Consider the following 56,287-nt stretch of genomic DNA (forward strand, 5'->3'; position numbering starts at 1 on the left):
CGAGGTACGAGCCCAGCCGCTCGTCAGCAACCTGACGTTCACCACGGCCGGCGGGGACACGCCGGTGTCCGCGACGGTGTACGTCCCGCTGTGGCTGCACACGGCCAGCGACCGGATCGTCCGGGACCGCGTCAGCTCGGTCATGGCTGACATGGACCTGCCCGTCGGCAGCTATCAGTTGCTGCTCAGCCACATGGCCCGGCGTCCGCTCCCGGCCGGCCGCGGCATCCATACGTACGCCTCGGCACGCGTGCAGCACGGCCGCCCCCGTCTGACCACATACTGGTCCCCCGAGCTCTACGACCGGTACCCGCCCGCCCGCTACCAACGGGGGTGAACCGCATGCTGCCGCACGAAGCCTACCGGCCGCTGTTCGATGACGCGCAGGTCCGGCCCGGCCTGCTGCGGCAGCGATCGCCTCTTCGCTGGGGCGCCTGTCCGCCCGGCGTCATCCCGCTGACGGCGGCCGAGCCTGACTTCCCCGGGCCCCCGGTGGTCAGGGACGCCCTGATCTCGGCCGTCGCCGACGGCTATTTCCCCTATGCGTCACCCCTGGGATGCGATGAGCTGCGGGAGACCTTCTGCGAGGTGGCCCGGGCCCGTTACGGCATCACCGGCCACCCCGGGAGCGTGGTGCCCACTCCGGGCACCGCCGCCGCCCTGTGGGGTGTGGTGCACCTCCTGTGCGGACAAGGCGACGAGTGCATCCTGCTGGACCCCGTCGACCTGCTGTTCGGCCAAGCCGTCGACGCCGCGGGGGCCCGGCGGGTCTACTGCCCGGTCGACAAGAGCACGGGGCTGCTGGACGCGGACCGGCTCGCCTCGCTGATCACTTCCCGCACCGCCCTGATCTGCCTGTGCAATCCGCACAACCCGCTGGGCACGGTCTTCGACGAGAGGACCCTGCGGGCGGTGGCGGAGACGGCGGGCAGGCACCGGATACCGATCCTGTGCGACGAGGTGTGGAACGAGATCGTCCACCCGCCCGGACGGCACATCAGCATGGCGAGCCTGGAGACCGGGAACAGCCGGCGCATCTACACGGTGACGGGCCTGTCCAAGACCTTCGCGCTGCCGGGGCTGCGGACGGGATTCGTGCTCGCCCCGACCCCGCGGGAGGCGGACGCCCTGCAGCTCACCTTCCAGCGCCTGGGCGCCGCGTACAGCATGACGCCCTTCAGCCAGGCCGGCGCCCTGGCCGCGCTGCGCCACGGCTGGCCCTGGAAGGACGCCTTCCTGGAACACCTGCGGGGGGTGCGGGACTACTGCGTGGACCGGCTGAACGCGATCCCGGGAATCACCTGCGGGCGCCCGGAGGGAACCTACGTCCTGTTCCCCGATGTCTCCGCCACCGGGCTGAGCAGCCGGGCGATGGGCGGCTTCCTGCTGTCCCGGGCGCGGGTGGCGGTGGTGCCCGGCACCCCCGAGTGGTTCGGCCCGGCCGCCGAGGGCAACATCCGCATCAGCTACGCCACGTCCCGGGCGGTCGTGCGGGAGGCACTGGACCGCATCGCGGAGGCCGTCGAAGAACTCGTCACCGGCGGCCCGGCCGTACTCCAGGCCGCCGGGACGGGGCGGTAGAGCGCCGGGCGCCACCGCCCCCACCCGGACATCAGCCGTGCAGCCACGCCTTGAACGAGCGCCACCAGGAGGTACGCCTCCTGTGGGCGGGAACCGGCGGGGGCGCCACCGGCGGGAAGGGCACCGAGGGGAACGGCACCGACGGGAACGGCACGCGGGGCCCGGCAGCGGGTCCCGAACCGTTGCCGGTGGCGCCGCGCGCGGGGTGCCCGGCCGTCGCGGACGTCAAGGACGCCGCGGCCGTCGCGGGGGCAGCGGCCGGACCGGCGGACGCGGCGGAGTCCGTGGTCCGGGACGCGGTGAACGTCACCGGAAGGCTGGCCAGATGCCGGGTCATCCAGCCCGACGTCCAGCGCAGCTCCTCCTCGGGAATGCTCAGCCGTACGTCGGGGAGCCGGGACAGCAGGGCGTCGATGCCGGTGTCGGCGATGGCCCGGCCGATGTTCTGGCCGGGACACTCCTGGGGACCGCTGCTGAAGGCGAGGTGCGATCGGTTCCCGTGCAGCGGAACCGAAGGGTCGGGCCGTACGGCCGGATCGTAGTTCCCGGCGGCCAGGCACAGCAGCAGCATGTCCCCCGCCTCGACCTTCTGACCGCCGACCTCGGTGTCCACGGCGGCCCAGCGGCCGGGGACGGTCATCAGGGGCGGTTCGCTCCACAGCACCTGCTCCACCACGTCGGGCAGGGTCATCTGCCCGCCGGCCAGCGACGCGTGACACCGGGGGTCGGTCAGCACCATCCGCAGGGTGCTCTTGAGCAGGTTGACCGTGGTCTCGTTCGCGGCGATCAGGATGACCCGCAGGTGGTTCCACACCTCCTCGTCGGTCAGCCCCGAGGAGTGGTCGATCAGCCAGGAGGTGATGTCGTGACCCCGGCTGCCGCGCTTGCGCCGTACGAGATCCGTGAGGGTCTCCACGATGAACGCGTTGCTGGCCACCGAGGTCTCGGTGCCCGCCACCATGTCCCTGCTGGCCGCGACCAGCCGCGGCCCGTACTCGTCGGGCATGCCCAGGAGCTGCGTCAGGACGAGCATGGGCAGGTGTTCGCAGAACTCCTCGGCCAGGTCCGCCTCCCCCCGCCCGGCGAACCCGTCGACCAATTGGTGTGTGAAGCGGGTGATGTGCCGCCGGATACCGCGGCGGTTGAAGCGCTCCAGGCTCTCGGTGACCGCCAGGCGCAGCCGGGCGCGCTCCTCACCGTCCAGGAACAGACAGACCGGCTGCCAGGCGATCATCGGGAGCAGCGGGGAATCCGGCGGCACCCGCCCTTCCTTGAACCAGCGCCAGTTGCGGGAGTCGCGGCTGAACCGGGCGGGCGTACCGGCGACTTCGAGGATCTCGCGGTAACCGAGGACGAGCCAGGCCGGGAGGTCGCCGTCCAGGAGAACGGGTGCGACGGACCCGTGCCGGGCGCGCAGACGCTCGTACAGGCCCATGGGGTCCTCGGCCGCCTCGGGGCCGAAGAGCCGCGCCAGTCCGTCCGCGGCGCCGAACCGGTCGTGTGCCGGGCACTGCGGAGGGGGAGCGGATGCCCACGTGGTGCGGGGCTGTTCGGGGAAAGAGGAGGTCACCGTCGCTCCGGGGTCGTGGTGGTGAGGGCGTGCAGATAGCGCACGAGAGTCAGCAGACCCTCGCGGCTGGAAGCGCGTTCGCGGGCATCACAGTCGATCACCGGCACCCCGTCGGGGATGTCCAGGGCCTCCCGCAGCTCGGACGCCGGGTAACAGGGGGCGTCCGGGAAGGCGTTGATGGCGACGATGAAGGGCACCCCGCGCTCTTCGAGCCGGCCCATCACATCGAAGCTGTCCTCCAGCCGCCGGGTGTCGATCAGGACCACGGCGCCCAGCGCTCCTTCGAAGAGCCCGTTCCACAGGAACCAGAACCGCTGCTGGCCCGGGGTGCCGAAGACGTAGAGCACCAGTTTGTCGCTGAGGGTGATCCGGCCGAAGTCCATCGCGACGGTGGTCTCGTTCTTGCGCTCGACACCGGCGATGTCGTCCACCTCGGCACCGGCCTGGGTCATGATCTCCTCGGTGGTGAGCGGCTTGATCTCACTGACCGATCCGACCAGGGTGGTCTTCCCGACGCCGAAGCCCCCGACGATCACGACCTTCACCGCAGTGGTGACCGAAGCCGGCAGGGCGTCTTCGCACCGGGGGCCGACGACGGGTTCGGAGAGCCTGTAGTCAGAGATTTTGTAGTCCATGCATCACCGCCTCCAAGAGTTCCACGTCGGGCAGCGACTGGGTCAGGACCGACGCCCGGGCCTCGACATGTCCGCTCGCCAGGAGATCCGTGAGCAAGAGGATGATCACGCTGACCGGCAGATGGAGGTACGCGGAGATCTCGGCCACGGACAGCGGGTAGTCGCATATGCGTACCACGGCGGCGAGTTCGGGCTGCATGCCCGGACCGGCCTCGCCGCGGCTGACGATCAGTGTGACCATGTCCAGGCGGGACTGCCGGTCGGGCAGGTTCCGGCCGGAGGTGATGACGTAGAGCCGCTCGGGGCCGCCCTCTTCCCAGGCGCGTTGCTGTTCTTCCTGCTCCGGACCGCTCATGGGACCTGCCGGTCGGCGCGCGGTGGCGTGGTGAGGTGCTGGCCGATCCGGGCGACCAGGTCCCTCATCCGCTGCCCCATGAGGCCGGCGTCCACGTCGTCGTCGGCCAGCACCGCCAGATAGGCTCCGGCGCCTGCCGCCATCAGATAGAAGAAGCCGCCGTCGACCTCGACCACGACGAGTTTCATCCGGCCGTCACCCCGCGGGAACTCCGCGCCGATGGCCGCCGACAGGCTCTGCAGTCCGGCACAGGCGGCGGCGAGGCGGTCAGCGGTGTCGTTGTCCGCACCGAACTGCGCCATGCACAAGCCGTCCGAGGACAGCACCACGACATTACGGGTCTGCGGAACGCTGGATGCCAACTCCTCCAGCATCCAGTCCATGTTGAGCCGCTGCTTTGTCGCCACTTGCTCACTCATCCTTACTCGCTGGCTCGGTCACTGCTCGGGCTCTTCATCGCTTGGACCGTGGGGACGGTGCGCCGGGGACCCGTCCGCGGACGCGCCGGAGGCACCGTCGAGGAAGGCGGACATCCACAGTCCGGCCGGTGGAGGCTGGCCGGCCGACGCCGGGGGACGGGAGTCGGCCGCGGAGGCCGCCTGCTGCGGCCGTACGGACGGGATCACGGCGCGGGTACGGCGCCTGCGCTGCGGAAGCCCGTTGGCGGTACGTGAACCCGTGGTGGGTACCGGCTCCTCCATGGCAGCCTCGGCACGGTGCTTGGGGCCGCTGGGGCGGCGGGGCGGCGGCAGGCTCGGCGCCTTGGCCAGGGCTCCGCCGGGCACCGGGGTGACGGTGATCAGGTCCGGCGGTACGACCAGGACCACGCGTACGCCGCCGTACGCGGACACCCGCAGGGCGACCTTGAAGCGGTTGGTGTGGGACAGCCGGCCGACCACCGCCAGGCCCAGGCGCGGCGATTCCCCCAGGTCATCGAGGTCCAGCCCGCTGGAGGAGTGTTGCGCCAGAGCCCGTTCGGCGCGGATGCGGGCCTCGTCGGTCAGGCCGAGCCCGGCGTCCTCGATCTCGACGGCGACACCCGACTGGACCTCGGTCGCGGTCAGATGGACACGGGTCTGCGGCGGTGAATAGCGGGTGGCGTTGTCCAGGAGCTCGGCCACGGCGTGGATCAGGGGCTCGGCCGCGCGGCCCAGGACACCGACGTCGGCCACCGAGTGCAGGTCGACGCGCTGGTAGTCGGTGATCCGGGACATGGCTCCGCGCAGCACGTTGAACAGCGGGATGTCCTTCTGCCACTGGCGCCCCGGCCGGGCACCGCCGAGAACGGCGATGCTGTCCGCCAGCCGTCCGATCAGCGCGGTGCGGTGGTCCAGGTGCAGCAGATCGCCGAACACCTGCGGGTCCTGCCCGTGCCGGTCCTCCATCTCCCGCAGTTCCAGGGCCTGTTGGTGCACGATGGCCTGGACGCGCCGGGCGATGTTGACGAAGGCCCGCTGGGCGGCGTCACGCAGGTCCTCCTCGGCCTCGACGGCCTGGAGGACGTAGCGCAGCACCGCGTGGTGTGCGGCTTCGAAGCCGGGGCTCACCCGGGACACCTGGCAGGTGCTGCGCAGTACGTCCTCGACCGGCATGCCCTTTTGGAGCCGGGCCATGGCCGCGGGCAGGGTCTCCTTGGCCATCCGTAGGGTTTCGGCCTCCTGCTGGGCCATCTGCCGTTGCAAGGCGGCCTCCCGCTCGGCGTACTGCCTGCGCAGCTCGTCGATCGCACGGCCCCGGCGCGCTGCCTTCCCGCCCGCGAAGGCCACCGCGGCGGTCGCCACGACGCCGATCCAGACGGCATGGGAACGGGCCGCCGTGGGCAGCAACGGAACGGCGACGGCCGCACATATGGCCAGGAGCGCGGGTGGCAGCAACCACATTGCGGTGGAGGCCGGCCCCGGCCTTCCGGGTGACGAATCAGCACGAACCATCGGCATCCTCAGAGCACTAAGGGAAGGGACAGGGAGTCATACGCGGAATTCGCGGAGATCAAAAGGCAGCGGAAACGCCAGGAATGGCCGCCGGCGCTGCGCGGCAGTGAGCATAGCGGGGCACGAATGGCTCCGCGGTGCATGTGCATACAACACATGAATGCACTCACGTGCGAAATCAAGAAGAATCGTTTGGCGCTAGCCGTTCACTGGAATTACGAAGAGTCGTGACGATTGCGAGCTGAATGCCCGCATTCGCCTATCCGCCGCGCCGTCGGTCGCATGGAGTTGCGAAATGTGATCAGCCCGTCCCAGAAACTGTCCGGGACGGGCTGAGCTGGGTCATGCCGTCTTGAGAGCCGTGATGAACGCGGTCCAGGAGGCGGTCGGGAAGGTGAGTATGGGGCCGTGGGGGTTCTTGCTGTCGCGTACGGGGACGAGGCCGGGCAAGTCCTCGGTGATCTCGACGCAGTTACCCCCGTTGGCGTTGCTGTAGCTGCTGGCGCGCCAGTGAGCGGTACTCACATCGGGGGAGTGATGCATGACTGATAGTCCTCCATCGCCTTTCGGATCAGTTTCGCCGACTCCGCGGGCGAAAGAGCGATGGCACGCAGCACCTCGTACTGTCGCCGCCACTTCTTCACCGCTTCCGGTACCTCGTAGAGATGACCGGCTTCGATGCCCTCCTCGTAGGCCACCGAGGAGCCGTTGGGGAGTGTCAGCAAGGTCAGTGCACCGCTCATCAGCGTGTGCAGTCCTGCGTTGAAGGGCACCACTTGAACCTTGCTGTATGGAGTATCCACTTGCTCCAGGAGCGAGGCCAGTTGTTCGTACATGCATTCTTCGCTGCCGGCCGGCCTGCGCAGCACCGACTCGTCGATGATCGCCCACCGGTAGGGAGGGGTTGCCGAGTACTGACGTTCACGCCGGGACAGCCGGGCAGCGACCCGTTCCTCGATCTGCTCATCGGTCCAGCAGCCCAGACTGCGGAACAGCACCCGGGCGTACGCCTCGGTTTGAAGGCACCCGGGGACGACCTGCGGTTCGTAGTTCTCGATCGTTTCGGCTTGTGCTTCGAGGTCCATGAAGCGCCGGTACTGATCCGGATGCACCTCACGCTTGGCGAGTTGGTACAGGTCGTAGAAGTGCTTGCCGGTGCCGAACGCTGCGTCCAGTCTGACCGGCAGGTCGGAGGGCGGCATCAGCTCGGCCGTTTCGATGCGGGCCAGGGTGCTCTTGCTGGAGTTGACGATGGCGGCGAGCTGTACGAGGGAGAGCTTCGCGGCCTCGCGGTGGCGGCGTTGTTCGGAGCCGAAGTAGTGGCGGGCGGACACGTACGGGGTCAGGGTCCGGGACGTGAACTTCATGGGGGAGTCGCCTCTCTGCCGTCCCAATCTCAACTGTGGGACGAGACGCCCCTGTTGAGTCCCATGTCACACGGTGACGATGGTGATGCACACGGTAGTCACCGGGTGTTCAGGTGCGCCAGAGAGGCAAGGAAGTTCATGTTCCATCGCATCGCGCGGTTCGCCGTGGCGTTGTCGCGCGGATTGCTGCCGGGGACCGGCCGCCATCGGGCCTGCGGGGCGCCGCCCGCCCGGGCCGGGCGGTACGTGCCCGCGGTCCGGACCCCGCGCCGGCGTCCCGAGGTCATGCTGCGTGGGGAGGCGAGCGCGCTGGTGAGGCCGTACACGCTGTCGCCGGAGGAGTTCCGTACGTGGCGGACGCGCCGCGCCGGGGCGGGGGCGCGGTGAGCGGGGGCGCGAGGACCGGGCGGCCGTCCGGTGCGCCGTTGCGTCTGCTGCCGTGGACCACACCTATGGGGCAGCCGTGCTACCTCAGTGCGGACGATCCGGAGAGTTTGTTGTCCTTGCTCGCTGACGAGGCGGAGGAGGAACTGCTTGCCGCCGCCGAGAGTCTGCTGTCCGACGCCGGGCCGCTGCCCGTGGTCGCGGATCTGGCGGCGCCGGAGCTGCGGCGCGTGATCGCCCGCTTCGACCGGGCGCTGCGTGATGTCCTGTGCATCGCGGTCAGCCGGGGCGCCCGGCTGATACAGGGCGAGGCGCCGCCATGTGAGCACGGGACCACCGAGCAGTGCGACGGCAAGACGTTCTGCTGCGGCTGCCGTCGGCAGATCTATCTGTGAGGACTGCGGTGCGCGCGCCGGCCTCGTCGCAGGGCGGCGGTGGAGGCACCCGACGGCGGGCCGGGTGCCTCCACCGCACCTCGTGATCGATACATGATCAATACCCCTAGCCGGTGACCTTCACGGTCCAGTCGCACTCACTGATGATCTGAAGCTGGTGAGTGCCCGGCGTGTGCTGCTGGATGCTGCCCTTGCCGGTCTTGCCCAGCTCGTTGACGAGCTTGTCGTTCTTCTCGAACACGATGAAGTTGCCCTTGCCGTCGACGGCAGCCATGGCCTTGGTGCAGTCGAACGTGTACGACAGCGTCCACTCCCCGCCGACCATGAACGCGCTGGTGTTCTTGGTGCGGAAACCCTTGAGGGCGAGGACCGTGGTCGGCTTGGCCTTGTGTGTGGGAGTGGGAGCCGCCTTGTGAGACGCCTCCGCCGACGTCGAAGCCGGTGCGCTCGCGGCCGGCTTGTCCTTGTCGCCCTTGTCGCCCTTGGCGCTCTTGTCGTCACTTCCGCAGGCGGAGACGGCGGCAGCGAACACGATGACGGCGAGCGAGCCGCCGAGTCCCCGCTTGAAACGGCCGTTCCTCTTCTCGGCCGGCTGCCGCCGGCCCGCCTTCGGACCGGTCTTCGGACGGAAGTCGGACACCCTCATCACCCTGTTCATCTGCAACCGCGAAATTCCCTGGCGCCGCACGGTGCCCACGCCCACCGTGATCACACAACCATGGCGGGCCCATCCATAGGGTGGACGGGCCCGCCATGGTGCGGATGGCTTCTGTGACGATGGGCGGACGCTTGCCGTACGGACGCCAGGTAAAGGGTCCGGGGTCGCGCCGCTTGGCCGGACGCATCGTACCGAAGACCCGGCTCGGCGAGCGGCTCCGGTTACGGGAGGGCGAGCATGCGTTCCAGGGCCAGCTTGGCGAAGCTCTCCGTCTCCGGGTCGACCTGGATGCGGTTGACGACCTTGCCGGACGCCAGGGATTCCAGCGTCCACACCAGGTGGGGGAGGTCGATGCGGTTCATGGTCGAGCAGAAGCAGACCGTCTTGTCGAGGAAGACGATCTCCTTGCCCTCCGAGGCGAAGCGGTTGGCCAGGCGCCGTACGAGGTTCAGTTCGGTGCCGATGGCCCACTTGGAGCCGGCGGGGGCGGCTTCCAGGGTCTTGATGATGTATTCCGTGGAGCCGACGTAGTCCGCCGCGGCGACGACCTCGTGCTTGCACTCGGGGTGTACGAGAACGTTCACGCCGGGTATGCGGGCCCGTACGTCCTCCACGGACTCCAGCGAGAACCGGCCGTGCACGGAGCAGTGGCCCCGCCACAGGATCATCTTGGCCGCGCGGAGCTGCTCGGCGGTCAGGCCGCCGTTGGGCTTGTGCGGGTTGTAGACGACGCAGTCCTCCAGGGACATGCCCATGTCCCGTACGGCGGTGTTGCGGCCCAGGTGCTGGTCGGGGAGGAAGAGCACCTTCTCGCCCTGCTCGAAGGCCCAGTCCAGGGCCCGCTTGGCATTGGAAGAGGTGCAGATCGTGCCGCCGTGCTTGCCGGTGAACGCCTTGATGTCGGCCGAGGAGTTCATGTACGAGACGGGGACGACCTGCTCGGCCACGCCGGCCTCGGTCAGTACGTCCCAGCACTCGGCGACCTGCTCGGCGGTGGCCATGTCGGCCATCGAACAGCCGGCGGCCAGGTCGGGCAGGACGACCTGCTGCTCGTCGGTGGTCAGGATGTCCGCGGACTCGGCCATGAAGTGCACACCGCAGAAGACGATGTACTCGGCGTCCGGCCGGGCCGCCGCGTCACGCGCGAGCTTGAAGGAGTCCCCGGTCACGTCCGCGAACTCGATGACCTCGTCGCGCTGGTAGTGGTGACCGAGGATGAAGACCTTGTCCCCGAGCTTCTCCTTGGCCGCGCGGGCGCGCTCCACCAGGTCGGGGTCGGACGGAGCCGGCAGGTCACCGGGGCACTCCACGCCGCGCTCACTCTTGGGGTCGGCCTCGCGGCCGAGCAGCAGCAGGGCCAGCGGGGTCGGCTGGACGTCCAGGGGCTGGGCGGTGGTCACGACACGCACCCTCTCTTTGCGTCGGTGGTTGCACCGGACCTTTTCGTCGGTTTGACGTTATCTATCATAACCGCTTCACGTCACTTTGACGATGGCCATCGTGTCGATGTGACGCATCCCCTCCCGCCGCCCCCCAAAGGGCTCGCGGACACCCCCCGAGGGTGTGCGAGCATGAAGGCGGAGGCCCTTCGCGAAGTCGGACGGCTTCCGGAGAATTCCAGCCCATCCGGAATGAATCCGGAGCCCCGTCGGTTGCAGCCGAGGGCAAGCGGTCCGTACAACCCGGGAGAGATGTAGATGAGCGTTCAGGACGAGACCACCGTCAGCGACGGCATCATCCTGTCCGACGCGGCTGCGTCGAAGGTCAAGAGCCTGCTGGAGCAGGAAGGCCGCGACGACCTCGCGCTGCGTGTGGCCGTGCAGCCCGGCGGCTGCTCCGGACTGCGCTACCAGCTCTTCTTCGACGAGCGCTCGCTCGACGGGGATGTCGTCAAGGACTTCGACGGTGTCAAGGTCGTCACCGACCGGATGAGCGCCCCTTACCTGGGCGGTGCCTCCATCGACTTCGTCGACACCATCGAGAAGCAGGGCTTCACGATCGACAACCCCAACGCCACGGGCTCCTGCGCCTGCGGCGACTCCTTCAACTAAGGCGACCGGGCGCCAGGGCGACCGGGCGCCGGGGCAACCGAACGGCGAAGGCGGCGACCCCCTCTCGTAAGGGGGCGCCGCCTTCGCCGTATGTGCTTTTCGGCTCTCCTCAGCCTTCCGGCTTTCTTCCAGCCTTTCGCGCTCTTCAGCTTTTCGGCTGGCGTGTCACTGCTCCGGCAGGGTCTGGCCGTCCGACGCGTCGACGACCTCGCGCCCGGCCAGCGGCTTCTCCAGCGTCACCGTACGCGTGAACTGCTTGGCGATCTTCACACAGACCTGGTGCGGCTTCTTGTCCTTGGCCACGACCTGCACCGTCACGTTCTTGCCGGACTGCTCGGCGGACGCGGTGAACGTGCTGCACACCCCGCCCCAGAACCGCAGCTCCAGCGTCCTGCCGTCCTTGCCGACCGTGTAGGAGTCCAGGTCCACCGCCCCCGGCTTGCCGGACGGCCTGCTGCCCCCGCCCTGCGAAGGAGGCGCCGGATCGACGTGGTCACCGCGTCCGCCCACGAGGAACTTGGGGTCGACCGCGGGTGGGTGACCGTGGTGGTGGAGTTCGGGCCGTCACCCGCGCCGGCCGGATGCACGGTGAACAGCCAGGACGGCACCAGCACCTGTCCGCCGCCCGTGTACTGCACCGCGAGCCCGAAGACCGCGCCGGTCACCTCCAGCGGCTTGCGGGGCCGGGACTGCTGCGGAGCGGTCCCCTCGCAGGGCGCCGTCCTGGCGTCCTCGCCGTTCTTGTACGGTGCCGCCGACGCGCAGCCGCCGATCTCGACCCGGCCGCCGGTGCCACCGGTCTTGTTGAGCTGCCCCAGTGTCGCCTTGGCGTCCAGTACCGGGTACCGGTCCCCCTTGACCGGGCGGGCGAGCTGCCCGCTGCCGCCGACGACCAGCCCGTCCGAGCCGACCTGGAGGTCGCTGCGCCATCCGTACGTCGGCAGGCCGCCCAGCACCGGGTCGGCGCTGACGATCCGTACGGCCCCGGACAGCCCGCCCGCGTCCAGCTTCGCGTCCTGCTGGCCCAGTGCCGCCAGCACAGGCCGTACCACCTGCTTGGCCTTCTGCGGCGACACCGCGTCCTTGCCGCTGCCGTCGTCGTCCTGCGTCTCCTGCCACCCGCCACGGGCGGAGGGGCACTCGGGGCGGCTTCCGGCCGGAGCGGAGGAGGCGTCCGCGGAGGAGGCGCCGTCCTTCGCGGGTGCCTCCGCGCTGACGGGGTCGTCCGCCGAGCCGGCGCCGCCGGGTGCCGAGGGCGGTACGCAGCCGGTCCCGCCCGGACCGCCGTAGCGCGCGTACGTCCACGCGCCCGTACCGGTCTTCGTCACCTGGAGTACGGGCCCACGGCCATCAGGCGTACCGCCGACCTTCCAGACGGCTCCCTCCGACCGGACCTTCCCCGGCACGTCCAGGGCCTTGGCCAGCCGCTCGACCGTCTCCTGGCTGATCTGTCCCTTGGGCCGGTAGACGGGGGCCGAGGCCGGCCCGTCGGGGAGGTCGCCGACCGCCTTATAGGTCACGGACTGCGGGTTGGGCTCGCCGGGCGCGATCCCCGGCCGGGTGGAATCCCGCTGGTCCCGCTGCCCGTAGCCGTCCAGGGCCAGTGGCGGCGGGCCCTTCTTCGAGGCGCCCGCGGCGCCGCCGCCTCCGCCCGGAGCGGTGGAGGCCCAGTACGCCGCACCGCCGCCGACCAGGAGCACCGCGGCGGCCACGGAGGTGACCACCAACGGTGTACGCCGGTGCCGCGCGCCGCTGCCGGGGGTGCCCGTGCTGTCGTCGGAAGGGGTCCCGCCTCCGGTGGCGGGGGTGGGGGTGCCCCCGTCAAAGGCAGGGGGCGTGTCCTCGGTGCTCACCGCATCGCTCCTTCGGCTCCGCTGAACAACTGATGTGCCGTCCCCTGTGAGGGGGACGGCAATTGGACGGAGCGGGGGCGCGCGCGGTTCCCCGCGCTACGTGGATCCCTGCGCGCGCCGGTCAGTCGCCGTAGTCGGACATCCCGTCAACCAGTGCCGCGGAAGCGGCGGGAATGCTGATCCCGTGCAGGTCCGAGGCGGCTTTGGGGGCCACGGACATCTGCCGTTCGGCTTTCCAGTGCGGCGCCATCCGCGCGCAGTCGCCGCGCAACTGGTCCATCGACTCCGGCTCCCGCGCCGGACCGGAGCCGGCGAGGGAGCCGGTGGGGGCGCCGGTGACGGAAAGAGACGTGACGGCTTTCACATACTTGGTCATACGGGCACCGTATGCATCCTGAGCCCCGGGAGAATAGCCCTACTATTGGGTAGTTTTGGCCGGTAGGAGGGCCCCCGGTGACCCGGTAGCGTTGACCCCCGTCCTTCGCCTTCCGCCTTCCGCAGGAGCAGACCCGCCGTGCGTATCGCAGTCACCGGCTCCATCGCCACCGACCACCTGATGACCTTTCCCGGCCGCTTCGCCGACCAGTTGGTCGCCGACCAGCTCCACACGGTCTCCCTCTCCTTCCTGGTCGACCAGCTCGACGTCCGCAGGGGAGGGGTCGGCGCCAACATCTGCTTCGGCATGGGCCAGCTCGGCACCGCGCCGATCCTGGTCGGCGCCGCGGGCAACGACTTCGAGGAGTACCGCGCCTGGCTCGACCGGCACGGCGTGGACACCCGCTCGGTCCGTATCTCCGAGGTGCTGCACACCGCCCGCTTCGTGTGCACCACCGACGCCGACCACAACCAGATCGGCTCCTTCTACACCGGCGCGATGAGCGAGGCCCGTCTGATCGAGCTCCAGACCGTCGCCGAGCGCGTCGGCGGCCTGGACCTGGTCCTGATCGGTGCCGACGACCCCGAGGCGATGATCCGCCACACCGAGGAGTGCCGGACCCGGGGCATCCCCTTCGCGGCCGACTTCTCCCAGCAGATCGCCCGGATGGACGGCGAGGCCATCCGTACGCTGATGGAGGGCGCGGCCTACCTCTTCTCCAACGAGTACGAGAAGGGCCTGATCGAATCCAAGTCGGGCTGGACCGCCGAGGAGATCCTCGCCAAGGTCGGCACCCGCGTCACCACCCTGGGCGCCAACGGCGTGCGCATCGAGCGGGTCGGCGAGCCCGCCATCGAGGTCGGCACCCCCGAGGAGAAGACCAAGGCCGACCCCACCGGCGTCGGCGACGCCTTCCGCGCCGGCTTCCTGTCCGGCCTGGCCTGGGGCGTCGGCCTGGAGCGGGCGGCGCAGGTCGGCTGCATGCTGGCGACGCTGGTCATCGAGACGGTCGGCACCCAGGAGTACGAACTGCGCCGCAGCAACTTCATGGACCGCTTCGCCAAGGCGTACGGCCACGAGGCCGCGGCCGAGATCCGCGGCCATCTGGCCTGACGGCCCGGCCGTACGGGCCCGATCCGGCGGCCGGGACCGTACGGCTCAGACGCGGCGTCGCACCACATAGGCGGCGCCGCGTTCCGCCGCCCGCTCGCCCACGAACTCCTGGCCGCGCATCGTGCACCACGCCGGGATGTCCAGCCGGGCCGCCTCGTCGTCGGCCAGCACCGTCACCGTGCCGCCGACCGGCACCTTGGCCATCACCTTGGCCAGCTCGATCACCGGCAGCGGGCAGCGCTTGCCCAGCGCGTCCACGACACGCCCGACGGCGGGGGAGGGCGCGGGGCGCTCCGTCCTTGGGGCGCCCAGCTTCTCCCGTACGGTGCGGACCGCCGTGGCGAGCACCTCCAGGAAGCGGTCCACGTCCGCCTCGGCCGTCCCCATGGGCAGTGAGACGCGGACATTGCCCTCGGACAGCACGCCCATCGCCTTGAGCACATGGCTCGGGGTGAGCGTGCTGGAGGTGCACGAGGAACCGGAGGAGACGGAGAAACCCGCCCGGTCCAGCTCGTGCAGCAATGTCTCTCCGTCGACATAGAGACACGAGAAGGTGACCAGGTGCGGCAGACGGCGCAGCGGGTCGCCGACCACCTCCACATCGGGCACCAGTTCGGGAACCCGGGTGCGGATACGTTCCACCAGCCCGTGCAGCCGTACCGCCTCCTGTGCCGCCGTGGCCCGTACGGCCCGCAGGGCGGCGACCGCGGCGAGGACCGCCGGGATGTTCTCAAACCCCGACGACCGGCCCGACTCGCGCTCGTCCCGCGGCCCCTGGGGCGAGAAGCGGGTTCCCTTGCGGACGGCCAGCAGGCCGACCCCGGCCGGACCGCCCCACTTGTGCGCGCTGCCGGCCAGCAGTGACCAGTCGCCCGCGACCGGCCCCCAGGCCAGTGACTGGGCGGCGTCCACCAGCAGCGGCACCCCGGCCTCGCGGCACATCCGGGCGACCTCCTCCACCGGCTGCTCGGTGCCCACCTCGTGGTTGGCGGACTGCAGACAGGCCAGCGCGGTGTCCGCCGCCAGCGCCTCGGCGAAGCCGGTGGACGAGGCCCGGCCCGTACGGTCCACCGGTACGGTCGCCAGCGTGCCGCCGGCCGCCTCGTGCACTTCTGCGGAGTGCAGCACGGAGGAGTGTTCGACCGCGGAGAGGACCAGCCGGCGGCCGACACGCCGACGGGCCGCGAGCGCGCCGGAAATCCCGGCGTGCACCGCCTGCGTTCCCGACGGGGTGAATACCAGTTCGTCCGGGCGGCAGCCGACGGCCTCCGCGGCGGCTTCACGGGCGGCGTCCAGCAGCATCCTGGCCCGCCTCCCTTCCCGGTAAAGGCGGGCCGGATCGGCCCATCCCTCCTCCAGAGAGGCCATCAGGGCCTCCCGGGCGACGGGATGCAGCGGAGCGGAAGAGGCAGCGTCAAAGTAAGGCACGGCACGACGCTAGCCCCTCGGGAATCCCTTGCCGGGCGTGGCGTCAGATGTCCGCCGGAAGCGGGGATTCCACCCCTTCGGGGTGCGACCCGGCGCGTTGGGCACCCTCCCCGCGCGACCCCAAATAGCGTCCAGTAGGGTTTGGTCCGCATAAACATCCAAACCCCTGCCCGTGCCAGGGCCGGCGACCGACCAGCGAGACGGCCGCAGCCGGTCTCGCGGGCGAGACTCTCGGGAAGGCGCTACGTGAGTCCCAACGGCTCCGACCGCTCGTCGCGGCGCCCGATGCGGCGGAAGCTGCCGCAGGTGCTGGCTGCGGGCCTGGTCCTGGCGACCGCGACCGGTTGCACATATAAGGACTTTCCTCGCCTCGGCATGCCATCGCCCATCACGGACGAGGCGCCGCGGATCCTCTCCCTTTGGCAGGGCTCCTGGGCCGCCGCTCTTGCAGTGGGCGTGCTGGTGTGGGGCCTGATCATCTGGAGCTGGATCTTCCACCGCCGCAGCAGGACCAAGGTGGAGGTCCCCGCACAGACCCGGTACAACATGCCGATCGAGGCGTTGTACACCATCGTCCCCTTCATCATCATCGCGGTGCTCTTCTACTTCACCGCGCGCGACGAGAACGAACTCCTGAAGACCTCCAAGAAGCCGGACCACGTCATCAACGTGGTGGGCTTCCAGTGGAGCTGGGCGTTCAACTACATGGAGGACGTGGACGGCAAGAAGTCGACCACGAACATCGACTCCAAGGAAGTCTCCGCGATCCCGGACAAGTGGAAGAAGAGCGTGCCTGCCGGGGCCGAGGGCGTCTACGACCAGGGCATCCCGGGCACTCACGACCCGGACACCGGTAACCCCGGCCCGACCCTGTGGCTGCCCAAGGGCGAGACGGTCCAGTTCGTCCTGACCTCGCGTGACGTCATCCACTCCTTCTGGGTGGTGCCGTTCCTGATGAAGCAGGACGTCATCCCGGGTCACACCAACGTCTTCGAGGTGACTCCCAACAAGGAGGGCACCTTCATGGGCAAGTGCGCCGAGCTCTGCGGTGTCGACCACTCCCGGATGCTCTTCAACGTCAAGGTCGTCTCCCCCAAGGCATACCGGGAGCACCTGAAGGACCTGGCGAAGAAGGGCCAGACCGGTTACCTGCCGTCGGGCATCAAGCAGACGGATCACGCCAGGAACGCGGAGACCAACCACAAGTGAGCATCCTCAACGAATCTCAGGGTGCCGCCGCCCCAACGGCTCCGGCAGCACCGCCCGTACGCCAGAAGCAACCCGGTATCGCCGTGGTGAAGTGGCTGACGACGACCGACCACAAGACCATCGGCACGATGTACCTGGTCACGTCGTTCGTGTTCTTCTGCATCGGTGGCGTGATGGCGCTGCTGATGCGCGCCGAGCTCGCTCGTCCCGGCACGCAGCTCATGTCGAACGAGCAGTTCAACCAGGCGTTCACGATGCACGGCACGATCATGCTGCTGATGTTCGCGACGCCGCTGTTCGCCGGGTTCGCGAACTGGATCATGCCGCTGCAGATCGGTGCGCCCGACGTGGCGTTCCCGCGGCTGAACATGTTCGCCTACTGGCTCTACCTCTTCGGCTCGCTGATCGCGGTGGCCGGCTTCCTCACCCCGCAGGGTGCGGCCGACTTCGGCTGGTTCGCCTACTCCCCGCTCTCGGACGCGGTCCGCTCGCCGGGCGTCGGCGCCGACATGTGGATCATGGGTCTGGCGTTCTCCGGTTTCGGTACGATCCTGGGCTCGGTCAACTTCATCACCACGATCATCTGCATGCGCGCTCCGGGCATGACGATGTTCCGTATGCCGATCTTCACCTGGAACGTGCTGCTCACCGGTGTGCTGGTGCTGCTGGCCTTCCCGGTGCTGGCCGCGGCGCTGTTCGCGCTGGAGGCGGACCGTAAATTCGGGGCGCATGTCTTCGATGCGGCCAACGGCGGGGCGCTGTTGTGGCAGCACCTGTTCTGGTTCTTCGGCCATCCCGAGGTCTACATCATCGCGCTGCCGTTCTTCGGCATCATTTCCGAGGTCATTCCGGTGTTCTCCCGGAAGCCGATGTTCGGTTACTGGGGCCTGGTCGCGGCCACCATTTCGATCGCCGGTCTTTCGGTGACGGTGTGGGCGCACCACATGTATGTGACGGGCGGCGTGCTGTTGCCGTTCTTCTCCTTCATGACGTTCCTGATCGCGGTGCCGACCGGTGTGAAGTTCTTCAACTGGATCGGCACGATGTGGAAGGGCTCGCTGTCCTTCGAGACGCCGATGCTGTGGGCGGTCGGCTTCCTGATCACCTTCACCTTCGGTGGTCTGACCGGTGTGATCCTGGCGTCGCCGCCGATGGACTTCCACGTCTCGGACTCGTACTTCGTGGTGGCGCACTTCCACTACGTCATCTTCGGTACGGTCGTCTTCGCGATGTTCGCCGGCTTCCACTTCTGGTGGCCGAAGTTCACCGGCAAGATGCTGGACGAGCGGCTCGGCAAGATCACGTTCTGGACGCTGTTCATCGGCTTCCACGGCACCTTCCTCGTCCAGCACTGGCTGGGCGCCGAGGGCATGCCGCGGCGTTACCCGGACTACCTCGCGGCCGACGGCTTCACCGCCCTGAACACGATCTCCACGATCAGCTCGTTCCTGCTGGGCCTGTCGATCCTGCCCTTCTTCTACAACGTGTGGAAGACCGGCAAGTACGGCAAGAAGGTGGAGGTCGACGACCCGTGGGGTTACGGCCGTTCGCTGGAGTGGGCGACCTCCTGCCCGCCGCCGCGGCACAACTTCACCGTGCTGCCGCGCATCCGCTCCGAATCCCCGGCGTTCGACCTGCACCACCCCGAGATCGCGGCCCTGGACGCCCTTGAGAACGGGCACAGCCCGGCGGACGACAAGGCCCTCGCCGGCGGCAAGGAGGCGGGCAAGTGAAGATCCAGGCCAAGATGTTCATCTGGCTCTCCGTCTTCGTCCTGGCCATGGCGATCGTCTACGGCGTCTGGTCGAAGGAGCCGGCGGGCACCACCGCGCTGTTCCTCGCCTTCGGACTGTGCATCATGATCGGCTATTACCTGGCCTTCACGGCTCGCCGGGTGGACGCCGGAGCGCAGGACAACAAGGAGGCCGAGGTCGCCGACGACGCCGGTGAGCTGGGCTTCTTCAGCCCGCACAGTTGGCAGCCGCTGTCCCTGGCCGTCGGTGGCTCGCTCGCCTTCCTGGGCGTGATCTTCGGCTGGTGGCTGCTGTACTTCTCGGCCCCGGTCATCCTGGTCGGTCTCTTCGGCTGGGTATTCGAGTACTACCGGGGTGAGAACCGCACGCAGTAGACGCGGTTCCCACGGCACACCGGGCGGGCCCGGACACCTCCACAGGTGTCCGGGCCCGCCCGTTTGCAGTCCTCCAGCGCGCTGGAGCTGACAGTTCTTCATACTTTTAGGGCATGAGTCACAGACCACGAACCCGGACGGTGCGCTGCTGCGCCCTCCTGCTGGCACCTTTGGCGGTGGCCGCGACCGCCTGCCAAGGCTCGTTGTCGGACCCGCTCGCCGCCAAGCCCTACGACGCGGCCGAGCAGGTCTCGGCCAACGCCTCCGGCACCCACAAGGTGGACCCCAACAAGCCGCTGGAGATCACCGCCACCGACGACGAGGCACGGATCACGGACGTCACGGCGACCGACGCCGCCGGCCGCTACATCAACGGCGAACTCTCCGTCGACGGCAAGAAATGGCGCACCACCCTCCCGCTGGCGGCCGGCACCCGCTACACCGTCCGGGTGAGCACCGAGGACGAGGACGGCCTGCCCGGCCGCAAGACGCTCCAGGTCGACACCGCGGACTCCGACAACCGGCTGCGCGTCAAGTTCGGTCCCGAAAGCGGCACGTACGGGGTCGGGCAGCCCATCACGGCCGAACTGAGCAAGCAGATCCAGGACCCCAAGGCGCGCGCCGTCGTCGAACGCTCCCTGAAGGTCGAGTCCACGCCGCGCGTGGAGGGCTCCTGGCACTGGGTGGACGGCAAGTCGCTGCACTTCCGGCCGCGCGAGTACTGGCCCGCCCACGCCTCCATCGACGTCCACAGCACGCTGGAGGGCCTGAAGGTCTCCAAGGAGCTGTACGGGGGCCCCGCCAACCCCGTCAAGCTCCGTACGGGGGACCGGGTCGAGGCCGTCACCGACGCGGCGGCCCACTACATGACGGTCACCCGTAACGGTGAGCAGATCAACTCCATCCCCGTCACCACCGGCAAGCCCGGCTACTCCACCCGCAACGGCACCAAGGTGGTCCTGGGCAAGGAGGGGTTCGTCCGGATGCGCGGCACCAGCATCGGCATCCCCTCAGGGAGTTCGGACGCCTACGACCTGCCGGTCTACTGGGCCACCCGGGTCACCTGGAGCGGCGAGTACGTGCACGCCGCGCCCTGGTCCGTACGCTCCCAGGGCGCCGACAACGTCAGCCACGGATGCACCGGCATGTCCACCGACAACGCCAAGTGGTTCTTCGACACCGTACGCGTCGGTGACATCGTCAAGGTCATCAACAGCGGCGGCGAGACCATGACCCCCTTCGACAACGGGTTCGGCGACTGGAACATGTCGTGGGAGGAATGGCGCAAGGGCAGTGCGCTGGGCGGAGACGAAGGGGCCGGTACGGGGGCGCGCAGCGAGCAGCGGCCGGGACCCGCCGATGCGGCCCGGCTGCGCCCCCAGGTCTGAAGGCTCCTCACCGGGCCGGCCGACGAGCGGCCCAGCGGCCTTCTCAGGCCCCCGTGAGGAGCCTTCGGCGCATCAGGGCGGCCAGGGCGTCCGCGAAGGCCACCGGGTCCACAGGGTGCGGCACAGCGGCGTCCGCGCGGCTCCACGTGGCCAGCCAGGCGTCCTGCGGACGGCCGATGAGCAGCAGCACGGGCGGACAGCGGAAGATCTCGTCCTTGATCTGCCGGCAGACCCCCATGCCGCCGGCCGGCGCGGTCTCCCCGTCCAGCACGCACACATCGATCCCGCCCTGCTCCAGGGCCTCCAGGACGGCGGGCAGGGTCGCGCACTCCACGATCTCCACCGGCGGCACATCGGCGGCGGGACGGTGCCCGGCCGCGAGCCGGACCTGCTCCCGGGTCCGCGCGTTGTCGCTGTAGACCAGCACCGTGGCAGTCGCCTGCATCGTCGTTCCTCCACGCATCTCGGCAGCACAGCTCGGAGCGGGGCCGTACCCGGCCACCGCCGGGAGGCGTCCTTCGCGCGGATGCTACTCCCAGGGCGGCGGCGCGCAGGAGGGGTCGTACGGATCCAAGATCTGCCCGACTGCCCGTCAGAACCGGCCCCGAAGCCGGGGTCAGGGGCCCGGACCGGGCACGATTCCTCCCTTCGGACGAGCCCCGGAATGGGCCGTACGAGCAGGGCACACGCCCTTGACACACCGAACGGCACCCCCCGGAGTGAGGGCGGGATAAGGGACCGACATAATGTCGGTCGTGGCGACAGCAACGACAGTAGAAACCGGGCACGCGCACCCGTCGGTCAATCGGCCGAACCTCACCAGCGTCGGAACCATCATCTGGCTGAGTTCCGAGCTGATGTTCTTCGCGGCCCTCTTCGCGATGTACTTCACCCTCCGATCGGTGACCGGGGCCGAGTATTGGAAGGAATCCGCCGATGCGCTGAATCTTCCGTTCTCCGCGACGAACACCACGATCCTGGTGCTCAGCTCCCTGACCTGTCAGCTCGGTGTCTTCGCCGCCGAGCGTGGCGACGTCAAGAAGCTGCGGACCTGGTTCGTGATCACCTTCATCATGGGTGCGATCTTCATCGGCGGACAGGTCTTCGAGTACACCGATCTGGTCAAGGAAGAGGGCCTCTCGCTCTCGTCCGGTCCCTACGGCTCGGTGTTCTACCTGACCACCGGGTTCCACGGACTGCACGTGACAGGCGGCCTGATCGCCTTCCTGCTGGTCCTGGGCAGGACGTACGCGGCCAAGAGGTTCACCCACGAACAGGCCACCGCGGCCATCGTCGTGTCCTACTACTGGCACTTCGTCGATGTCGTCTGGATCGGCCTCTTCGCCACGATCTACCTGATCCGGTAACCGGTCCCGTACCGGAACCGCACATCAGACAGACATAGCCAAAGCATCGACGCAGAAGATCCTGACACCGGGGTAATCCGTGAAAAAGCTCTCCGCACGACGGCGCCATCCGCTGGCGGCGCTCGTCGTCCTACTCTTCGCGCTGGCGGTCACTGGGGGGCTGTACGCGGCGTTCGCGCCCGCGGACAAGGCTCAGGCCGACGACACCGCCCAGTCCCTTGCCATCAAGGAGGGCAAGAAGCTCTTCGCCGTGGGCTGCGCAAGCTGCCATGGTCAGGGCGGTCAGGGCACCACTGACGGCCCGCCCCTGGTCGGCGTGGGCGCAGCCGCGGTCGACTTCCAGGTCGGCACCGGCCGGATGCCGGCGCAGCAGCCCGGTGCCCAGGTGCCGCGGAAGAAGAACATCTACAGCCAGGACCAGATCAACCAGCTCGCGGCGTACGTGGCGTCGCTGGGCGCCGGTCCGAGTGTGCCCGCCGCGTCGCAGTACAGCCCCGAGAACGCCGACATCGGCAAGGGCGGCGAGCTGTTCCGTACCAACTGCGCGCAGTGCCACAACTTCACCGGTAAGGGCGGCGCCCTGACCAACGGCAAGTTCGCACCGACGCTTGAGGACGTCAAGCCCAAGCACATCTACGAGGCCATGGAAACCGGCCCGCAGAACATGCCTTCCTTCGGCGACGGCACCCTGTCGGCGCAGAACAAGAAGGACATCGTCGCCTACCTCGGCGCGGTCAACGGTGAGGACACCCCCAGCCCCGGTGGTATGGAGCTCGGTGGTCTCGGACCGGTCAGCGAGGGTCTCTTCGGCTGGATCGCCGGCATGGGCGCGCTGATCGCGGTCGCCATCTGGGTCGCAGCCCGGACTACGAAGGCCAAGAAGTCATGAGTCAGACTGGACCACACAACGACGTGGCAGAACACAACCTCCCCAGTGAGCGGGACGCGGCACACGGCTCCGCGGTGGACACCGCGGACAACCCGTTCGCCGACCCGGGGCTGCCGCCCCACGAGCACCGTGCGCAGGACAACGACGAGCGGGCCGCCAAGCGTTCCGAGCGTGTGGTCGCCTTCCTGTTCACCCTGTCGATGCTCGCGACGATCGGCTTCATCGCCTCGTACGTGATCTTCCCGATCGACAAGATCGTCTACATCTGGCCGTTCGGTCACGTCAGCGCGCTGAACTTCTCGCTCGGCCTGACGCTCGGTGTGGCGCTCTTCTGCATCGGCGCCGGCGCGGTCCACTGGGCCCGTACGCTGATGTCGGACGAGGAGGTCGCCGACGAGCGTCACCCGATCGAGGCGAGCCCCGAGGTCAAGGCCAAGGTCATGGAGGACTTCGCGCAGGGCGCGAAGGAGTCCGCGATCGGCCGGCGCAAGCTGATCCGCAACACCATGTTCGGCGCGCTGGCCCTGGTGCCGCTCTCCGGTGTGGTGCTGCTGCGCGACCTGGGTCCGCTGCCGGAGAAGAAGCTGCGCACCACGAGCTGGAAGAAGGGCGTCCGGCTGGTCAACCAGTCCACCAACCTCCCGCTGCGTCCCGAGGACATCGCGGTCGGCTCGCTGACCTTCGCCAAGCCCGAGGGCCTGGAGGAGGACGATCACGAGTTCCACTCGAAGATCGCCAAGGATGCCCTGATGCTCGTCCGGCTCCAGCCGGAGAACATCAAGGACAAGCAGGAACTGGACTGGTCGCACGAAGGCATCGTGGCCTTCTCCAAGATCTGCACCCACGTCGGCTGCCCGATCAGCCTGTACGAGCAGCAGACGCACCACGTGCTGTGCCCGTGCCACCAGTCGACCTTCGACCTCGCTGACGGCGGTCGCGTGATCTTCGGCCCGGCCGGTCACGCCCTGCCCCAGCTCCACATCACGGTGAAGGACGGCTTCCTTGAGGCCGTAAGCGACTTCGCGGAGCCCGTCGGCCCGAGCTTCTGGGAGCGCGGATGAGTAACGAAACGAGTGCGACCACCACGCGCCGCGGCCAGGCGCCGCGGGGTGAGCGGATCGCCGACTGGGCGGACGGCCGGCTGGGCATCTACAGCCTCGCCAAGGCCAACATGCGCAAGATCTTCCCGGACCACTGGTCCTTCATGCTGGGTGAGGTCTGCCTCTACACGTTCATCATCATCATCCTGACCGGTGTCTACCTGACGCTGTTCTTCCACCCGAGCATGGCCGAGGTGACCTACCACGGCTCGTACGTGCCCATGCACGGGATCAGGATGACCCAGGCGTTCGAGTCGACGCTGGACATCAGCTTCGACGTCCGCGGCGGTCTGCTCATCCGGCAGATCCACCACTGGGCGGCCGTGGTCTTCCTCGCGGCGATGATGATCCACATGATGCGGGTGTTCTTCACCGGCGCCTTCCGCAAGCCGCGTGAGGTCAACTGGCTCTTCGGCTTCCTGCTGCTGGTGCTCGGCATGTTCACCGGCTTCACCGGTTACTCGCTGCCGGACGACCTGCTCTCGGGCACCGGTGTCCGGTTCATCGAAGGTGTCATCCTGGCGATGCCGCTGGTCGGCTCGTACCTGCAGATGTTCATCTTCGGCGGGGAGTTCCCGGGGCACGACATCATCCCCAGGTTCTTCACCATCCACGTGCTGCTGCTGCCCGGCATCATGCTGGGCCTGCTGGTGGCGCACCTGATCCTGGTCTTCTACCACAAGCACACGCAGTTCCCGGGTGCCGGCAAGACCAACAACAACGTGGTCGGCATGCCGCTGCTGCCGGTCTACATGGCCAAGGCCGGTGGCTTCTTCTTCCTGGTCTTCGGCGTCATCTCGGTGCTCGCTGCGGTCGCCAGCATCAACCCGGTGTGGGCCATCGGTCCCTACCGGCCCGACCAGGTCTCCACCGGCGCCCAGCCCGACTGGTACATGGGCTTCGCCGAGGGTCTGATCCGTGTCATGCCCGGCTGGGAGTGGAACTTCTGGGGCCACACCATCAACTTCGGTGTGCTGATCCCGATCCTGATCTTCCCGCTGGTGCTGGTCGCGATCGCGGTCTACCCCTTCGTGGAGTCCTGGGTCACCGGTGACAAGCGCGAGCACCACATCCTGGACCGCCCGCGCAACGTGCCGACCCGTACGGGCTTCGGTGTGGCCTGGCTGACCGCGTACTTCATCATGCTCATCGGTGGTGGAAACGACCTGTGGGCCACCCACTTCCACATGTCGATCAACGCGATCACCTGGTTCGTGCGGATCGGGTTCTTCGTGGGCCCGGTGATCGCCTTCATCGTGACCAAGCGGATCTGCCTGGGTCTGCAGCGGCGCGACCGCGACAAGGTGCTGCACGGCCGGGAGACCGGCATCATCAAGCGTCTGCCGCACGGTGAGTTCATCGAGGTGCACGAGCCGCTGCGGCAGGAGCAGCTCCACACGCTCACCCAGCACGAGCAGCCCAAGCCGCTGGACCTCGGCCCCGAGGTCGACGAGAACGGCGTGGAGCGCAAGATCAAGCGCACGCAGAAGCTGCGGGCCAAGCTCTCGAAGGGTTACTACGGCGAGGACAACGTCATCCCGAAGCCGACCGTCGAGGAGTACAAGGAGATCACCAGCGGCCACGGCCACCACTGATCTCCCCGCGCCCTACGGGGCGCAGCAGTAAGTACGCCACCCTGAGGGCCCCGTCCGAACCCCGGACGGGGCCCTTCGGCGTGCGCGGGGCCGGATAGGGTTGCCGCACGCAGGAGACGACCCCAGGAGCGTGGACCATGAACGTCGTGACCCCGGCAGGCGGCGGCAGCGTGGCGGTCCGCACCTGGCCGGACGTGCTCAACACCCTGCTGGAGGGGCGGGACCTGGCCGCCGACGACACCGCGTGGGCCATGGACCGCATCATGCGCGGCGAGGCCAGTGACGCGCAGATCGCCGGGTTCGCGGTGGCGCTGCGGGCCAAGGGCGAGACGGTGGCGGAGATCTCCGGGCTCGTACGGGCCATGTACGGGCACGCGAACCTGATCGAGGTGCCCGGTCCGAGCGTGGACATCGTGGGGACCGGCGGGGACGGCGCCAAGACCGTCAACATCTCCACCATGTCCTCGATCGTGGTGGCGGGGACCGGGGCGAAGGTCGTCAAGCACGGCAACCGCGCGGCCTCCTCGGCCAGCGGCGCCTCCGACGTACTGGAAAAGCTGGGCGTCAATCTGGACCTGACGCCCCGGCGGGTGGTCCAGGTCGCCGCCGAGGCCGGCATCACCTTCTGCTTCGCCGTCAAGTTCCACCCCGCGCTGCGGCACGTGGCCGCCGCCCGGCGGGAGCTGGGGATCAGGACGACCTTCAACGTCCTGGGTCCGCTGACCAATCCGGCCAAGGTGACGGCCCAGGCGACCGGGGTCGCCGACGCCCGGATGGCGCCCATCCTGGCCGGGGTGCTCGCCGAGCGCGGCTCCAGCGCACTGGTCTTCCGGGGGGACGACGGGCTGGACGAGCTGACGACGACGGCGACCTCCAAGGTGTGGGTGGTGCGCGACGGCGCCGTACGGGAGGAGTCCTTCGACCCGCGGGACGTGGGGATCGACCTGGTGCCGGTGGAGGCGCTGCGCGGCGCGGACGCCTCGTACAACGCGGACGTGGCGCGGCGGCTGCTGGCGGGCGAGCGGGGGCCCGTACGGGACGCGGTGCTGCTGAACTCGGCGGCGGCGCTGGTCGCGCTCGAACCGGCGGACGGGCCGCTGACCGGGCAGCTCGCGGCGGGCATGGCCAGGGCGGCGGAATCGATCGACTCGGGAGCGGCCCGGCGGGCACTGGAGCGCTGGGTGGCCGCCAGCAACGCGTGAGTGTGCCGCCGCCCGTGGGGCGAGCGGGGCCGGGGCCCGTCCGGGATGCGGACGGGCCTTGCGCCTTCTTGATCGTGTGGCATGATGCTGAACAGGTCACGAGTGACAGCGAACAGGCCCCGGCCCGCTGTCCGGCAACCCTCCGTCCGTGGCGGGGTGCCCCGGGTGATGACCAGGTCGCAGGCAGCGAGGTCTGCGGCAAGCGCGGATCCCTCGCCAGGGATCCTGGTCCTTGAGGGAGTCCTCCTGTGATGCAGCGAATGCGCTAGGGCCTCCGGCCCCGTTTCCCGTTTCTCCTTATCCCCTTTTTCTCTTTTCGCCGCTGCCGGCCCACCCCGCTTCCGCGTGCCTGCCCAGCGGCGAAGCAGCCCTGCCTTCACGGGAGTTCGCCATGCCTGTTTCCGCTGCCGCCACCGACGCCGACGTCCGCGCTCCGCTGCCCGTGCTCGGGCGGGACGTCCTGGTCCCGCTGGTCACCGGCGGCGAGGTGGAGTACGCGGCGCTGGACGTCGCCGCCAGTGCCCCGGCGCTCCAGCGGGTCTGGGACGAGGTGGCCGCGTACGCCCCGTACTACGGCAGTGTGCACCGCGGGGCCGGGTACCTCTCGCAGCTCTCCACCGACCTGTTCGAGAACAGCCGCGCGGAGGTCGCCCGGTTCCTCGGCTGCCGCCCCGACGATCAGGTGATCTTCACCCGTTCGACGACCGACTCGCTGAACCTGCTGGCCACCGCCCTGCCCCGGGACGCCCGGGTCTTCGTCTTCGAGACCGAGCACCACGCCGCGCTGCTGCCCTGGGGGCGGCGCGCGGACGTCCGGGTGGACTGCCTGGACGCGCCGCGCAGCCCGCGGGAGGCGGTGGAGACGCTGGAGAAGGCGCTGGCGGCGCGCGATCCGTACGGCACCGCTCTGGTGTGTGTGACGGGCGCCTCGAACGTGACCGGTGAGCTGTGGCCCGTACAGGAGCTGGCAGCGGCGGCGCACGCGCACGGCGCGCGGATCGTGCTGGACGCGGCCCAACTGGCGCCGCACCACCCCCTGGACATCGCCGCGCTGGACGTGGACTGGGTGGCCTTCTCCGGGCACAAGCTGTACGCCCCGTTCGGCGCGGGCGTGCTGGCCGGCCGCGCGGACTGGCTCCAGGAGGCCGAACCGTACCTCGCGGGCGGCGGCGCCAGCCGTACGGTCACCCGGCGCCCGGACGGCGGCGTGGATGTCCGGTGGCACACCACCGCCGCCCGGCACGAGGCCGGCTCACCGAACGTCATCGGCGTCCACGCCGTCGCCGCCGCCTGCCGGACGCTGACCGAAGCGGGCTTCGAGGGCCTCCTCGCCCGCGAGCAGCGGCTGGTGGAGCGGGTGCGGCAGGGGCTGGCGCGGGTGCCCGGCGTGCGGGTGCTGTCGCTGTTCGGGGACGACGCCCCGCGGGTGGGTGTCCTGTCCTTCGTCGTGGAGGGCTGGCACAGCGGGCACCTGGCGGCGGCGCTCTCGGCGGAGTACGGGATCGGGGTGCGCGACGGGCTGTTCTGCGCGCATCCGCTCGTACGGATCCTGCTGGGGGGCGCGCCCGGGGAGCCGGCGCAGTGCGGTGCGCCGGCGCCGGATGCCGCAGCCGCCGCAGCGGACACGGCGGGTCCGGGGGCCTCGCTCGACGCGGTACGGGTCAGCTTCGGCGCCGGCACCCCGGACGAGCACGTGGAGCGGTTCCTGCGCGCCGTACAGGAGCTGGTGAGCGACGGCGCCCGGTGGAACTACCGCACCGTGGACGGGCGCTGCGTGCCGGACACCGCCGCGGTCGCCTCCTCGGCCTGAGCGGGCGGGCGGCACAGCCGGGCATCCGGACGGCCGGGCCCGGCGGCGGGGACCCGGAAGCGGCTCAGGAACGTGCCTCAGGAGTCCAGGCCGATGGCGAAGGCCGCCTCCAGGTCGTGCTGGGAGTACGTACGGAAGGCGATGTGGGTCTCCGTGGCGGCCACCCCCGGCACCTTGCTGATCCGGCCGGGGATGACCTCGGCCAGGTCGTCGTGGCGGGCCACCCGCACCATCGCGATCAGGTCGTGCGCGCCGGTGACCGAGTAGACCTCGCTGACGCCCTCCAGCGCGGCGATCTTCTCCGCGATCTCCGGAATCCGGTCCACGCTGGTCTTGATGAGCACGATCGCGGTGATCACGGCTGGCTCTCTCCCTCGGTCGCCTGTTCCTGCGGGCCCACCCTACCGGGGGCGTCCGCTGCCTTTGCCGCCGGAACGTACCTCCTGCGGTAGCGCACCCACGCGTACGTGAACCCCAGCGCGAAGCCCACGACGTGCGCGAGGTAGGCCACGCCGGGCCCGGTGGGGTCGCGCTGGGCCGCCATCCACTGGAGGAAGAACCAGAAGAGCAGCACGATCCAGGCGGGGAAGCGCAGCGGCAGGAAGAACAGGAACGGGTAGAGGCTGGTGACCCGTGCCCGGGGGAAGAGATACAAGAAGGCCCCCAGGACCCCGGAGATGGAGCCGGAGGCGCCGACCAGGGTCTGGCCCGACGCGGCGTGCGCGGCGGCGTAGCCCAGCAGCGCCAGGTAGCCGGTCAGGACGTAGAAGGCCGCGAAGGCAACCCGGCCCATCCGCGCCTCGGCCATGCCGCCGAAGACGTGGAGGAAGAGGATGTTGCCCAGCAGGTGCAGCCAGCTCCCGTGGACGAACAGCGCGGTCAGCGGGGTGATCAGGGCCCGCGGGTCGCCGCTCCACAGGTCGCGGGGGATCACGCCCCAGTGGGCGAAGTACGCGGTCTGGGCCTGCAGCAGGGCGCCGGGGTCGGTGGGGGACCCGTTCAGGCCCGAGGCGGGGCCCATGACGAAGACGACGCAGCAGACGGCGATCAGGACATTGGTCATCCTGGAGAACGCGGCCCGGATCTGACGCGGCGACCGGGGAAAGAGGGAGGACAGCGAGGACAGCGACGGGACCGTCATGAAGTGATCATGGCGCAATAGGGCCAATCGGGACAGAGCGCCTCGCCGCGTCCCGCGTCGCGGGCGGGGCCCGCACCCGGGCACCACCAGGCCGTAGGGTAACGGGCAGAACCTCGCGTACTTCTTTGTTCACGTACTCCCGCAGTCCGACGGCGCACCGCGTGGAAGCACGGGGACAACAGAGACACAGCACGGGCACCAGTTCGACGAGCGCGACGAAACGACGAAAGAGGGCGACACCATGGCTGTTCCCCCGCCGACGGATCAGACCCGGTGGCGCTGCACCCTGTGCGGCAACCTCACGCGTTTCGACGTCACGCGCCGCTCCCAGGTCGTGGAGTACGTGCACCTCGACCTGGCCGGGGAGGCCAAGGTGGAGGAGCGCGAGGTCCTCAGTGAGAGCATCGAGTCCGTTCGCTGCCGCTGGTGCGACGCGGTCGACCGGATCGAACTGGTCGCGCGGCCGGGCGCGAGCGCCTGAGACAGCGCCAGAGATCGGAGCGACGCAGCAGTGGTGGAACGTCCAGATGGGCAGACGGGGGCGGGGCACGACGCCGAGGCCGGTGCGGCCGAGGCCGACGAGGTGCTCGACCGGCCGCTGCCCGAGGGCGTACGGCGCCGGGTCGTGGCGCTGACCGCGGAATCCTTCGGCGGCCTGACGGTCGCCGAACTTCCGCCGCCGTTGCGGCAGTATGCCCGGTTCACCCCCTCCCGCCGGGCGAAGTTCGCGGGCAACGCCATGGCGGCGGCGCTGGAGGGCGACGCGGTCTTCCGGCAGCGGATCGCCGGCCGGGTCCGCCTGGCCCACCCGGAGCTGGCCGAGGCGCTGGACAACGGCACCCCGCCCGCCGCCGCCGACCCCCTGGACGTCGCGGCGGCGGCTTATGTGCTGCGCCCGCAGGGGTGGGTCAAGCTCGTCGAGGCGGCGGGCGAGGAGGCCCAGCGGGCGAGCGCCGAGCGGGCGGGCGAGGAGGCCGAGCGCGAGCTGTCCCGGCTCCGGGAGGAGCTGGCGCAGGCGCGCGCCCAGGCCCGTACGGACGCCGAGCGGACCCGCGGGGACCTGGAGACGCTGCGCAGGGAGAACGAGGCGCTGCGGCGCAAGCTGCGCAGTGCGCTGAACGACGTACGGCGCGGTGAGGCGGCGGTACGCAAGACCGAGGCCGAGCTGGAGTCCGTACGGGCCGCCGCGGCGGCGGAGAAGACGAGCGCGGACAGCGAGGTACGGCGGCTCAAGGCCCGGGTCGCGGAGGCCGAGGCGGTCCTGGAGACCGGCCGGCGGGCCGCCCGCGAGGGGCGCAGCGTGGAGGACATGCGGCTGCGGCTGCTGCTGGACACGGTCCTGGACGCGGCACAGGGGCTGCGCCGCGAACTGGCGCTGCCGCCCGCCAGCATGCACCCGGCGGACACCGTCGACGCGGTGACGCCGGGCAAGATGACGCCCAAGGACATCGCCACCCGCGCCCTGTCCGAGACCGACCCGGCGCTGCTGGACCAGCTTCTGGCCCTGCCGCAGGCCCACTTGGTCGTCGACGGCTACAACGTGACCAAGACCGGCTATCCCACGATGCCGCTGGACAAGCAGCGGCTGCGGCTGCTGGGGGGACTGGCGGTACTGGCCGCGCAGACGGGCGCGGAGATGACGTGCGTCTTCGACGGCGCGGAGCTGGCGGCGCCGGTGCTGCTCGCGCCGCCGCGCGGGGTGCGGGTGCTGTTCAGTAAACCGGGTGTGACGGCGGACGAGTTGATCCGCCAGCTCGTACGGGCCGAGCCGCCCGGCCGCCCGGTGGTCGTGGTCTCCACGGACCGCGAGGTGGCGGACGGGGTGGCCAAGGCGGGGGCGCGGCCGGTCGCATCGGCCCTGCTGCTCAAGCGGCTTGCCCGTACCTGACGCGCACGCGGACGGAGGCGGGATGTGCGTACGGGGGGGCGCGTGCGGCGCGTACCGGAATCCGATGTTTCGTATCTGAGCGTCAAATGTCCGTTACTGCCAGTGTGCTGTTGGTAAAGGATGGGGCTCCTGACGCAGATTTTTCTCCTGAGGATTTGAAGGGATCACAACTCGGTTACTAAGGTCATGCCTCAATCCTTCATGCAGGTGATCGTCCACCCGGGACGAACAGTGAAGGAACCGCCGAGTCCGCGCCGTTCACGCGGAGCCGGGGTCTTGCCACCCCCTTCCCGGTAGGCGGCTGGAGGAAGAAGGAGCTCGCCTTCGTGGCGTCCCACCGTCGACCCAAGCAGCCGAGCCGTACTCGGGTGACCGTGCTCACCGCGACCGCCGCCGCGGCCGTCGCCCTCTCGTCCCAGGCCGCCCAGGCCGCCCCGAAGCCGACGAAGCAGGACGTCAAGACCGAGGTCGACAAGCTCTACGAGCAGGCGGAGCAGGCCACCGAGAAGTACAACGCGGCCAAGGAGAACCAGGAGAAGCTGCAGAAGGAGGTCGACGGCCTCCAGGACAAGGTCGCCCGTGGCCAGGGCGAGCTCAACCAGCTCCGCAAGAGCCTGGGCGAGGTCGCCTCCGGCCAGTACCGCAGCGGCAGCATCGACCCCTCCGTCCAGCTCTTCCTCTCCGGCGACCCGGACACCTACCTGGACAAGGCCGCCACGCTGGACCAGTTGAGCGGTCAGCAGGCCGACCAGCTCAAGACCATCGCGGACAAGCAGCGCCAACTCGCCCAGCAGCGCCAGGAAGCCGCGAGCAAGATCAAGGACCTCACCGACACGCGCGAGGCGCTGGGTGAGAAGAAGGACGAGATCAAGGGCAAGCTCGCCAAGGCCCAGGAACTGCTGAACTCCCTCACCGCCAAGGAGCGCGCCGAGATCCAGGCCAAGGAGAAGGCCGCGCAGCAGAAGGACGCGCAGCGGGCCAGCCGTGGCGCCGGCGGCGGGGAGCGGCCCGACCTGGGCAAGGACGCGCCCGAGTCGGGGCGGGCCGCCGCCGCGCTCGCCGCCGCCCAGTCCAAGATAGGTTCGCCGTACGTCTGGGGCGCCACCGGCCCGTCCTCCTTCGACTGCTCGGGCCTGACCTCCTGGGCCTACCAGCAGGCCGGCCAGTCGCTGCCGCGCACCTCCCAGGCCCAGGCCAACGCGGGCACCCGCCTGAGCATGAGCCAGCTCAAGCCGGGCGACCTGGTGCTCTTCTACGGCGACCTGCACCACATAGGTCTGTACGCCGGCAACGGCACGGTCCTGCACGCGCCGAAGCCGGGGGCCTCGGTGCGCTACGAGTCGATCAACAACATGCCCTTCCAGTTCGGCGTCCGCGTCTGAGCCTCTCAAGGGCCGCCGGGTGACCGTAGGAGAGTCCGGCTCGGCCGGAACCCGTACGAGACGTCCGATCCGACCGGGATCCTGTAGGAGAGTCCCGGTTCGACCGGAACCCGTAGAGAGGTCCGGCCCGACCGGAGCAGCCGCCCGATCGGGCGAATTGCGGCGCCCGCCGCTGACTTCCCGCCCCGCCGGTGACCTGCGCAGTCACCGGCGGGGCGGCTTTTTCCCCGGGTCCGGCGGTCTTTGGACGGGGTGTACCGGCGCCGTTACTGTCTGCCCTCGCAGCCGCCGGTCACCGACCGCCCGTCCCGGGCGGCAGGGGCTGCACGGAAGGGAGTGCGGCCTCAAGTGGCGTCCCATCGCCGTATCTCGCAGCCGGGCCTGGTCACCGTCACCAAGGTCACCGTCCTGTCCGCCGCCGCTGCCGGTGCCGCCGCGACGCTCACCGCCTCGCCGGCCGGCGCCGACCCCGGTCCTGCCGCCGCCGACGTCAGGACCCGCGTCGAGTCCCTGTACGAACAGGCGGAGGCGGCCACCGAGAAGTACAACGGCGCCCAGGAACGGACCAGGAAACTGCGCGCGGAAGTGGCGTCCCTCCAGGACCGTACGGCCCGCGGGCAGGAGCGCATCAACCGGATGCGCAACCGGCTCGGCGCCATCGCCGCGGCCCAGTACCGCTCGGGCGGCGTGGACCCGACGGTCGGCCTCATGCTCTCCGAGAAGCCGGCCGACTTCCTCGACAAGGCCACCGTCCTGGACCGGGTCAACGGCACCCAGGCCGATGAACTGCGCGAACTCCAGGGCGAGCAGCGGGTGCTGGAACAGCGGCGGCGCGAGACGGCCGCCCGGCTGCGGGAGCTGGAGATCAGCCGCAAGGAGGTCAGCCACCGCAAGCAGGACGTCGAGCACAAGCTCGCCACGGCACAGCGGCTGCTGAACGCGCTGTCCGGACCGGACCGCAAGGAGTACGACCGGGCCTCCCGCCAGGACGGACGCTCCGGCCCGCCACCGGCGCTCCCCGCCGCGCCGGCCGGCGCCGGGCGCAGCAGCGCGGCGGTCCGGGCGGCGCTCTCGGCCGTCGGCTCCCCGTACGCCTGGGGGCAGTCCGGGCCCTCGGCGTTCGACTGCTCGGGCCTGATGCAGTGGGCCTACGCCCGCGCCGGGGTGGCCCTGCCGCGTACGTCACAGGCCCAGCGGTTCGCGGGCCGGCGGATCTCGCTGGACCAGGCGCAGCCGGGCGACCTGGTGGTCTACCGCGACGACGCCAGCCATGTGGGGATGTATGTGGGCAACGGGCAGGTGGTGCACGCCCCGTACCCGGGCGCACGGGTGCGCCAGGACCCCGTCGGGATGATGCCGATCTCGTCCGTAACCCGACCCTGAGCGGTTCCACTCGCTCGCGGGGCGTGCATACGATCAGTCCCGTGGCAGGTCAGCGGGCGGATCGACGGACGGGTCGACGGGCGGGGCCGCGGGCGGGACGGCGCAGGCCGCCGCGCGCGGCAGCGGTGCTGTGCGCCGTCCTGTCGCTGCTCGCGGGCGGCCTGACGGCCGGCTGCGGCACCGCCTCCGGCGGGTCCGCCGGCTCGCCGGGCATACAGCAAACGCTGGACGCCCGCGCGGTGGCCGTCCGGGACCGCGACGCCCGCGCCTTCCTCGACACGGTCGACCCGGACGCCACCGCCTACCGCGACCGGCAGCGTCGAATGTTCGCCAATCTCGCCGAGGTGCCGTTGGCCGCCTGGCGCTACGAACTGCTGCGCACCGAGGCGTTCGGGCTGCCCGCGGCGGCCGGCGGCGGCCGGCGGGTGGCGGCCGAGGTGCGGCTGCGCTACCGCCTGGCCGGCTACGACTCCGTGCCGGTCACCTCCGTCGAGTACCTCACGCTGGTCGACCGCGGCGGCCGGTGGCGCATCGCCTCGGACACCGACGGCGCGCCGGACGGCAAGCGCAGCGCGCGGCAGTTGTGGGACCAGGGCCCGGTGGAACTCGTGCGCGGCCGGCACAGCCTGGTCCTCGGCGTGGGAGGGGACCGCAAGCGGCTGCGCGACCTGGCGGACCGTACGGACCGGGCGGTTCCCGACGTCCGCAAGGGCTGGCCGGGGAAGTGGGCGGGGCGGGTGGTGGTGCAGGCGCCGCAGTCGCTGGAGCAGATGGCGCAACTGCTGGGCGCCGGTGACGCGTCGGGGTACCGGGGCATTGCGGCGGTCACCACCGGCGAGGCCGGGGCCGGTGCGCGCGGGCCCGCGGACCGGGTGATCGTCAACCCGGAGGCGTACGAGGAACTGAGCGACCTGGGTCGGCAGATCGTGCTGACCCATGAGACGGCGCACGTGGCCACCCGCGCGGTGACCACCCCGGCGACCCCGCTGTGGCTCTCGGAGGGCTTCGCCGACTGGATCGCCTACCGGGAGTCCAGGCGTCCGGCCGCCTCCGCCGCCCCGGAACTGACCCGCGCGGTCGTCGGCGGCCGGCCCCCGCACGGCCTGCCGGTCGACAAGGACTTCGGCTTCAGCCGGGGCGCGGAACAGCTCGCGCAGGCGTACGAGGGGGGCTGGCTGGCCTGCCGCATGATCGCCGAGAAGTGGGGAGAGGGGCGGCTGGCGTCCTTCTACCGCGCCGTCGGCCGGGGGGCCTTCGGCACCGCGGCCGACGGCCCGGCCACCGGGGGCGGGAAGAACGGCGAGGGTGCCGGACGGCCGGCCCGGCTGGACCGCACGATGCGCTCCCAATTGGGGGTGGATCTGAGGGAATTCACTCGTCTGTGGCGTGGCTACCTCACCGACGAGCTGGCCTGAGCGGAGCCGGAGCCGGGGCAGGTGCCGGGACCGGACCCGGGCGCGGACCGGGGGCCGGGCGCGCGGTGGTGGCCGGCGGGCGCGGCGGCGGTGACGGTCGAGCGCCACAGACAGCGGCAGGAGAGCAGGGTCGCGGCCACCAGCAGCCCGTTGCGCAGCACCAGGAGCGCGATCCCCGTCCCGTCACCGGCGACGACATGGGCGAAGCCGACCGGGAACTCCGCGAACGTCACGCCGGTGGCGGCCAGCACCAGAGCGGCCGGCCACCCCTGCCGGCCGGCGCGCGCCGACACGCACACGGCGGCCAGGCCGACCAGCCAGATCATGTACTGCGGGCTGATGACCCGGCTGGTCGTGGTGAACAGCAGCACCGCGGTGAACGCGGTGTCCGGGAGCGCGGTGGCGGTCAGCTCCCGTGCCCGCAGCCGCCACCGGACCAGCCAGCCCAGGGCCGCGCCGGACAGCACCAGCGCCAGGCCGCTGACCAGGGACACGTACGGGCCGACGAACTCCACGGAGCCGTAGTGCAGCAGCACCCGGCCGTCCCAGCCGAAGCACCGGGCGACATGGAAGGCCAGCGCGCCCAGCGACTCCACCTCCGTACCGCGGTCGCGCTGGAAGGAGAGGAAGGCCAGCGCGCCGGGCATAGTGGCCACCCCCGCCCCCGCGAGCGCGCCGCAGGTCAGCAGGGCCGTGCCCCATATGACGCGGGTCCGGTGGCCGCGGGTGGTACCGCACAGGAGCAGCGCCGGCCAGACCTTGAGCAGCGCGCCCACGGCGGCCAGCGCCGCCGCCGTACGCGGCCGGCGGCCGGCGGCGAACAGCGCGGCGACGGCGACGGCGGTCACCAGCAGGTCGTAGCGGGCGTACGCGGTGGGGCCGAGCAGGAAGACGCCGGTGACCCACACCCAGGCACCGGCCGGGCGCCTGCCGGGCCGGCGCCCCGCGTACAGGAAGAGCGCCAGAACCCCGGCGTCGGTGGCGCAGGCCAGCGCGAAGAAGGCCGGGGCGTAGTCGAGGAAGGGCAGCAGGCCGGGGGCCAGGACGGCCGCGGCGGCGGCCGGCGGGTACTGCCAGGCGACGTCGTCCGCGGGGAAGGCGCCGGTCCTCAGGATCTCGTACCAGCCCCGGTAGATCACCGAGATGTCACCGGTGACGTCCGGCCCCGGCGTCACCAGCACCTTGAAGACACAGAGCATCAGTACGGTACGGGTCGCCGCCCAGACCGCCACCGGTGCGCCCACCGCGTACCACGCGCGTGCCCCGCGCACCGCAGGCGGAGCGTGGCCGCCGGTCACGGTCATCGCCACCTCGCCCTCCGGGCCCGGACCCGGTCCGCCGGCCGGCGGTCACCGGTGGTCCCCGCCGGCCGCCCGCCGATCGCCCGCCGCGCGGCGTCATGGCCGCTCCCCGAGGGTAGCCGGGGGCGCCGCCGGTGCGTGGCCGCCGCACGGCCGCCGCGCGCCGCCCGGTACTGTGCCAGGGCAATGGACAAGACGCTGATCGTCACGAACGACTTCCCGCCCCGGCCCGGCGGCATCCAGGCATTCCTGCACAGCATGGCGCTGCGCCTGGACCCGGACCGGGTCGTCGTCTACGCCTCCACCTGGAAGCGGAGCAAGGAGGGCGTCCGGGCCACCGCCCGCTTCGACGCGGAGCAGCCCTTCAGGGTCGTACGGGACCGCACGACCATGCTGCTGCCCACGCCCCGGGTCACCGGCCGGGCCGTCGGCCTGCTGCGCGAACACGGCTGCTCCTCGGTGTGGTTCGGGGCCGCCGCCCCCCTGGGGCTGATGGCCCCGGCCCTGCGCCGGGCCGGCGCGCGGCGGATCGTGGCGACCACGCACGGCCACGAGGCGGGCTGGGCGCAGCTCCCCGCCGCCCGTCAACTGCTGCGCCGCATCGGCGAGGGCACCGACACACTCACCTATCTGGGTGAGTACACCCGCTCCCGGATTGCCGGCGCCCTCACCCCCCGGGCCGCCGCCCGTATGACGCAGCTCCCGCCGGGCGTGGACGAGAAGACCTTCCACCCCGGCTCCGGCGGCGACCTCGTCCGGGCCCGGCTCGGGCTCGCCGGCCGCCCGGTGGTGGTGTGCGTCTCCCGGCTCGTGCCGCGCAAGGGACAGGACACGCTGATCGAGGCGATGCCGCGCATCCTGGCCTCCGTACCGGACGCGGTCCTGCTGATCGTCGGCGGCGGCCCGTACGAGAAGGAGCTGCACGCGCTGGCCGCCGGGAAGGGCGTGGCGGACGCGGTGCGGTTCACCGGCGCGGTCCCCTGGGAGGAGCTGCCCGCCCACTACGGCGCGGGTGACGTCTTCGCCATGCCCTGCCGTACGCGCCGCGGCGGGCTGGACGTCGAGGGCCTGGGCATCGTCTACCTGGAGGCGTCCGCCACCGGACTGCCGGTCGTCGCGGGCGACTCGGGCGGCGCGCCGGACGCGGTCCTGCACGGTGAGACGGGCTGGGTGGTGCCGGGCGGCGCGCCGACGGCGGCGGCCGAACGGATCGTCACCCTCTTGAAGGACCCCGGGCTGCGCCGCCGGATGGGCGAGCGGGGGCGGGCGTGGGTGGAGGAGAAGTGGCGCTGGGACCTGCTGGCCGAGCGGCTGAAAGAACTGCTGTAAGAACTGCTGTGAGCCCCGGGCCGGCATCAGGCAGAAGGAGGCGGGGCGGACCGGATGCACCGGCCCGCCCCGCCTCCTTCGGCCTTCGCCCTAGCTGCTGTAGATCGCCTCGATCTCCTCGGCGAAGTCCCGCGCCACGACATTGCGCTTGAGCTTGAGCGACGGCGTGATGTGACCGGACTCCTCCGTCAACTGGGCGGGCAGGATGCGGAACTTCCGTACCGACTCGGCCTTGGAGACCGCGGCGTTGCCGTCGTCGACCGCCCGCTGCACGGCCGCCAGCAGCTCCGGGTCCCGGCTCAGCTCGGCGACGCTCTGACCCGCCGGGCGCCCGTGGTCCGCGGCCCAGCGCGGCAGGAACTCCTCGTCCAGGGTGACCAGCGCGCCCACGAAGGGCCGGCCGTCACCGACGACCATGCACTCGGCGATCAGGGCGTGCGCCCGGATACGGTCCTCGATCACGGCCGGGGCGACGTTCTTGCCGCCCGCCGTCACCAGGATCTCCTTCTTGCGGCCGGTGATCGCCAGATAGCCGTCCTCGTCCAGGGTGCCCAGGTCACCGGTGTGGAACCAGCCGTCGGAGAGGGCTTCCTTGGTCGCCTGCTCGTTGTTCCAGTACTGGGTGAACAGGTGCTCGCCGTGCAGCAGCACCTCGCCGTCGTCGGCGATGCGCACCACCGAGCCGGGCAGCGGCTGGCCGACCGTACCGATCTTCTGCCGGTCCCACGGGTTGAAGGCGGTCGCCGCGCACGACTCCGTCAGGCCGTACCCCTCCAGGGCCGTGAAGCCGATGCCCCGGTAGAAGTGGCCCAGCCGCTCGCCCAGCGGTGCGCCGCCGGAGATCGCGTGGGTGGCCCGGCCGCCCAGCACCGCGCGCAGCTTGCCGTAGACCAGCTTGTCGAAGATCTTGTGCTTGATCCGGAGGCCGAAGGAGGCGCCGGCGGCGGAGTCCAGCGCGCGGCTGTAGGCGATGGCGGTCTCGGCGGCCTTGTCGAAGATCTTGCCCTTGCCGTCGGCCTGCGCCTTGGCGCGCGCCCCGTTGTAGACCTTCTCGAAGACCCGCGGCACGCCCAGGATCAGGGTCGGGCGGAAGCCGGCCAGGTCATCGGTGAGGTGCTTGATGTCGGGGGCGTGGCCCAGCTTGATGGGCGCCATGACCGAGGCGACCTGCACCAGGCGCCCGAAGACGTGGGCGACGGGGAGGAAGAGCAGGACGGAGGAGTCCCCCGTACGGAAGAGCGGCTTGAGGCGCTCGACGACGTTGCCGCACTCGGCGAAGAAGCTGCGGTGGCTGAGCACACAGCCCTTGGGGCGCCCGGTGGTGCCCGAGGTGTAGACGATCGTGGCGGGGGAGTCGGCGTCGGCCAGCGCGCTGCGCTCGTCCACCTCCTGGTCCGAGACGCCCTTCCCGGCGGCCCGCAGCCGCGCGACGGCGTCCCGTTCGATCTGCCAGATGTTCTCCAGCGCGGGCAGCCTGTCCCGTACGGACTCCACGACGGCCTCGTGGGCGGGGGTCTCCACCAGACAGGCGACCGCGCCGGAGTCGCCCAGGATCCACTGGACCTGTTCGGCGGAGCTGGTCTCGTACACGGGGACGGTGACCGCGCCGGCGCTCCAGATCGCGAAGTCCAGCAGCGTCCACTCGTAGCGGGTGCGCGACATCAGACCGACCCGGTCGCCGGGCCGGATACCGGCGGCCATCAGGCCCTTGGCGGCGGCCCGGACCTCTTCGAGGAAGACGGTGGCCGTCACGTCCTGCCACCTGCCGTCCACCTTGCGGCCCATGACGGCAACATCCGGGTGCTGCGCGGCATTGCGGCGGATGAGATCCGTCAGATTGCCGTCCGCGGGGACCTCGTACAGGGCCGGAAGGCTGAACTCGCGCAAGACTGCTGCTCCTCATTGGCGCCGGCGTCACGACGCTGTGTGTATGCCGGCTGCGGTCCATAATCAGGCAGGGGGGTTGGACTGCCCGGACGTTACCCATCGGTATTGCTTTTGGGATAGAGGGTCACGCCCAGATGTTCGATGCGTCACAGCCGTGGGACGCGCCGTCCGTCATGTCGTGGGGCATGCCGTGGTGATGCCTTGGGACTGCTTCGCGCAGAGTAGACCAGCCCTTTGGTGACGCGGAAGTAACCGCAGGTCGGGGTGGCCACGGGGCGGTCTCCCGGCGGCGGGGCGGGAGCTCTAGGGTGACGGGCATGCGCGTGCACGTGGTCAGTGATGTACATGGGAACAGCCGGGACCTCGCCACGGCGGGCGACGGGGCCGACGCCCTGGTCTGTCTGGGTGACCTGGTCCTCTTCCTGGACTACGCCGACCACTCGCGCGGCATCTTCCCCGACCTCTTCGGCGTCGAGAACGCCCACCGGCTCGTCGAGCTGCGTACCGCCCGGCGCTTCGCGGAGGCACGTGAGCTGGGACGGCGGTTGTGGGAGTCCGTCGAGAGCGCGGCGGGCGGCGACGGGGCGGGCGGCCGGCAGGCGATCATCGAGGGCGCGGTGCGCAAGCAGTACGCGGAGATGTTCGCCGTCCTTCCCACGCCGACGTACGCCACGTACGGCAACGTCGACATCCCCCACCTGTGGCCGCAGTACGCGCGGCCGGGCACCACGGTCCTGGACGGCGAACGGGTGGAGATCGGCGGGCGGGTCTTCGGCTTCGTCGGCGGCGGGCTGCGGACCCCGATGAGGACCCCGTACGAGATCGGTGACGAGGAGTACGCCGCCAAGATCGAGGCCGTGGGCGAGGTGGATGTGCTGTGCACCCACATCCCGCCGGACGTGCCCGAACTGTGCTACGACACCGTCGCCCGGCGCTTCGAGCGCGGCAGCCGGGCCCTGCTGGCCGCGATCCGCGCCACCCGGCCCCGGTACGCGCTCTTCGGGCACGTCCACCAGCCGCTGGCGCGGCGGGTGCGGATCGGGACGACGGAGTGTGTGAACGTGGGGCACTTCAACGCGACCGGGAAGCCGTTCGCCCTGGAGTGGTGAGCGGGCGGGGCGAGCCGGTGTGGTGAGCGCGGTCCGCCGGACGGTGAGCCGGGGGAGCCGGCCGGCGCGGCGGCCCTGGGGACGGCGACCGCTGGTGTCGGGCGCCCTTCCCCCGCGCGGTAGCCTTCAGCAGCAGGGATACGCGTCTGGCGCACCGGCACGAATCGGCATGGAGGAGTCACGGCGATGGCCGAACACACCAGCTCTAGCATCACGATCCAGGCGGCACCCGCCGACGTGATGGGAGTGATCGCCGACTTCGACCGCTATCCGCAGTGGACCGGCGAAGTCAAGGAGGCCGAGGTGCTGGCCAAGGACGAGCAGGGCCGGGCCGAGCAGGTCAGGCTGGTGCTGGACGCCGGGGCGATCAAGGACGATCACACCCTCGCCTACACGTGGACCGGCGAGGACGAGGTGAGCTGGTCGCTGGTGAAGTCCCAGATGCTGCGCGCGCTGGACGGCTCCTACCGCCTGGTGCCGCTGGACGGCGGCCGGAGCACCGAGGTGACCTATCAGCTCACCGTCGACGTCAAGATCCCGATGCTCGGGATGATCAAGCGCAAGGCGGAGAAGGTCATCATCGACCGGGCGCTGGCGGGCCTGAAGGAGCGGGTCGAGAACGGCCCCGGCGGACCGGCCGGCGCGGCCGAGAAGCGCTGAGCGTGCGCACCGTCCTGGTCACCGGTCCGGGGGGCGCGGGCCGTACCACCATCGCCGCGGCGACCGCCCTGGCCGGGGCGCGGCGCGGCGAGCGCGTACTGCTGCTCACCACCGAGAGCGGTGCTCCGGACGCGGTGCTGTGCTCCGCGCCGCCCTGTTCCCCGCTGCCCTCCGGGGAGCCACGCGCGCTCGCCCCGGGCCTGTGGGCCGCGCGCATCGACTCGGGCGAGCGCTTCCGCCGGGAGTTCCTGGCCTTCCAGGAGCGTGCGGGCGCCGCGCTGGACATGCTCGGCGCCGTCCCGCTGGACGAGGACGAGCTGACCGAACTCCCCGGGTCCCAGGCGTTCGCGCTGCTGCACGCGCTGCGTTCGGCACACGGGACACAGGCGTGGGACCGGGTCGTCGTCGACATGCCGCCGGCTGCTGAAACGATCCGTCTGCTTGCCCTGCCCGAGCAGGCCCGCCGCTATCTGCGCCGGCTGCTGCCCCCGGAGCGGCAGGCGGCCCGCGCGCTGCGGCCGATGCTCGCCCAGCTCGCGGGGGCGGCCATGCCGGCCCAGAAGCTGTACGAGGCCGCCGAGCGCTGGGAGCGCGAACTCGCCGCCGTCCAGCGGGTGATCGACGACCCCGGCACGACCGTACGCATCGTCACCGAGGCGGGCCCGGTCGCCGCCGCCGGCCTGCGGACCGTACGCGCCGGCCTCTCGCTGTACGGCCACCGCGCCGAGGCCGTCATCGTCAACAAACTGCTGCCGACGGACTCGGCCGACCCGTTCTGCGCCGCGCTCTCCGGGCAGCAGCAGACCGCGCTCAAGGCGCTGGGCGCACAGTTCCCGGACATACCGGTCCACGAGGTGCCGCACCTGGGGCGTGACCCGCAGGGCATCGAGGAGCTGGCGGAGCTGGCCGACGGGCTGACGGGCGGTTTCGTGGGCGGCTTCACGGACGGTTTCACGGACGGCTTCGTGGGCGGACCGGCCGACGGGCCCGCCGCCGAGCCGGCCGGCGCGACAGCCGGCAGCGGCCGTCAACCGGACGCCCTCTCCGACGCCCCCGGCACGTCCCCGGACGGCCCGTACGACCCGGACAGCCCCTATGGTCCGTACGGCAGCCCGCCCGGCGACCTGTGGACCGTGGAGGACCGGCTCGCCTCGGACGGCCTGCTGATATGGCGGGTGCCGCTGCCCGGCGCCGAGCGGGAGAGCCTGGGGCTGGTCCGCCGCGGCGACGAACTCATCGTCAGCGCGGGCCCCTTCCGCCGCATCCGTACGCTGCCCTCCGCGCTGCGCCGCTGCTCGGTCTCCGGCGCGGGCCTGCGGGACGGTGCGCTGCACGTCCGTTTCAGCCCCGACCCGGCCCTGTGGCCACGCGGCAACTGAACGCCGTACCGCCATTCGGGTAACGTCGGGGAAAAGGCCGGGCCGAAGCGAGGCCGGTCCCAGCGGATGAGGAGCTGGGGGCGGCGGTCCAGGAGGCGGCCCGGCCGACGTCCGACCGTCCCGCAGTACCGCCTCGCCGCAGGAGTCCGCAATGAGCGATGCCACCGAGCGCCCCGCCGACCGTACGGCCCGGGACCGGACCCGGACGCAGGCCGACGCCGACGCCTGGGCGACGGCGTGCGCCGAAGACCTCGCCGCCGAGAAGGCCCGCCGCCGGGCCCGGTACGGCCCGCCTCCCGGCAGTGCCGCCGAGGAGCTGCGCAGGCTCGCGGAGGCGGTCACCGACAAGCTCGCCGGCATCCAGTTGCCCGGCGCGCTCGCCGGGATGGCGGCGCAGGGCGCGGTCAGCCAGTTCCTGCGGCAGGCCAAGTCCGTGGTCGAACCGGTCATCGAGCGCAACCCCGAAGTTTTCGACCACCTCGCCGCCGCCGGGTCCGAGCTGCTGGCCGCCTACCGTTCGGCCGTGGAGAACAGCGAACGCCGCTGGACCCGCCGGGCCGCCGACGGCACGCACGGCCCGGTCGACGGCACGAACGGCAGTGCCAATGGTGCCCACGACAGCGCCAACGGCTCCGGGCCCCGTACCGGCACCGACCGCGCCACCTCCGACCGCGACACCGCCTCCGACCGCGACACCGCCTCCGACGGCCCGGCCGACGGCGCGACCCCGGGCACCACTTCCGGCAGCACCCCGGACACCACCGGCGGCAGCACCTCCGCCGGCCCCCGCCGCGACGACGACGGCCCGGCCGGCACCGAGCGGATCGATCTCGACTGAGCCCCGCGCTCCCCTGAGCGGCGCCGGGCGTGCGGCACCCGGCGCCCGGTACGAGCCGTGGGGCGGCCCGGGGCCCGCGGCGGAACCGGCGGGCGCGGGAGGCGCCACCGTCTCCGGTACGGTTGTTCACGGCGGGGTTCGAGCGAATAACTGAGGGACTAATGGGACTCACCATCGGCGTCGACATCGGCGGCACGAAGATCGCGGCCGGCGTGGTCGACGAAGAGGGCCAGATCCTCGCGACGTGCAAGGTGCCGACTCCGCAGGCCACCGACGAGCTGACCGAGGCCATCGCGGACGCGGTGCGGACGGTCGGAGCCGACCACGACGTCGAGGCGGTCGGTATCGGCGCCGCCGGCTACGTGGACGAGAAGCGGGCCACGGTCCTCTTCGCCCCCAACATCGACTGGCGCCACGAGCCGCTGAAGGACAAGGTCGAGCAGCGCGTCGGCCTGCCCGTCGTCGTGGAGAACGACGCCAACGCGGCGGCCTGGGGCGAGTACAAGTTCGGGGCCGGCCAGGGCCACAGCGACGTCATCTGCATCACGCTCGGCACCGGCCTGGGCGGCGGCATCATCATCGGCAACAAGCTGCGCCGGGGCCGCTTCGGCGTCGCGGCCGAGTTCGGTCACATCCGGGTCGTCCCGGACGGCCTGCTGTGCGGCTGCGGCAGCCAGGGCTGCTGGGAGCAGTACGCCTCCGGCCGCGCCCTGCTGCGCTACGCCCGCCAGCGTGCCTTCGCCACCCCCGAGAACGCCAAGGTCCTCCTGTCGCTGGGGGACGGCACCTCCGAGGGCATCGAGGGCAAGCACGTCAGCGAGGCCGCCCGCCAGGGCGACCCGGTGGCCATCGATTCCTTCCGCGAGCTGGCCCGCTGGGCGGGCGCCGGGCTGGCCGACCTCGCCTCGCTCTTCGACCCCTCCGCCTTCATCGTCGGCGGCGGCGTCTCCGACGAGGGCGAACTGGTCCTGGACCCGATCCGCAAGTCCTTCCGGCGCTGGCTGGTGGGCAACCAGTGGCGTCCGCACGCCCAGGTGCTGGCCGCCCAGCTCGGCGGCAAGGCCGGACTGGTCGGCGCCGCCGACCTGGCCCGGCAGGGCTGAGCCGCGGTGGTGGCTGAGCCCCAGGACCTGCCCGCGTCGGCCACCGAGCCGGAGAACGGCTCGGCGGTCGTGCGTGTGCTCAGCTACAACATCCGCTCGATGCGCGACGATCGGGCGGCGCTGGCCCGGGTGATCCGGGCCTGCGCCCCCGATCTGGTGCTCGTCCAGGAGGCCCCGCGCTTCTTCCGCTGGCGCAAGACCGTGGCGTCCCTGGCCCGCGCGTGCGACCTGGTGCACGTCACGGGCGGCGCCACGGCCGCCGGTCCCATGATCCTCTCCTCGCTGCGCGCCCATGTGGAACGTACCGAGGACGTGCTGCTGCCCCGTACCCCCGGTCTCCACCAGCGCGGCCTGGCCACGGCCGTCGTACGGATCGGCGGCGCCCGGCTCGGCGTGCTGAGCTGCCACCTGAGCCTGAACGCGCGGGAGCGCGAGGAGCAGGCGCACCTGCTGCTCAAGCACCTGGCGGACCTGGACGTCCCCTGCGCCGTCGCCGCCGGCGACCTCAACGACCGCCCGGACGGCCGCGCGTTCCGTACGCTGGCCGCGGCGCTGACGGACGGCTGGACGGCCGCCCCCTGGGGCGGCGAGTACACCTCCACCCCGGCCGACCCGCATCAGCGCATCGACGCGGTCTTCACGGCCGGGGACGTGGAGGTCCTGGGCTGCGGCGTCCCGTACGGCCTGCCCGGCCTGACCACCGCCGACCTGCGGGCCGCCACCGACCACCTCCCGGTCCTGGCCGCCCTGCGCGTTCCCATGGTCTGAGCGCGGCCTGAGCCCTCACGGGCCCGGTACGAGGGCGACCGTGAGGCCGCCCTCCCGTGCTCATACGACCGGGTCCCGGCCCCTCACACCACCGCGCCGCCGCCCGGCAGGCCCTCGTCGTCCTCGTCGTCGTGCTTCATCCGGGCCACGAGCGTGGCGAAGCCGCCCAGGAAGCCGCCGATGCCCAGGACCGTGATCCACCACGTGACGGGCTGCCGGAAGAGGACCATCAGCACCAGCAGCAGCGGCCCGCCGAGCACCGCGAGCCAGGCGAACTTCGCGGTGACGTCGGCCTGGGGCAGCGGGGGCGGCTCGGGCGGGGTGAAGTGCCCCTCGTCCTGTTCGTCGAAGTCGTCCTCGGAGGGCTCGGCCGCCTCCCAGTCGCGCGGCCCGACGCCGGGCGCGAACACCACGAACCCGCCCACCGGGCCGCCCTTGGAAGGCTCGCCCCCCGGCAGGTCCTGCTGGTCCCTCTTGTCCTTCTTGGTGAGGTCGGACTGCGGGGCGCCGGTCTTCCAGGCGCCGGACTCGGGAGAGCCGTTCTTCGGGGCTTCGTTCTTCGGGGTTCCGGTGTCCGCGGAGGAGGACGTCGCGGGGCCGCCGGCCGTGGGCAGCCCGGTGTGGGGCAGCTCGGTGCGGGGCAGTTCGGAGTGCGCTGGGTCGTTCTTCGCCCGCCCGCCGTCCCGCTGCCCGGCGTCGGCGGGCCCGTTGGCGACCGGCCCGTTGGCGACCGGCCCGTCGTCCGGCACCGGGAAGACCGGCTCCTCGCCGTAGGCGGCCACGATCTCGGCCCAGGCCGCTTCCTCGTCCAGCGGGTCGCGGGGATCCCGGGGGCTACGCTCCACCACTGACGGCCTTCCCCTCTCCGGCCGGCTCCGCGCGCACGCTCGGCGCCAGGCGGGCGATGAAGTCGTACGTCTCCTGGAAGATCAGCTCGGCGTCGTGATCCAGCGTCGCCACGTGGAAGCTGCGCTCCAGCAGCTTGTGCCGTACGTCGGTGGAGGACACCCGCCCCAGCACCCGCTCGGAGTCCGACGGCGGTACGACATGGTCCTGCGGGCTGGTCATCACCAGCAACGGCTGGGTCACCTGCGGAAGTTCGGAGTCGACCTGGAGGAAGAACTTCCGTACGGAGTGCGCGGCGTGCAGCGGGGTCCGCTCGTAGCCGACCTCGACCGACCCCGGCTTGGCGATGTCGCTGGCCAGCCCCTTGGTCGTACGCAGCACATAGCGCAGTACGGGCAGCAGGGCACCCGCCTTGTCATGTACCCGGTTGGCCGGGTTGACCACCGCCACGCCGCTGACGGCGTCGCCGTGCCGGGCGGCCAGCCGCAGCGCCAGGGCGCCGCCCATGGACAGCCCGCACACGAACACCTGGGAGCACCGTTCGGTCAGCGCCCGCAGCTCGCGGTCCACCTCCGCGTACCAGTCCTGCCAGGTGGTGAGCTGCATGTCCTGCCAGCGGGTGCCGTGGCCGGGCAGCAGCGGTACGGAAACGGTCAGGCCGCGGTCGGCCAGGTACGCGGCCCAGGGGCGGACGGACTGGGGGGAGCCGGTGAAGCCGTGGCAGATGAGAACGCCGACCTCTCCGCCGTCGCGGCGGAACGGCTCGGCTCCGGGCAGCAGCGGCACCGGTGACTCCGATCGATAGAGAGGGCCTGAGGGTTACCTGAAGAGTACGCGGAGCGCCGCCGGGCGGGTAGGTCCAACGGCCCAGGCGGAGCACCCGCCGAGGGGAGCCCGGCGCCGGGGCAGGTTAAGGTCTTTGCGTCACACACAGGAGGCAGTGGGTTGATCTACGGCGCAATGAAGTTTTCCATCGGCGGGACGCTGAAGCTTGCCTTCCGTCCCTGGGTGGAGGGCCTGGAGAACATTCCCGCGCAGGGTGCGGCGATCCTCGCGAGCAACCATCTGTCCTTCTCGGACTCCTTCTTCCTGCCTGCCGTGCTCGACCGCAAGGTCACCTTCATCGCGAAGGCCGAGTACTTCACCTCGCCCGGCATCAAGGGCAAGCTGACGGCCGCCTTCTTCAAGGGCGTGGGCCAGCTCCCGGTCGACCGCTCCGGGGCACGGGGCGCGGGCGAGGCGGCCATCAAGAGCGGCATCGAGGTGCTGGAGCGCGGTGAGCTGTTCGGCATCTACCCGGAGGGCACCCGCTCGCCGGACGGCCGGCTCTACCGCGGCAAGCCCGGCGGGCTGGCCCGGGTGGCGCTGGCCACGGGCGCGCCCGTCATCCCCGTCGCGATGATCGACACGGAGAAGGTGCAGCCCCCCGGCAAGGTCATGCCGAAGATGATCCGGCCGGGCATCCGGATCGGCAAGCCGCTGGATTTCAGCCGCTACCACGGCATGGAGGGCGACCGCTTCATCCTGCGTTCGGTGACCGACGAGGTCATGTACGAGATCATGAAGCTCTCCGGCCAGGAGTACGTGGACATCTACGCGACCGCCGCCAAGCGGAAGATCGCGGAAGAGGCGAAGAAGAAGGCGGAGGCGGAGAAGACCGCCAAGGCCGAGGCGGGCAAGACGGATAAAGCCGGCAAGGCGGAGAAGGCCGGCAAGGCGGACGGATAGCGGCGTCTGCGGGCGTGGTCGTGCCCGCGAGGGGTGGGGGCGGAATGTCGGATGTCTCGGATGCCGGTGCGGACGTCGGAGCGGGCGCCGCAGACACGCCCAGGAAGCGGCCACGCGTGGTGCGGATGTCCGTGGAACTGCCGCTGTGGCGGGCACTGACCGGCTACCGCGTCCTGACCCTCGGCTACGTCCTGGTGCTGTTCGCGGTGTCCTACCGCGAGTACGACCACCCCGTGGGCGCCGCCGCGTATCTGGGCGCGCTGACCGTATGGATGGCGTTCACCTGGCGGCGTACGACCTCGGCCGAGCGCTGCACCCGGCACTTCCTGATCGCCGACCTGTCCTTCGCGATCGGCGGCATCCTGCTCACCCTCGTGGTCGACAGCCGCGCGCACATCATGGACGGCGGGCCGACCCTGCCCTCCATATGGACGGCCGGCGCGGTGCTCGGTTTCGCGATCAAGGGCGGCTGGCGCTGGGCGGCACTGGCCTCCGCCGTGGTGGCGGTGGCCAACCTCGTCGAACGCCAGGAGTTCGCCCGCGACACGGTCCACAACGTCGTCCTGGTGTGGGTGGCGAGCGTGGCGATCGGCTACGTCGTGGAGGTGGCGCGGGCCAGTGAGCGCACCCTCGCCCGCGCGCTCCAGATCGAGGCCGCCACCCGCGAGCGCGAGCGGCTGGCCCGCGACATCCACGACAGCGTGCTCCAGGTCCTGGCGATGGTGCAGCGGCGCGGCGCCGAGATCGGCGGTGAGGCGGCCGAACTGGGCAGGATGGCCGGCGAGCAGGAGATCGCCCTGCGTACGCTCGTCTCCAGCGGCCTGGTCCCGCCGCCCCGCCCGGACCACGGCCGGCCGGCGGACACCGGTCCGGCCCCCCTCGCGGTCCTCGGTACCGCGGCTGCCCCGGCCGCTGCGGCCCCCGCCGCCCCGGGACCGACGGCCACGGACGGCGGCCCCTGTGACGTACGGGTCCTGCTCGCCGCCCACGCGGGAGCCCGAGTCACCTTCTCCGAGCCGGGCGCGCCCGTCGTCCTGCCCGCCCCCGTGGCGGCGGAGCTGACGGCGGCTGTCAGTGCCGCGTTGGACAATGTGCGGGTGCACGCGGGCGACGGGGCCCGGGCGTGGATCCTGGTCGAGGACGAGCCGCGGGAGGTGATCGTGACCGTACGGGACGACGGCCCCGGCATCCCCGAGGGGCGGCTCGCGGACGCCGAGCGCGAGGGCCGGCTGGGCGTCGCCCTGTCCATCCGGGGACGGCTGCGGGAGCTGGGCGGCAGCGCCGAGTGGGTCTCGGTCCCCGGCCAGGGCACGGAAGTGGAGTTGAAGGTCCCCAAGGGCGCCGTGCCCGAGGGCGGAAAGCGGGGGAAGGCAAGAGCGTGAACGAACAGCCGCAGGTGAAGGTGATGGTGGTCGACGACCACCCGATGTGGCGGGACGCGGTCGCCCGCGATCTGGCCGCGGCCGGTTTCGAGGTGGTGGCGACGGCCGGCGACGGACCGCAGGCGGTGCGCCGCGCCCAGGCCGCCGGTCCCGACGTCCTGGTCCTGGACCTCAACCTGCCGGGCCTGCCCGGCGTGGAGGTCTGCAAGGAACTGGTCGCCGCCGACCCGGCACTGCGGGTCCTGGTCCTGTCCGCCAGCGGAGAGCACGCCGACGTGCTGGAGGCGGTGAAGTCCGGGGCGACGGGCTATCTGCTGAAGTCGGCCAGCACGCAGGAGCTGGTGGACGCCGTACGGCACACGGCCGCCGGTGACCCGGTGTTCACCCCGGGCCTGGCCGGGCTGGTGCTGGGCGAGTACCGCCGGCTGGCGACCGAGCCGGCTCCCGCGACGCCGGACGAGCCGGGCGCGCCCCGGCTGACCGACCGGGAGACCGAGGTGCTGCGCCTGGTCGCCAAGGGACTCTCGTACAAACAGATCGCCGAGCGCCTGGTCATCTCGCACCGCACGGTGCAGAACCACGTCCAGAACACCCTGGGCAAGCTCCAGTTGCACAACCGGGTCGAGCTGGTGCGCTATGCGATAGAACGAGGCCTGGACGGAGGCTGACGAGAGGGGCGATGGGCGCAGCCCTCGCGGCACTCGTACCCGTATCCGCACCCGTGCCCACAGCACTCCCGTCCGTACCGCGCATCCGCTCGTACGAGTGAACGCCGCACCCCAACTCCCCGGGAATTCCCCGTCAATCGGCGTCCGCGCCGCCGCCGGGCGACCCGTATCGCCATTAGCGTGACCCGCGTCGGCTCATTCACGGCGTCCTTCGTGATGCCACGGCCGTTCGCGGCCACTGACGGGATGAAGGGAAGCAGCGATGCGGGTCGGAGTACTGACCGGCGGCGGCGACTGCCCCGGTCTCAACGCGGTCATCCGGGGTGTGGTCCGCAAGGGCACCCAGGAGTACGGATACGGATTCGTCGGCTTCCGGGACGGCTGGCGCGGCCCGCTGGAGGGCCAGACGGTGCCGCTGGACATCCCCGCGGTACGCGGCATCCTGCCCCGCGGCGGCACGATCCTGGGCTCCTCGCGCACCAACCCCCTCAAGGAGCCGGACGGCGTCCGGCGGATCAAGGACACCCTCGCCAAGCAGGAGGTCGAGGCGCTGATCACGATCGGCGGCGAGGACACCCTCGGTGTCGCCGCCCGGCTCTCGGGCGAGTACGGCATCCCGTGCGTCGGCGTGCCCAAGACCATCGACAACGACCTGTCCGCCACGGACTACACCTTCGGCTTCGACACCGCCGTCGGCGTCGCCACCGAGGCCATCGACCGGCTGCACACCACGGCCGAGTCGCACATGCGCGTCCTGGTCGTCGAGGTCATGGGGCGGCACGCGGGCTGGATCGCCCTGCACTCCGGCCTGGCCGGCGGCGCCAACGTCATCCTCATCCCCGAGCAGCGCTTCGACATCGAGCAGGTCTGCTCCTGGATCGAGTCCCGCTTCAAGGTCCGCTACGCGCCGATCGTGGTCGTCGCCGAGGGCGCCGTGCCCAAGGACGGCGACCTGGTACTCAAGCACGGGACCAAGGACTCCTTCGGGCACGTCCGGCTGACCGGCGTGGGCGAGTGGCTGGCCAAGGAGATCGAGAGCCGTACGGGCAAGGAGGCCCGGACCACCGTCCTGGGCCACACCCAGCGCGGCGGCACCCCCAGCGCCTTCGACCGCTGGCTGGCCACCCGCTTCGGGCTGCACGCCATCGACGCGGTGCGCGACGGCGACTACGGGAAGATGGTCGCGCTGCGCGGCACGGACATCGTGCGGGTGCCGCTGGCGGAGGCGACCGCCAAGCTCAAGACCGTCGACCCGAAGCTGTACGCGGAAGCCGGGGTCTTCTTCGGCTGACACCCCGGCGTGCCACCGCCCGGCCCGCGAACGGCCGCTCCGCGCCCGGCGCCCGGTACCCGGCCGTGTCGGCGACAGCGGGAGGCAGTGGGGATCGTCGCTCTCGGCGGGCCGGCGTCGGAAACATGCTGGTCACCTCGCACCGGGCGTACTTCACCAAGGACGCGGCCGGCCGGATCACCGACGCCACGCACGCGGCGCCGAGGACGGCCCGGCCGGCCGCGTCAACGGCAACTTCCCGGTCACACCAGGACAGCGGCCAGCAACTGTGCAGTGATCCCCGCGCCGTCCAGGGTCAGCACGGACTCCGGGTGGAACTGCACGCCCGCGAAGCCGGGGCCGCGCAGCGCGTGTACCTCGCCGGTCGCCGCGTCCCGGCTCAGCTCGATCCGGTGCATCGCCAGTTCCGCCACCGCCGCCTCCTCGCAGCGGGCCGTGAAGGTGTTGTAGAAGCCGACCGTCTCCGGGCGGCCGAAGAAGTCGATGCGCTCCTGCGCGCCCTGGAACGGCACCTCCTTGCGTACGATCTCCAGGCCCAGTTCGGCGGCGATCAGCTCGTGGCCGAGGCAGACGCCGAGCAGGCCGTGCCGGTGGTCGCGGACCAGCTCCGCCGCCAGCGCGCGCAGCAGGCGCATCTTGGGGTCGGCGGTGTCCGACGGGTTTCCGGGGCCGGGGCCCAGCACCACCGGCCCTTCATGGGCCGCCACCGCCGCGCGCAGCCCCGGCTCGTCGTACCGGCGCACGGTCACCGTCAGCCCGGAGGTGCGCAGCAGGTGCGCCAGCATCGCGGTGAAGGTGTCCTCCGCGTCGACCACCAGCGCATGGCCGGACAGTGCCGCCGTCGGCGCGCGCTTGCGCATCCGCAGCCAGAAGGGGGCGAGGTCCGCGCGCCGGGCGTCCAGGGCGGCGCGCACCCGCGGGTCCTCGGCCAGCCGTGGCCGGTCGACGGCGTCGTCGGTAGGCTCCGGCGCGGGAAGCACGCCGAGCGCGGTGAGCACCCCGGCGGCCTTGGTGTGGGTCTCGGCGACCTCGCCGCGCGGATCGGAGGCCCGTACGAGCGTGGCGCCGACCGCGACCCGCAGCCCGCCGTCCGCGTCGATGTCCGCCGTACGGATCAGGATCGGCGAGTCCAGCGTCTGCGCGCCGCCCGCGTCCCGCCCGATCAGCGCCAGCGCCCCGGCGTAGTAGCCCCGGCCGCCCGCCTCGTGGCGCCCGATGACCCGGCAGGCGTTCTGCACCGGCGAGCCGACCACGGTCGCCGCGAACATCGTCTCCTTCAGGACCTCGCGCACGTCCAGCGTGGAGCGCCCGCGCAGCTCGTACTCCGTGTGGGCGAGGTGCGCCATCTCCTTGAGCCGCGGCCCGATCACCACCCCGCCCTTGTCGCCGACGGTGCACATCATCTTCAGCTCCTCGTCCACGACCATGGACAGCTCCTCCACCTCCTTGCGGTCGCCGAGGAACTCCAGCAGGTGCTCCGGGCTCGGGCCGTCGGCCGGGTAGCGGTAGGTGCCGCTGATCGGGTTCATCACGACCGTCCCGCCGGCCATCCGTACGTGTACCTCGGGGCTGGCGCCGACCAGCGTGCGCAGGCCCGGCCGGTGGACGACGTACGTCCAGTACGCGCCGCGCTCACCGGCCAGCAGCCGCCGGAACAGGGCCAGCGCGTCGGCCGCGCCGAAGCCCGGGACCGTGCCTTGGAAGGTGCGCCGGATGACGAAGTTGGCGCCCTCCCCGGTGCCGATCTCCTCCGCCAGGACCCGCCGGACGATCCCGGCGTACGCCTCGTCGCAGACGTCGAAGGCGCCGCCCTCGACCCGTACCCCGTGCGCGGGCAGATGCGCCAGCACCTCCTCCAGCGGCAGCTCGTACGTCTCGCGCGGGCGCAGCACGGCCAGCGGTGTGCCGTCGTCACGGACGTCGAACCCGCGCTCGCGGATCTGCCGGAACGGTACGAGGGCCAGCGCGTCGGTGGTCGCGGCGGCGCCCTCCGGCACGCCCTCGCCGAGCGGGATGTCGGCCAGCCGCGGCACCTCGGTCACCTCACCGATGAGCACCTCGACGGTGCCGGTGGCGGGCCGGCCGGGTGTGCGGCGGCGCAGCAGGGCGAACGGCGGGCAGCCGGGGGACAGCAGACGCCGCAGGACGTCGTGCGTGGAGCCGGGCATGTCGGCGGTTCCTTCCGGTAGGGGAGGAACGGCCCGCACCAGCGGAAAGGCCGCCCCTCGGGCGGCCTTCGCGTTGTCGGTGGGTACGCGCGATCAGTGGGCCGCCGGATGAGCGGTCCACCACCAGGCCATGGTCGCCGGTCGCGGGTACATGGGCGTCACCCTACCCGACGTGCCGGGGGAGGACAGCGAGGACGGGGAGAGCGGCGAAGGGGTGGTTGCGCAGGGCGGCCGGGGCTCCGGCCGGGCCGGGCCCCGGCCGGATCGCGCCCACACCACGCCGTGGGCCGTGTCTCAAATCCCGGGCGGCGAGATGGACGGGCTCCCGGACCCCGTAATGTTGACGAGGTGACCGTGAACGCTGAATCCCACGCCGGTGGCCACACCTGGCGAGACCTGCCCGCGGCGCAGCAGCCCGACTGGCCGGACCAAGAGGCTCTGCGCGATGTGATCGCCGAGCTTGAGTCCTATCCGCCGCTCGTCTTCGCGGGCGAGTGCGACCAGTTGCGTGAGCGCCTGGGCGCCGTCGCCCGTGGCGAGGCGTTCCTGCTCCAGGGCGGCGACTGTGCGGAGGCGTTCGACGCCGTGTCCGCCGAGCACATCCGCAACAAGCTCAAGACGCTGCTCCAGATGGGCGCCGTCCTGACGTACGCCGGTTCCGTGCCGGTGGTCAAGGTCGGCCGGATCGCCGGCCAGTACAGCAAGCCGCGCTCCAAGCCGACCGAGACCCGCGACGGCGTGACTTTGCCGACCTACCGCGGCGACTCCGTCAACGGCTTCGAGTTCACCGAGGCGGCCCGCATCCCCGACCCGCAGCGGCTCAAGCGGATGTACCACGCCTCCGCCGCGACGCTGAACCTCGTACGGGCCTTCACCACCGGCGGCTACGCCGACCTGCGCCAGGTGCACGCCTGGAACCAGGACTTCGTGAAGTCCTCGCCCTCCGGGCAGCGCTACGAGGCGCTGGCCCGCGAGATCGACCGCGCGCTGAACTTCATGAACGCCTGCGGGGTGGACCCCGAGGAGTTCAAGACCGTCGAGTTCTACTCCTCGCACGAGGCGCTGGTCCTGGACTACGAGACGGCGCTGACCCGCACCGACTCGCGCACCGGCGAGCTGTACGACGTCTCCGGCCACATGGTGTGGATCGGTGAGCGCACCCGCCAGCTCGACGGCGCGCACATCGAGTTCGCCTCGCGCATCCGCAACCCGATCGGCGTCAAGCTCGGCCCGACCACGACCCCGCAGGACGCGCTCACGCTCATCGAGCGCCTGGACCCGGACCGCGAGCCCGGCCGGCTGACCTTCATCACCCGCATGGGCGCGGACAAGATCCGCGACAAGCTGCCCGAGCTGGTCGAGAAGGTCACCGCCTCCGGCGCGCAGGTCGCCTGGATCTGCGACCCGATGCACGGCAACACCTTCGAGGCGGCCTCGGGCCACAAGACCCGCCGCTTCGACGATGTGCTGGACGAGGTCAAGGGCTTCTTCGAGGTCCACAAGAGCCTGGGTACGCACCCGGGCGGCATCCACGTGGAGCTGACCGGCGACGACGTCACCGAGTGCGTGGGCGGCGGCGACGAGATCTTCGTCGACGACCTGCACCAGCGCTACGAGACGGCCTGCGACCCGCGGCTGAACCGCAGCCAGTCGCTGGACCTGGCGTTCCTGGTGGCGGAGATGTACCGGGACCAGTAGCCCGGGGCCGCAGGTCCGTATGACACGGACGGCGCGCAGGACACCAGTGGGGCGCGGATCACAGGATCCGCGCCCCACTGCCGTTGTTACGTGCTTACCGCGCCGGGTAAGGTAAGGGTAACCTCACCGCGGATCCGGTCGATGGAGGTGACCCGCGTGTACGTCTGCTCGTGCTTCGGCATCACGGAGCAGCAGGTTCGCGAGCACGCGGACGCCGGTGCCTGCACCCCCCGCCAGATAGCCTCCGCCTGCAAGGCCGGCACCGACTGCGGTGGCTGCGTACGCCGTATACAGGCCCTGCTCGGCCGGGGTGCCTGCCCGCGGCGCGAGCTGATCGAACAGGGCGCCCCGCAGCCGCTCGGCGCGGACCCCGTCACGGTCCTGTCCGCCGCCGGCGCCGCCCCGGGCAGTCCGGCAGCCCCGGCAGCGGAAACGCTTCCCGAAGCGGCCTGACGGGCGCCCGGCGACGCCTGACGGCGCCAGGGAGAAGTGCCCCGGCCGCCCCTCAGCTCGGCTGCTCGATGTGCTGGGCGATGTA

The 56,287-nt window shown here is 71.2% G+C and carries 55 protein-coding genes, 1 pseudogene and 1 riboswitch (2 of these 57 running past the window's edge); of the genes and pseudogenes, 34 read left to right on the plus strand and 22 right to left on the minus strand.

What is annotated here, in order from left to right:
• Window positions 1–337: the 3' end of a tryptophan dimethylallyltransferase family protein gene (locus tag KGS77_RS27215; RefSeq protein WP_242585808.1), read on the plus strand. The gene continues 770 nt to the left of window position 1, outside the view; 337 of the gene's 1,107 nt are visible here — the last part of the coding sequence; its start codon lies beyond the left edge, outside the window; the stop codon is at window positions 335–337.
• 5 nt (window positions 338–342) lie between these two features.
• Entirely contained in the window at window positions 343–1,581 is a 1,239-nt protein-coding gene (locus KGS77_RS27220) for a pyridoxal phosphate-dependent aminotransferase (RefSeq protein ID WP_242585809.1), read from the plus strand.
• Between the two features lie 31 nt (window positions 1,582–1,612).
• On the opposite strand, the gene KGS77_RS27225 is transcribed toward KGS77_RS27220, so the two are convergent.
• The 7 genes from KGS77_RS27225 to KGS77_RS27255 all read right to left on the minus strand — a co-directional run bounded on the left by KGS77_RS27225 (window position 1,613) and on the right by KGS77_RS27255 (window position 7,439).
• Window positions 1,613–3,151 carry a cytochrome P450 gene (locus KGS77_RS27225; RefSeq protein ID WP_242585810.1) on the minus strand — a complete coding sequence of 513 codons (1,539 nt, stop codon included), beginning with the start codon at window positions 3,149–3,151 and terminating at the stop codon, window positions 1,613–1,615.
• Complete coding sequence (locus KGS77_RS27230) at window positions 3,148–3,786, minus strand: ATP/GTP-binding protein (protein ID WP_242585811.1); 639 nt, start codon at window positions 3,784–3,786, stop codon at window positions 3,148–3,150. Before KGS77_RS27230 ends, KGS77_RS27225 begins: the two co-directional genes overlap by 4 nt.
• On the minus strand, window positions 3,767–4,141 hold the full coding sequence (locus KGS77_RS27235) for a DUF742 domain-containing protein (RefSeq protein ID WP_242585812.1): 375 nt from the start codon (window positions 4,139–4,141) through the stop codon (window positions 3,767–3,769). Before KGS77_RS27235 ends, KGS77_RS27230 begins: the two co-directional genes overlap by 20 nt.
• Window positions 4,138–4,524 (minus strand): roadblock/LC7 domain-containing protein, encoded by a 387-nt coding sequence (locus tag KGS77_RS27240; protein WP_242587713.1) that lies wholly within the window; start codon window positions 4,522–4,524, stop codon window positions 4,138–4,140. The genes KGS77_RS27235 and KGS77_RS27240 overlap by 4 nt, the downstream gene beginning before the upstream one ends.
• 54 nt (window positions 4,525–4,578) lie before the next feature.
• The gene (locus KGS77_RS27245; RefSeq protein WP_242585813.1) at window positions 4,579–6,021 is read right to left on the minus strand and encodes an ATP-binding protein; all 1,443 of its coding nucleotides are present in this window, start codon (window positions 6,019–6,021) and stop codon (window positions 4,579–4,581) included.
• A gap of 393 nt (window positions 6,022–6,414) precedes the next feature.
• Window positions 6,415–6,615 (minus strand): DUF397 domain-containing protein, encoded by a 201-nt coding sequence (locus KGS77_RS27250; RefSeq protein ID WP_242585814.1) that lies wholly within the window; start codon window positions 6,613–6,615, stop codon window positions 6,415–6,417.
• Complete coding sequence (locus tag KGS77_RS27255; RefSeq protein WP_242585815.1) at window positions 6,594–7,439, minus strand: helix-turn-helix transcriptional regulator; 846 nt, start codon at window positions 7,437–7,439, stop codon at window positions 6,594–6,596. The genes KGS77_RS27250 and KGS77_RS27255 overlap by 22 nt, the downstream gene beginning before the upstream one ends.
• A 138-nt stretch (window positions 7,440–7,577) precedes the next feature.
• Between KGS77_RS27255 and KGS77_RS27260 the strand changes: the two genes are divergently transcribed.
• Together KGS77_RS27260 and KGS77_RS27265 are read left to right on the plus strand one after the other, a co-directional pair.
• On the plus strand, window positions 7,578–7,826 hold the full coding sequence (locus KGS77_RS27260) for a hypothetical protein (RefSeq protein ID WP_242587850.1): 249 nt from the start codon (window positions 7,578–7,580) through the stop codon (window positions 7,824–7,826).
• 110 nt (window positions 7,827–7,936) lie between these two features.
• Complete coding sequence (locus KGS77_RS27265; RefSeq protein ID WP_347404535.1) at window positions 7,937–8,218, plus strand: hypothetical protein; 282 nt, start codon at window positions 7,937–7,939, stop codon at window positions 8,216–8,218.
• A 106-nt stretch (window positions 8,219–8,324) separates the two neighbouring features.
• Here the strand turns inward: KGS77_RS27265 and KGS77_RS27270 are convergent, their stop codons facing one another.
• A complete protein-coding gene (locus KGS77_RS27270; RefSeq protein WP_242585816.1) occupies window positions 8,325–8,858 on the minus strand; it encodes a hypothetical protein in 534 nt (177 codons plus the stop codon).
• 239 nt (window positions 8,859–9,097) lie between these two features.
• Window positions 9,098–10,276, minus strand: a complete 1,179-nt coding sequence (gene nadA, locus KGS77_RS27275) for a quinolinate synthase NadA (RefSeq protein WP_242585817.1) — start codon at window positions 10,274–10,276, stop codon at window positions 9,098–9,100.
• A 297-nt stretch (window positions 10,277–10,573) separates the two neighbouring features.
• Here nadA and KGS77_RS27280 point away from each other — a divergent pair, with 297 nt between their 5' ends.
• Complete coding sequence (locus KGS77_RS27280) at window positions 10,574–10,927, plus strand: iron-sulfur cluster assembly accessory protein (RefSeq protein ID WP_242585818.1); 354 nt, start codon at window positions 10,574–10,576, stop codon at window positions 10,925–10,927.
• 165 nt (window positions 10,928–11,092) lie between these two features.
• On the opposite strand, the gene KGS77_RS35090 is transcribed toward KGS77_RS27280, so the two are convergent.
• From KGS77_RS35090 to KGS77_RS27290, 3 genes are all read right to left on the minus strand, one after another.
• Window positions 11,093–11,245: a hypothetical protein gene (locus tag KGS77_RS35090; RefSeq protein WP_347404536.1), complete on the minus strand. Its 153-nt coding sequence runs from the start codon at window positions 11,243–11,245 to the stop codon at window positions 11,093–11,095.
• Window positions 11,242–12,780, minus strand: coding sequence for a hypothetical protein (locus tag KGS77_RS27285; protein ID WP_347404537.1), 1,539 nt, complete (start codon window positions 12,778–12,780; stop codon window positions 11,242–11,244). Before KGS77_RS27285 ends, KGS77_RS35090 begins: the two co-directional genes overlap by 4 nt.
• Before the next feature lie 121 nt (window positions 12,781–12,901).
• Window positions 12,902–13,156: a hypothetical protein gene (locus KGS77_RS27290; RefSeq protein ID WP_242585819.1), complete on the minus strand. Its 255-nt coding sequence runs from the start codon at window positions 13,154–13,156 to the stop codon at window positions 12,902–12,904.
• Window positions 13,157–13,294: 138 nt separating this feature from the next.
• On the opposite strand from KGS77_RS27290, the gene KGS77_RS27295 reads away from it, so the two are divergent.
• Window positions 13,295–14,269 (plus strand): carbohydrate kinase family protein, encoded by a 975-nt coding sequence (locus KGS77_RS27295; RefSeq protein ID WP_242585820.1) that lies wholly within the window; start codon window positions 13,295–13,297, stop codon window positions 14,267–14,269.
• Window positions 14,270–14,314: 45 nt separating this feature from the next.
• On the opposite strand, the gene KGS77_RS27300 is transcribed toward KGS77_RS27295, so the two are convergent.
• On the minus strand, window positions 14,315–15,697 hold the full coding sequence (locus tag KGS77_RS27300) for a cysteine desulfurase/sulfurtransferase TusA family protein (RefSeq protein ID WP_242585821.1): 1,383 nt from the start codon (window positions 15,695–15,697) through the stop codon (window positions 14,315–14,317).
• A 246-nt stretch (window positions 15,698–15,943) separates the two neighbouring features.
• Between KGS77_RS27300 and coxB the strand changes: the two genes are divergently transcribed.
• The 4 genes from coxB to KGS77_RS27320 all read left to right on the plus strand — a co-directional run bounded on the left by coxB (window position 15,944) and on the right by KGS77_RS27320 (window position 20,422).
• Window positions 15,944–16,906, plus strand: a complete 963-nt coding sequence (gene coxB, locus KGS77_RS27305) for a cytochrome c oxidase subunit II (protein WP_242585822.1) — start codon at window positions 15,944–15,946, stop codon at window positions 16,904–16,906.
• The gene (gene ctaD, locus KGS77_RS27310; protein WP_242585823.1) at window positions 16,903–18,639 is read left to right on the plus strand and encodes a cytochrome c oxidase subunit I; all 1,737 of its coding nucleotides are present in this window, start codon (window positions 16,903–16,905) and stop codon (window positions 18,637–18,639) included. Before coxB ends, ctaD begins: the two co-directional genes overlap by 4 nt.
• Window positions 18,636–19,034 (plus strand): cytochrome c oxidase subunit 4, encoded by a 399-nt coding sequence (locus KGS77_RS27315; protein WP_242585824.1) that lies wholly within the window; start codon window positions 18,636–18,638, stop codon window positions 19,032–19,034. Before ctaD ends, KGS77_RS27315 begins: the two co-directional genes overlap by 4 nt.
• Window positions 19,035–19,147: 113 nt before the next feature.
• Window positions 19,148–20,422 carry an Ig-like domain-containing protein gene (locus tag KGS77_RS27320; protein WP_242585825.1) on the plus strand — a complete coding sequence of 425 codons (1,275 nt, stop codon included), beginning with the start codon at window positions 19,148–19,150 and terminating at the stop codon, window positions 20,420–20,422.
• Between the two features lie 43 nt (window positions 20,423–20,465).
• Here KGS77_RS27320 and KGS77_RS27325 read toward each other — a convergent pair whose 3' ends face one another.
• On the minus strand, window positions 20,466–20,867 hold the full coding sequence (locus KGS77_RS27325; protein ID WP_242585826.1) for a hypothetical protein: 402 nt from the start codon (window positions 20,865–20,867) through the stop codon (window positions 20,466–20,468).
• A 301-nt stretch (window positions 20,868–21,168) separates the two neighbouring features.
• Between KGS77_RS27325 and KGS77_RS27330 the strand changes: the two genes are divergently transcribed.
• From KGS77_RS27330 to KGS77_RS27355, 6 genes are all read left to right on the plus strand, one after another.
• Entirely contained in the window at window positions 21,169–21,789 is a 621-nt protein-coding gene (locus tag KGS77_RS27330) for a heme-copper oxidase subunit III (protein WP_242585827.1), read from the plus strand.
• 79 nt (window positions 21,790–21,868) lie between these two features.
• On the plus strand, window positions 21,869–22,678 hold the full coding sequence (locus KGS77_RS27335) for a c-type cytochrome (RefSeq protein ID WP_242585828.1): 810 nt from the start codon (window positions 21,869–21,871) through the stop codon (window positions 22,676–22,678).
• Entirely contained in the window at window positions 22,675–23,739 is a 1,065-nt protein-coding gene (locus KGS77_RS27340) for a Rieske (2Fe-2S) protein (RefSeq protein ID WP_242585829.1), read from the plus strand. The genes KGS77_RS27335 and KGS77_RS27340 overlap by 4 nt, the downstream gene beginning before the upstream one ends.
• Entirely contained in the window at window positions 23,736–25,373 is a 1,638-nt protein-coding gene (locus tag KGS77_RS27345) for a ubiquinol-cytochrome c reductase cytochrome b subunit (RefSeq protein ID WP_242585830.1), read from the plus strand. Before KGS77_RS27340 ends, KGS77_RS27345 begins: the two co-directional genes overlap by 4 nt.
• A 137-nt stretch (window positions 25,374–25,510) precedes the next feature.
• Window positions 25,511–26,575, plus strand: a complete 1,065-nt coding sequence (trpD, locus tag KGS77_RS27350) for an anthranilate phosphoribosyltransferase (RefSeq protein WP_242585831.1) — start codon at window positions 25,511–25,513, stop codon at window positions 26,573–26,575.
• 94 nt (window positions 26,576–26,669) lie between these two features.
• A riboswitch (SAM riboswitch) is annotated at window positions 26,670–26,786 on the plus strand.
• 180 nt (window positions 26,787–26,966) lie between these two features.
• Window positions 26,967–28,385 (plus strand): aminotransferase class V-fold PLP-dependent enzyme, encoded by a 1,419-nt coding sequence (locus tag KGS77_RS27355; RefSeq protein WP_242585832.1) that lies wholly within the window; start codon window positions 26,967–26,969, stop codon window positions 28,383–28,385.
• A gap of 77 nt (window positions 28,386–28,462) precedes the next feature.
• Here the strand turns inward: KGS77_RS27355 and KGS77_RS27360 are convergent, their stop codons facing one another.
• Together KGS77_RS27360 and KGS77_RS27365 are read right to left on the minus strand one after the other, a co-directional pair.
• Window positions 28,463–28,744 carry an Lrp/AsnC ligand binding domain-containing protein gene (locus KGS77_RS27360; RefSeq protein WP_242585833.1) on the minus strand — a complete coding sequence of 94 codons (282 nt, stop codon included), beginning with the start codon at window positions 28,742–28,744 and terminating at the stop codon, window positions 28,463–28,465.
• Window positions 28,741–29,448 (minus strand): rhomboid family intramembrane serine protease, encoded by a 708-nt coding sequence (locus KGS77_RS27365; RefSeq protein WP_242587715.1) that lies wholly within the window; start codon window positions 29,446–29,448, stop codon window positions 28,741–28,743. The genes KGS77_RS27360 and KGS77_RS27365 overlap by 4 nt, the downstream gene beginning before the upstream one ends.
• 319 nt (window positions 29,449–29,767) lie before the next feature.
• On the opposite strand from KGS77_RS27365, the gene KGS77_RS27370 reads away from it, so the two are divergent.
• The 5 genes from KGS77_RS27370 to KGS77_RS27390 all read left to right on the plus strand — a co-directional run bounded on the left by KGS77_RS27370 (window position 29,768) and on the right by KGS77_RS27390 (window position 35,594).
• The gene (locus tag KGS77_RS27370; protein ID WP_242585834.1) at window positions 29,768–30,007 is read left to right on the plus strand and encodes a hypothetical protein; all 240 of its coding nucleotides are present in this window, start codon (window positions 29,768–29,770) and stop codon (window positions 30,005–30,007) included.
• A 30-nt stretch (window positions 30,008–30,037) separates the two neighbouring features.
• Entirely contained in the window at window positions 30,038–31,414 is a 1,377-nt protein-coding gene (locus KGS77_RS27375; protein ID WP_242585835.1) for an NYN domain-containing protein, read from the plus strand.
• Between the two features lie 326 nt (window positions 31,415–31,740).
• The gene (locus tag KGS77_RS27380) at window positions 31,741–32,796 is read left to right on the plus strand and encodes a C40 family peptidase (RefSeq protein ID WP_242585836.1); all 1,056 of its coding nucleotides are present in this window, start codon (window positions 31,741–31,743) and stop codon (window positions 32,794–32,796) included.
• Window positions 32,797–33,144: 348 nt separating this feature from the next.
• Window positions 33,145–34,179, plus strand: coding sequence for a C40 family peptidase (locus KGS77_RS27385; protein WP_242585837.1), 1,035 nt, complete (start codon window positions 33,145–33,147; stop codon window positions 34,177–34,179).
• A gap of 146 nt (window positions 34,180–34,325) precedes the next feature.
• Entirely contained in the window at window positions 34,326–35,594 is a 1,269-nt protein-coding gene (locus KGS77_RS27390) for a hypothetical protein (protein ID WP_242587716.1), read from the plus strand.
• On the opposite strand, the gene KGS77_RS27395 is transcribed toward KGS77_RS27390, so the two are convergent.
• Window positions 35,570–36,793, minus strand: a complete 1,224-nt coding sequence (locus tag KGS77_RS27395) for a glycosyltransferase 87 family protein (protein ID WP_242587717.1) — start codon at window positions 36,791–36,793, stop codon at window positions 35,570–35,572. The genes KGS77_RS27390 and KGS77_RS27395 overlap by 25 nt on opposite strands.
• Before the next feature lie 288 nt (window positions 36,794–37,081).
• On the opposite strand from KGS77_RS27395, the gene KGS77_RS27400 reads away from it, so the two are divergent.
• Window positions 37,082–38,224, plus strand: coding sequence for a glycosyltransferase family 4 protein (locus KGS77_RS27400; RefSeq protein ID WP_242585838.1), 1,143 nt, complete (start codon window positions 37,082–37,084; stop codon window positions 38,222–38,224).
• A 90-nt stretch (window positions 38,225–38,314) separates the two neighbouring features.
• Here the strand turns inward: KGS77_RS27400 and KGS77_RS27405 are convergent, their stop codons facing one another.
• A complete protein-coding gene (locus KGS77_RS27405) occupies window positions 38,315–40,111 on the minus strand; it encodes an AMP-dependent synthetase/ligase (RefSeq protein ID WP_242585839.1) in 1,797 nt (598 codons plus the stop codon).
• A gap of 317 nt (window positions 40,112–40,428) precedes the next feature.
• On the opposite strand from KGS77_RS27405, the gene KGS77_RS27410 reads away from it, so the two are divergent.
• The 6 genes and pseudogenes from KGS77_RS27410 (at window position 40,429) to KGS77_RS27435 (ending at window position 45,968) form a co-directional block, all read left to right on the plus strand.
• Window positions 40,429–41,220 carry a metallophosphoesterase gene (locus KGS77_RS27410; protein ID WP_242585840.1) on the plus strand — a complete coding sequence of 264 codons (792 nt, stop codon included), beginning with the start codon at window positions 40,429–40,431 and terminating at the stop codon, window positions 41,218–41,220.
• Window positions 41,221–41,406: 186 nt separating this feature from the next.
• The gene (locus tag KGS77_RS27415; RefSeq protein WP_242585841.1) at window positions 41,407–41,880 is read left to right on the plus strand and encodes an SRPBCC family protein; all 474 of its coding nucleotides are present in this window, start codon (window positions 41,407–41,409) and stop codon (window positions 41,878–41,880) included.
• A gap of 2 nt (window positions 41,881–41,882) precedes the next feature.
• Window positions 41,883–43,259, plus strand: a complete 1,377-nt coding sequence (locus tag KGS77_RS27420) for an ArsA-related P-loop ATPase (RefSeq protein WP_242585842.1) — start codon at window positions 41,883–41,885, stop codon at window positions 43,257–43,259.
• A 151-nt stretch (window positions 43,260–43,410) separates the two neighbouring features.
• Window positions 43,411–43,887: pseudogene (locus KGS77_RS27425) on the plus strand (DUF5304 domain-containing protein); the annotation flags it as partial.
• 371 nt (window positions 43,888–44,258) lie between these two features.
• Entirely contained in the window at window positions 44,259–45,200 is a 942-nt protein-coding gene (locus KGS77_RS27430; protein ID WP_242585843.1) for an ROK family glucokinase, read from the plus strand.
• Between the two features lie 9 nt (window positions 45,201–45,209).
• On the plus strand, window positions 45,210–45,968 hold the full coding sequence (locus KGS77_RS27435; RefSeq protein WP_242585844.1) for an endonuclease/exonuclease/phosphatase family protein: 759 nt from the start codon (window positions 45,210–45,212) through the stop codon (window positions 45,966–45,968).
• A gap of 83 nt (window positions 45,969–46,051) precedes the next feature.
• Here the strand turns inward: KGS77_RS27435 and KGS77_RS27440 are convergent, their stop codons facing one another.
• Both KGS77_RS27440 and KGS77_RS27445 read right to left on the minus strand, forming a co-directional pair.
• Window positions 46,052–46,816, minus strand: a complete 765-nt coding sequence (locus KGS77_RS27440) for a hypothetical protein (protein WP_242585845.1) — start codon at window positions 46,814–46,816, stop codon at window positions 46,052–46,054.
• Entirely contained in the window at window positions 46,803–47,600 is a 798-nt protein-coding gene (locus KGS77_RS27445) for an alpha/beta fold hydrolase (RefSeq protein ID WP_242585846.1), read from the minus strand. Before KGS77_RS27445 ends, KGS77_RS27440 begins: the two co-directional genes overlap by 14 nt.
• 159 nt (window positions 47,601–47,759) lie before the next feature.
• Here KGS77_RS27445 and KGS77_RS27450 point away from each other — a divergent pair, with 159 nt between their 5' ends.
• From KGS77_RS27450 to KGS77_RS27465, 4 genes are all read left to right on the plus strand, one after another.
• Window positions 47,760–48,542: a lysophospholipid acyltransferase family protein gene (locus KGS77_RS27450; protein ID WP_242585847.1), complete on the plus strand. Its 783-nt coding sequence runs from the start codon at window positions 47,760–47,762 to the stop codon at window positions 48,540–48,542.
• A gap of 125 nt (window positions 48,543–48,667) precedes the next feature.
• Complete coding sequence (locus KGS77_RS27455; protein ID WP_242587718.1) at window positions 48,668–49,924, plus strand: DUF5931 domain-containing protein; 1,257 nt, start codon at window positions 48,668–48,670, stop codon at window positions 49,922–49,924.
• Window positions 49,921–50,592 (plus strand): response regulator transcription factor, encoded by a 672-nt coding sequence (locus KGS77_RS27460; protein WP_242585848.1) that lies wholly within the window; start codon window positions 49,921–49,923, stop codon window positions 50,590–50,592. The genes KGS77_RS27455 and KGS77_RS27460 overlap by 4 nt, the downstream gene beginning before the upstream one ends.
• 262 nt (window positions 50,593–50,854) lie before the next feature.
• Window positions 50,855–51,883 (plus strand): 6-phosphofructokinase, encoded by a 1,029-nt coding sequence (locus tag KGS77_RS27465; protein ID WP_242585849.1) that lies wholly within the window; start codon window positions 50,855–50,857, stop codon window positions 51,881–51,883.
• Between the two features lie 242 nt (window positions 51,884–52,125).
• Here KGS77_RS27465 and KGS77_RS27470 read toward each other — a convergent pair whose 3' ends face one another.
• Window positions 52,126–54,051 (minus strand): anthranilate synthase family protein, encoded by a 1,926-nt coding sequence (locus tag KGS77_RS27470; RefSeq protein WP_242585850.1) that lies wholly within the window; start codon window positions 54,049–54,051, stop codon window positions 52,126–52,128.
• A gap of 348 nt (window positions 54,052–54,399) precedes the next feature.
• Between KGS77_RS27470 and KGS77_RS27475 the strand changes: the two genes are divergently transcribed.
• The gene (locus KGS77_RS27475; protein ID WP_242585851.1) at window positions 54,400–55,749 is read left to right on the plus strand and encodes a 3-deoxy-7-phosphoheptulonate synthase class II; all 1,350 of its coding nucleotides are present in this window, start codon (window positions 54,400–54,402) and stop codon (window positions 55,747–55,749) included.
• Between the two features lie 156 nt (window positions 55,750–55,905).
• Window positions 55,906–56,202 carry a (2Fe-2S)-binding protein gene (locus KGS77_RS27480; protein ID WP_242587719.1) on the plus strand — a complete coding sequence of 99 codons (297 nt, stop codon included), beginning with the start codon at window positions 55,906–55,908 and terminating at the stop codon, window positions 56,200–56,202.
• Window positions 56,203–56,254: 52 nt separating this feature from the next.
• On the opposite strand, the gene bfr is transcribed toward KGS77_RS27480, so the two are convergent.
• A protein-coding gene (gene bfr / locus KGS77_RS27485) for a bacterioferritin (protein WP_242585852.1) crosses the window boundary here: on the minus strand, window positions 56,255–56,287 show its 3' portion. The gene runs 444 nt beyond the window's last position; the window shows 33 of its 477 coding nt (coding positions 445–477); its start codon lies beyond the right edge, outside the window; it ends in the stop codon at window positions 56,255–56,257.

The organism is Streptomyces sp. MST-110588, assembly GCF_022695595.1.
In the GTDB taxonomy this organism is placed as follows: domain Bacteria; phylum Actinomycetota; class Actinomycetes; order Streptomycetales; family Streptomycetaceae; genus Streptomyces.

Coding starts and splice junctions, on each gene's coding strand:
- KGS77_RS27220 (WP_242585809.1), top strand. CDS start 343: ATGCTGCCGCACGAAGCCTACCGGCCGCTGTTCGATGACGCGCAGGTC.
- KGS77_RS27230 (WP_242585811.1), bottom strand. CDS start 3,786: ATGGACTACAAAATCTCTGACTACAGGCTCTCCGAACCCGTCGTCGGC.
- KGS77_RS27235 (WP_242585812.1), bottom strand. CDS start 4,141: ATGAGCGGTCCGGAGCAGGAAGAACAGCAACGCGCCTGGGAAGAGGGC.
- KGS77_RS27240 (WP_242587713.1), bottom strand. CDS start 4,524: ATGGACTGGATGCTGGAGGAGTTGGCATCCAGCGTTCCGCAGACCCGT.
- KGS77_RS27245 (WP_242585813.1), bottom strand. CDS start 6,021: ATGTGGTTGCTGCCACCCGCGCTCCTGGCCATATGTGCGGCCGTCGCC.
- KGS77_RS27250 (WP_242585814.1), bottom strand. CDS start 6,615: ATGCATCACTCCCCCGATGTGAGTACCGCTCACTGGCGCGCCAGCAGC.
- KGS77_RS27255 (WP_242585815.1), bottom strand. CDS start 7,439: ATGAAGTTCACGTCCCGGACCCTGACCCCGTACGTGTCCGCCCGCCAC.
- KGS77_RS27260 (WP_242587850.1), top strand. CDS start 7,578: ATGTTCCATCGCATCGCGCGGTTCGCCGTGGCGTTGTCGCGCGGATTG.
- KGS77_RS27280 (WP_242585818.1), top strand. CDS start 10,574: ATGAGCGTTCAGGACGAGACCACCGTCAGCGACGGCATCATCCTGTCC.
- KGS77_RS27290 (WP_242585819.1), bottom strand. CDS start 13,156: ATGACCAAGTATGTGAAAGCCGTCACGTCTCTTTCCGTCACCGGCGCC.
- KGS77_RS27320 (WP_242585825.1), top strand. CDS start 19,148: ATGAGTCACAGACCACGAACCCGGACGGTGCGCTGCTGCGCCCTCCTG.
- KGS77_RS27325 (WP_242585826.1), bottom strand. CDS start 20,867: ATGCAGGCGACTGCCACGGTGCTGGTCTACAGCGACAACGCGCGGACC.
- KGS77_RS27330 (WP_242585827.1), top strand. CDS start 21,169: ATGTCGGTCGTGGCGACAGCAACGACAGTAGAAACCGGGCACGCGCAC.
- KGS77_RS27340 (WP_242585829.1), top strand. CDS start 22,675: ATGAGTCAGACTGGACCACACAACGACGTGGCAGAACACAACCTCCCC.
- KGS77_RS27345 (WP_242585830.1), top strand. CDS start 23,736: ATGAGTAACGAAACGAGTGCGACCACCACGCGCCGCGGCCAGGCGCCG.
- trpD (WP_242585831.1), top strand. CDS start 25,511: ATGAACGTCGTGACCCCGGCAGGCGGCGGCAGCGTGGCGGTCCGCACC.
- KGS77_RS27355 (WP_242585832.1), top strand. CDS start 26,967: ATGCCTGTTTCCGCTGCCGCCACCGACGCCGACGTCCGCGCTCCGCTG.
- KGS77_RS27365 (WP_242587715.1), bottom strand. CDS start 29,448: ATGACCAATGTCCTGATCGCCGTCTGCTGCGTCGTCTTCGTCATGGGC.
- KGS77_RS27370 (WP_242585834.1), top strand. CDS start 29,768: ATGGCTGTTCCCCCGCCGACGGATCAGACCCGGTGGCGCTGCACCCTG.
- KGS77_RS27395 (WP_242587717.1), bottom strand. CDS start 36,793: ATGCTCTGTGTCTTCAAGGTGCTGGTGACGCCGGGGCCGGACGTCACC.
- KGS77_RS27400 (WP_242585838.1), top strand. CDS start 37,082: ATGGACAAGACGCTGATCGTCACGAACGACTTCCCGCCCCGGCCCGGC.
- KGS77_RS27410 (WP_242585840.1), top strand. CDS start 40,429: ATGCGCGTGCACGTGGTCAGTGATGTACATGGGAACAGCCGGGACCTC.
- KGS77_RS27415 (WP_242585841.1), top strand. CDS start 41,407: ATGGCCGAACACACCAGCTCTAGCATCACGATCCAGGCGGCACCCGCC.
- KGS77_RS27430 (WP_242585843.1), top strand. CDS start 44,259: ATGGGACTCACCATCGGCGTCGACATCGGCGGCACGAAGATCGCGGCC.
- KGS77_RS27455 (WP_242587718.1), top strand. CDS start 48,668: ATGTCCGTGGAACTGCCGCTGTGGCGGGCACTGACCGGCTACCGCGTC.
- KGS77_RS27465 (WP_242585849.1), top strand. CDS start 50,855: ATGCGGGTCGGAGTACTGACCGGCGGCGGCGACTGCCCCGGTCTCAAC.
- KGS77_RS27470 (WP_242585850.1), bottom strand. CDS start 54,051: ATGCCCGGCTCCACGCACGACGTCCTGCGGCGTCTGCTGTCCCCCGGC.